48 protein-coding genes and 3 tRNA genes (1 of these 51 running past the window's edge) are annotated in these 56,693 nt (G+C 68.5%); 28 read left to right on the top strand and 23 right to left on the bottom strand.

The annotated features are described in order from the left end of the window. Positions 1-339: 339 nt before the first annotated feature. From BXA03_RS00005 to BXA03_RS00025, 5 genes are read right to left on the bottom strand one after another with little or no spacing between them, the layout of a single operon-like run. Positions 340-2,718 (bottom strand): GspE/PulE family protein, encoded by a 2,379-nt coding sequence (locus BXA03_RS00005; protein WP_234983547.1) that lies wholly within the window; start codon positions 2,716-2,718, stop codon positions 340-342. Between the two features lie 7 nt (positions 2,719-2,725). Further along, the gene (locus tag BXA03_RS00010; RefSeq protein WP_076503168.1) at positions 2,726-3,538 is read right to left on the bottom strand and encodes a PPK2 family polyphosphate kinase; all 813 of its coding nucleotides are present in this window, start codon (positions 3,536-3,538) and stop codon (positions 2,726-2,728) included. A gap of 24 nt (positions 3,539-3,562) precedes the next feature. After that, the gene (locus tag BXA03_RS00015; RefSeq protein WP_076503169.1) at positions 3,563-3,994 is read right to left on the bottom strand and encodes an RNA-binding S4 domain-containing protein; all 432 of its coding nucleotides are present in this window, start codon (positions 3,992-3,994) and stop codon (positions 3,563-3,565) included. Positions 3,995-4,046: 52 nt separating this feature from the next. Continuing rightward, the gene (locus BXA03_RS00020; protein ID WP_369822377.1) at positions 4,047-5,465 is read right to left on the bottom strand and encodes a sensor histidine kinase; all 1,419 of its coding nucleotides are present in this window, start codon (positions 5,463-5,465) and stop codon (positions 4,047-4,049) included. A 28-nt stretch (positions 5,466-5,493) separates the two neighbouring features. After that, positions 5,494-6,177, bottom strand: a complete 684-nt coding sequence (locus BXA03_RS00025; protein ID WP_076503170.1) for a response regulator transcription factor — start codon at positions 6,175-6,177, stop codon at positions 5,494-5,496. Between the two features lie 111 nt (positions 6,178-6,288). On the opposite strand from BXA03_RS00025, the gene BXA03_RS00030 reads away from it, so the two are divergent. The 3 genes from BXA03_RS00030 to BXA03_RS00040 all read left to right on the top strand — a co-directional run bounded on the left by BXA03_RS00030 (position 6,289) and on the right by BXA03_RS00040 (position 9,379). Continuing rightward, positions 6,289-7,248: a Bug family tripartite tricarboxylate transporter substrate binding protein gene (locus BXA03_RS00030; RefSeq protein WP_076503171.1), complete on the top strand. Its 960-nt coding sequence runs from the start codon at positions 6,289-6,291 to the stop codon at positions 7,246-7,248. Positions 7,249-7,319: 71 nt separating this feature from the next. Then, positions 7,320-7,862: a tripartite tricarboxylate transporter TctB family protein gene (locus tag BXA03_RS00035; protein ID WP_076503172.1), complete on the top strand. Its 543-nt coding sequence runs from the start codon at positions 7,320-7,322 to the stop codon at positions 7,860-7,862. A gap of 2 nt (positions 7,863-7,864) precedes the next feature. Beyond that, complete coding sequence (locus BXA03_RS00040) at positions 7,865-9,379, top strand: tripartite tricarboxylate transporter permease (protein WP_076503173.1); 1,515 nt, start codon at positions 7,865-7,867, stop codon at positions 9,377-9,379. 76 nt (positions 9,380-9,455) lie between these two features. Here BXA03_RS00040 and BXA03_RS00045 read toward each other — a convergent pair whose 3' ends face one another. Beyond that, positions 9,456-9,686, bottom strand: a complete 231-nt coding sequence (locus BXA03_RS00045) for a hypothetical protein (protein ID WP_076503174.1) — start codon at positions 9,684-9,686, stop codon at positions 9,456-9,458. A 278-nt stretch (positions 9,687-9,964) separates the two neighbouring features. Between BXA03_RS00045 and clpS the strand changes: the two genes are divergently transcribed. The 6 genes from clpS (at position 9,965) to BXA03_RS00075 (ending at position 18,126) form a co-directional block, all read left to right on the top strand. Beyond that, a complete protein-coding gene (clpS, locus tag BXA03_RS00050; protein ID WP_159444685.1) occupies positions 9,965-10,330 on the top strand; it encodes an ATP-dependent Clp protease adapter ClpS in 366 nt (121 codons plus the stop codon). A gap of 60 nt (positions 10,331-10,390) precedes the next feature. After that, complete coding sequence (gene clpA, locus BXA03_RS00055; protein ID WP_076503176.1) at positions 10,391-12,712, top strand: ATP-dependent Clp protease ATP-binding subunit ClpA; 2,322 nt, start codon at positions 10,391-10,393, stop codon at positions 12,710-12,712. A gap of 123 nt (positions 12,713-12,835) precedes the next feature. Continuing rightward, positions 12,836-14,287, top strand: coding sequence for a cardiolipin synthase (gene cls, locus BXA03_RS00060; RefSeq protein WP_076503177.1), 1,452 nt, complete (start codon positions 12,836-12,838; stop codon positions 14,285-14,287). Positions 14,288-14,330: 43 nt separating this feature from the next. Continuing rightward, on the top strand, positions 14,331-15,776 hold the full coding sequence (gene sbcB, locus BXA03_RS00065) for an exodeoxyribonuclease I (protein ID WP_076503178.1): 1,446 nt from the start codon (positions 14,331-14,333) through the stop codon (positions 15,774-15,776). A gap of 182 nt (positions 15,777-15,958) precedes the next feature. After that, complete coding sequence (locus BXA03_RS00070; RefSeq protein WP_076503179.1) at positions 15,959-16,963, top strand: GGDEF domain-containing protein; 1,005 nt, start codon at positions 15,959-15,961, stop codon at positions 16,961-16,963. Further along, a complete protein-coding gene (locus BXA03_RS00075; protein ID WP_076503180.1) occupies positions 16,963-18,126 on the top strand; it encodes a GGDEF domain-containing protein in 1,164 nt (387 codons plus the stop codon). The genes BXA03_RS00070 and BXA03_RS00075 overlap by 1 nt, the downstream gene beginning before the upstream one ends. Before the next feature lie 66 nt (positions 18,127-18,192). On the opposite strand, the gene BXA03_RS00080 is transcribed toward BXA03_RS00075, so the two are convergent. The 6 genes from BXA03_RS00080 to BXA03_RS00105 form a co-directional block, all read right to left on the bottom strand. Further along, the gene (locus BXA03_RS00080; RefSeq protein ID WP_076503181.1) at positions 18,193-19,026 is read right to left on the bottom strand and encodes an alpha/beta hydrolase; all 834 of its coding nucleotides are present in this window, start codon (positions 19,024-19,026) and stop codon (positions 18,193-18,195) included. Then, positions 19,023-21,245 (bottom strand): penicillin-binding protein 1C, encoded by a 2,223-nt coding sequence (gene pbpC, locus BXA03_RS00085; protein WP_076503182.1) that lies wholly within the window; start codon positions 21,243-21,245, stop codon positions 19,023-19,025. Before pbpC ends, BXA03_RS00080 begins: the two co-directional genes overlap by 4 nt. Positions 21,246-21,315: 70 nt before the next feature. Next, a complete protein-coding gene (locus tag BXA03_RS00090; RefSeq protein WP_200803312.1) occupies positions 21,316-22,770 on the bottom strand; it encodes an amidase in 1,455 nt (484 codons plus the stop codon). A 71-nt stretch (positions 22,771-22,841) separates the two neighbouring features. Further along, complete coding sequence (locus BXA03_RS00095; RefSeq protein WP_076503184.1) at positions 22,842-23,591, bottom strand: aspartate/glutamate racemase family protein; 750 nt, start codon at positions 23,589-23,591, stop codon at positions 22,842-22,844. Further along, positions 23,588-24,511, bottom strand: a complete 924-nt coding sequence (locus BXA03_RS00100; protein ID WP_076503185.1) for a polysaccharide deacetylase family protein — start codon at positions 24,509-24,511, stop codon at positions 23,588-23,590. The genes BXA03_RS00095 and BXA03_RS00100 overlap by 4 nt, the downstream gene beginning before the upstream one ends. Further along, entirely contained in the window at positions 24,508-26,016 is a 1,509-nt protein-coding gene (locus BXA03_RS00105; RefSeq protein WP_076503186.1) for an amidohydrolase family protein, read from the bottom strand. Before BXA03_RS00105 ends, BXA03_RS00100 begins: the two co-directional genes overlap by 4 nt. A gap of 38 nt (positions 26,017-26,054) precedes the next feature. Here BXA03_RS00105 and BXA03_RS00110 point away from each other — a divergent pair, with 38 nt between their 5' ends. Beyond that, positions 26,055-26,561: a nucleoside deaminase gene (locus tag BXA03_RS00110; protein WP_083715766.1), complete on the top strand. Its 507-nt coding sequence runs from the start codon at positions 26,055-26,057 to the stop codon at positions 26,559-26,561. A gap of 59 nt (positions 26,562-26,620) precedes the next feature. On the opposite strand, the gene BXA03_RS00115 is transcribed toward BXA03_RS00110, so the two are convergent. The 3 genes from BXA03_RS00115 to BXA03_RS00125 are packed head-to-tail and all read right to left on the bottom strand — an operon-like array spanning position 26,621 to position 29,443. After that, complete coding sequence (locus BXA03_RS00115; protein ID WP_083715767.1) at positions 26,621-27,496, bottom strand: ABC transporter permease; 876 nt, start codon at positions 27,494-27,496, stop codon at positions 26,621-26,623. Continuing rightward, positions 27,489-28,346 (bottom strand): ABC transporter permease, encoded by an 858-nt coding sequence (locus tag BXA03_RS00120; RefSeq protein WP_076503633.1) that lies wholly within the window; start codon positions 28,344-28,346, stop codon positions 27,489-27,491. Before BXA03_RS00120 ends, BXA03_RS00115 begins: the two co-directional genes overlap by 8 nt. A 5-nt stretch (positions 28,347-28,351) precedes the next feature. Further along, positions 28,352-29,443, bottom strand: a complete 1,092-nt coding sequence (locus tag BXA03_RS00125; protein WP_076503634.1) for an ABC transporter ATP-binding protein — start codon at positions 29,441-29,443, stop codon at positions 28,352-28,354. 279 nt (positions 29,444-29,722) lie between these two features. Between BXA03_RS00125 and BXA03_RS00130 the strand changes: the two genes are divergently transcribed. The 3 genes from BXA03_RS00130 (at position 29,723) to BXA03_RS00140 (ending at position 32,351) form a co-directional block, all read left to right on the top strand. Next, positions 29,723-30,778 carry an ABC transporter substrate-binding protein gene (locus BXA03_RS00130; RefSeq protein ID WP_083715768.1) on the top strand — a complete coding sequence of 352 codons (1,056 nt, stop codon included), beginning with the start codon at positions 29,723-29,725 and terminating at the stop codon, positions 30,776-30,778. Positions 30,779-30,852: 74 nt separating this feature from the next. After that, on the top strand, positions 30,853-31,554 hold the full coding sequence (locus tag BXA03_RS00135; RefSeq protein WP_076503636.1) for a maleate cis-trans isomerase family protein: 702 nt from the start codon (positions 30,853-30,855) through the stop codon (positions 31,552-31,554). Positions 31,555-31,628: 74 nt separating this feature from the next. Continuing rightward, complete coding sequence (locus BXA03_RS00140) at positions 31,629-32,351, top strand: GntR family transcriptional regulator (protein WP_076503188.1); 723 nt, start codon at positions 31,629-31,631, stop codon at positions 32,349-32,351. Positions 32,352-32,627: 276 nt separating this feature from the next. On the opposite strand, the gene BXA03_RS00145 is transcribed toward BXA03_RS00140, so the two are convergent. The 4 genes from BXA03_RS00145 to BXA03_RS00160 form a co-directional block, all read right to left on the bottom strand. Next, positions 32,628-33,500, bottom strand: coding sequence for an LOG family protein (locus tag BXA03_RS00145; protein ID WP_076503189.1), 873 nt, complete (start codon positions 33,498-33,500; stop codon positions 32,628-32,630). 135 nt (positions 33,501-33,635) lie between these two features. After that, positions 33,636-34,190: an elongation factor P gene (gene efp, locus BXA03_RS00150; RefSeq protein ID WP_076503190.1), complete on the bottom strand. Its 555-nt coding sequence runs from the start codon at positions 34,188-34,190 to the stop codon at positions 33,636-33,638. A 165-nt stretch (positions 34,191-34,355) separates the two neighbouring features. Further along, entirely contained in the window at positions 34,356-35,432 is a 1,077-nt protein-coding gene (earP, locus tag BXA03_RS00155; protein WP_076503191.1) for an elongation factor P maturation arginine rhamnosyltransferase EarP, read from the bottom strand. Continuing rightward, positions 35,429-36,322, bottom strand: a complete 894-nt coding sequence (locus tag BXA03_RS00160) for a LysR family transcriptional regulator (protein ID WP_076503192.1) — start codon at positions 36,320-36,322, stop codon at positions 35,429-35,431. Before BXA03_RS00160 ends, earP begins: the two co-directional genes overlap by 4 nt. A gap of 129 nt (positions 36,323-36,451) precedes the next feature. Between BXA03_RS00160 and BXA03_RS00165 the strand changes: the two genes are divergently transcribed. From BXA03_RS00165 to BXA03_RS00175, 3 genes are read left to right on the top strand one after another with little or no spacing between them, the layout of a single operon-like run. Then, positions 36,452-37,675: a CaiB/BaiF CoA transferase family protein gene (locus BXA03_RS00165; RefSeq protein WP_076503193.1), complete on the top strand. Its 1,224-nt coding sequence runs from the start codon at positions 36,452-36,454 to the stop codon at positions 37,673-37,675. Further along, positions 37,672-38,658, top strand: a complete 987-nt coding sequence (locus BXA03_RS00170) for a hydroxymethylglutaryl-CoA lyase (RefSeq protein ID WP_076503194.1) — start codon at positions 37,672-37,674, stop codon at positions 38,656-38,658. The genes BXA03_RS00165 and BXA03_RS00170 overlap by 4 nt, the downstream gene beginning before the upstream one ends. A 40-nt stretch (positions 38,659-38,698) precedes the next feature. Further along, complete coding sequence (locus BXA03_RS00175; RefSeq protein ID WP_076503195.1) at positions 38,699-39,697, top strand: tripartite tricarboxylate transporter substrate binding protein; 999 nt, start codon at positions 38,699-38,701, stop codon at positions 39,695-39,697. Between the two features lie 104 nt (positions 39,698-39,801). Here the strand turns inward: BXA03_RS00175 and BXA03_RS00180 are convergent, their stop codons facing one another. Continuing rightward, on the bottom strand, positions 39,802-41,790 hold the full coding sequence (locus BXA03_RS00180) for a gamma-glutamyltransferase family protein (RefSeq protein ID WP_076503637.1): 1,989 nt from the start codon (positions 41,788-41,790) through the stop codon (positions 39,802-39,804). A 158-nt stretch (positions 41,791-41,948) separates the two neighbouring features. On the opposite strand from BXA03_RS00180, the gene uvrC reads away from it, so the two are divergent. From uvrC to BXA03_RS00210, 6 genes are all read left to right on the top strand, one after another. Continuing rightward, on the top strand, positions 41,949-43,955 hold the full coding sequence (gene uvrC, locus BXA03_RS00185) for an excinuclease ABC subunit UvrC (protein ID WP_076503196.1): 2,007 nt from the start codon (positions 41,949-41,951) through the stop codon (positions 43,953-43,955). Positions 43,956-44,035: 80 nt separating this feature from the next. After that, positions 44,036-44,611, top strand: a complete 576-nt coding sequence (gene pgsA, locus BXA03_RS00190; RefSeq protein ID WP_076503197.1) for a CDP-diacylglycerol--glycerol-3-phosphate 3-phosphatidyltransferase — start codon at positions 44,036-44,038, stop codon at positions 44,609-44,611. Between the two features lie 222 nt (positions 44,612-44,833). Beyond that, entirely contained in the window at positions 44,834-45,106 is a 273-nt protein-coding gene (locus BXA03_RS00195; protein WP_017757574.1) for an HU family DNA-binding protein, read from the top strand. Positions 45,107-45,119: 13 nt separating this feature from the next. Further along, a tRNA-Val gene (locus BXA03_RS00200) sits at positions 45,120-45,195 on the top strand. A 347-nt stretch (positions 45,196-45,542) separates the two neighbouring features. Further along, positions 45,543-47,471 (top strand): SurA N-terminal domain-containing protein, encoded by a 1,929-nt coding sequence (locus BXA03_RS00205; protein WP_076503198.1) that lies wholly within the window; start codon positions 45,543-45,545, stop codon positions 47,469-47,471. A gap of 45 nt (positions 47,472-47,516) precedes the next feature. Next, positions 47,517-47,592, top strand: a tRNA-His gene (locus BXA03_RS00210). 192 nt (positions 47,593-47,784) lie between these two features. On the opposite strand, the gene BXA03_RS00215 is transcribed toward BXA03_RS00210, so the two are convergent. Together BXA03_RS00215 and BXA03_RS00220 are read right to left on the bottom strand one after the other, a co-directional pair. Next, positions 47,785-47,861 (bottom strand) — tRNA-Pro (locus tag BXA03_RS00215). A gap of 14 nt (positions 47,862-47,875) precedes the next feature. After that, on the bottom strand, positions 47,876-48,583 hold the full coding sequence (locus BXA03_RS00220) for a glutathione S-transferase N-terminal domain-containing protein (RefSeq protein ID WP_076503199.1): 708 nt from the start codon (positions 48,581-48,583) through the stop codon (positions 47,876-47,878). Between the two features lie 147 nt (positions 48,584-48,730). On the opposite strand from BXA03_RS00220, the gene BXA03_RS00225 reads away from it, so the two are divergent. The 3 genes from BXA03_RS00225 to BXA03_RS00235 all read left to right on the top strand — a co-directional run bounded on the left by BXA03_RS00225 (position 48,731) and on the right by BXA03_RS00235 (position 52,282). After that, complete coding sequence (locus BXA03_RS00225) at positions 48,731-49,555, top strand: GNAT family N-acetyltransferase (RefSeq protein ID WP_076503200.1); 825 nt, start codon at positions 48,731-48,733, stop codon at positions 49,553-49,555. Between the two features lie 94 nt (positions 49,556-49,649). Beyond that, complete coding sequence (gene ppk1 / locus BXA03_RS00230) at positions 49,650-51,788, top strand: polyphosphate kinase 1 (RefSeq protein ID WP_076503638.1); 2,139 nt, start codon at positions 49,650-49,652, stop codon at positions 51,786-51,788. A gap of 32 nt (positions 51,789-51,820) precedes the next feature. Then, positions 51,821-52,282 (top strand): SixA phosphatase family protein, encoded by a 462-nt coding sequence (locus tag BXA03_RS00235; RefSeq protein WP_017760638.1) that lies wholly within the window; start codon positions 51,821-51,823, stop codon positions 52,280-52,282. Between the two features lie 139 nt (positions 52,283-52,421). Here the strand turns inward: BXA03_RS00235 and BXA03_RS00240 are convergent, their stop codons facing one another. Next, positions 52,422-53,939 carry a Ppx/GppA phosphatase family protein gene (locus tag BXA03_RS00240; protein ID WP_076503201.1) on the bottom strand — a complete coding sequence of 506 codons (1,518 nt, stop codon included), beginning with the start codon at positions 53,937-53,939 and terminating at the stop codon, positions 52,422-52,424. A 218-nt stretch (positions 53,940-54,157) separates the two neighbouring features. Between BXA03_RS00240 and pstS the strand changes: the two genes are divergently transcribed. From pstS to pstA, 3 genes are all read left to right on the top strand, one after another. Continuing rightward, on the top strand, positions 54,158-55,195 hold the full coding sequence (gene pstS, locus BXA03_RS00245) for a phosphate ABC transporter substrate-binding protein PstS (RefSeq protein ID WP_076503202.1): 1,038 nt from the start codon (positions 54,158-54,160) through the stop codon (positions 55,193-55,195). A gap of 217 nt (positions 55,196-55,412) precedes the next feature. After that, on the top strand, positions 55,413-56,336 hold the full coding sequence (gene pstC / locus BXA03_RS00250) for a phosphate ABC transporter permease subunit PstC (RefSeq protein WP_143476198.1): 924 nt from the start codon (positions 55,413-55,415) through the stop codon (positions 56,334-56,336). Then, positions 56,333-56,693: the start of a phosphate ABC transporter permease PstA gene (gene pstA / locus BXA03_RS00255; protein WP_076503203.1), read on the top strand. Its footprint extends 533 nt past the window's final position; 361 of the gene's 894 nt are visible here — the first part of the coding sequence; its start codon is at positions 56,333-56,335; its stop codon lies off the right edge, out of view. The genes pstC and pstA overlap by 4 nt, the downstream gene beginning before the upstream one ends.

Below are 56,693 nucleotides of genomic sequence, written 5' to 3' on the forward strand. Positions count from 1 at the left end.
ATGATAGTGCGGACTCCCGTGTGAAAGTAGGTCATCGTCAGGCTCTTACAGCCCTCAAAAAGCCCCTCAGCCCTCGCTGCGGGGCTTTTTGTTTTGCACCGACGATGATGCAGTTCCACCCCCAGCTGGACCTCGTCTCTGGCAAATCTGCAGAGCCGAGCGGGCCACGCAATAGGCGGCGACTATTTACAGCTATGACCGGCGCAACAACACCGAAACGGGGAGTGCCGGACGCCCTCGGCTCGAGTGGGCACGATGACTGCTAATTCCGTGCAGCGGTAGCGCCGATCAGTGCCATCGCTCGACGCAGTTCCGTAACGTCGCCGCGTTACGGTCGACTCAACTGTTGCTAGTCGCCCGTACTTCTTCGATCGTGGTCTGACCGGAAAGCACTTTCTCAATGCCGTCCTGGCGAAGCGTGCGCATTTCCTGTTGGACGGCCGTCGCCAGAAGCGCCTCGACCCGTGCGCCGCCTTGGATCAACTCGCGCAGCTCGCGCGAGATCACCATCAGTTCATGCAACCCGACACGGCCCTTGAATCCCGTTTTTTCGCAGACCGGACAGCCTGGACTGTGGTGGAACTGAAGCTGACCCTCCACGCCGTAGCGTTCGGTCCACCGCTCCAGAAGGGTGTTCCGGTCCTCGACCCCATGAGCGTTGCCATAGGCATGCAGGTAATCATCGGCCAACTCATCCACTTCGGCTGAGGTCGCGGGACGGCTGGTCTTGCAGGCAGGACAAAGGCGGCGCACCAAGCGCTGGGCGAGCACCGCCAAAAGCGAATCGGCGAAGTTGAACGGGTCCATTCCCATGTCGAGCAGCCGCGTCACGGTCTCAGGCGCGCTGTTGGTGTGGAGCGTGGAAAGCACCAAGTGGCCGGTCAGAGAAGCCTCGATGGACACCCGGGCTGTTTCTTCGTCACGGATTTCGCCCACCATGATCACGTCGGGATCGGCGCGCAAGAAGGCGCGCAGTGCGCGGGCGAACGTCCAGTCGATGCGGGCGTTGACCTGCACTTGACGCAATCCTGTCTGGGTGATTTCGATCGGGTCCTCCGCCGTCCAAATCTTGCGTTCTGGTGTGTTGATGTGGCTCAGCGCAGAGTGCAGTGTCGTGGTCTTGCCCGAGCCCGTCGGGCCGACGCACAGGACCATGCCGTAGGGGCGTTCGATGGCGGAGCGCAGCCGCTGATAGTTGTTGTCCGTCAGCCCGAGCTTGTCCAGGGGCAGCGGCTTGGCCGAGGCCAGAATCCGCATGACGACGTCCTCAAGACCATTGTTGGTCGGGATCGTGGCAACGCGCAGTTCGAGGCGGTGCTTCGGCGAGAAGCGCGCGAAATTGATCTTGCCGTCCTGAGGCTTGCGGCGCTCGCTGATGTCCAAGTCGGCCATGATCTTGATGCGCGCGATCACGGCGTTGCGGTAGTTGTGGGGCAACTCCAGGTAGGTCCGCAGCAGGCCATCCTTGCGGAAGCGGATGCGGATCTTCTCCTTCCCAGGATAGCTTTCCACGTGGATGTCGGACACGCCGCCCGTGAAGGCTTCCAGGATCATGCGGTTGATCATCCGCACCAGCGAGTTGTCCGACTGTTCGATGGGCCGGTCATCGTCCGATTCGATGCCGCGCTGGTTTTCCTTCTCGAGCGATTCGAGCAGGCTGCTGGTATCTGCCGTCTCGAGTTCCAATGCCTGGTCCTGGGAAGGCGCAGGCTTGGCCTCCGACGCCGCGCCTATCTTGTCGTAGGCGGCGAACACGCAAGCTTCGAAGTCGTCGCACTGTCCGAGGACCGGTGCGATCTTCATCTGAGCGATGAATTCGGCCTCGTCCAACGCGCCGTGACGGTTGGCGGGATCGTCCATCGCCACCACCAGGCGACCGTCGGCAACGATGAGGGGAAGCAGCTGCAGCCGCCGAGCCACTGCATGGTTCAGCCGCGCCAGCGCATCCGGTTCTGCGACGAACGCCTGCAGATCCACCACCGGATAACCCATCTTGCGGGTGAGCGCCACTTTGAGATCGGAGGCGGACACGGCCCCCATGCGCACAAGCAGCTCGCCCAGGGGCAGACCGTTGTCCATCTGCTTCTGGGCGGCGAGGGCCTCGTTCAGCTGCTCGTCGTTGATCATGCCCAGGGACATCAGCGCTTCGCCGATGCGCACGATGGGCGCGCTGGCCTGCCGCTGAAGGGCCTGCAGCAGTTCGCTGCGGCGGGTCGCGACCTTGGACAGCGCGCCCCCACCCGCAGACGCATCGGTGTCGATGCGCTCGTAGGCCGAGTGGGGCACGAACAGGCGGCGCACATGGCCTTCTTCGTCCCCGGGAAACAGGAAGACGCCGAACGGCGTCTGGACATGGCCAGCACTTCTGCCGCTCAGTTCGCCAGTGTCCCCCTTCCAGACGATGCGGTAGTCGCTCCACTCCACGAGCGTGTCGTCCAAGGGCCGAAGCGGATCAAGCAGCAGCAGTGATCGGAACTGGTCAAAGCGCAATGGCACGGGGGCGCGTGTACGCAGCAGATGGATGTGGACCGACTGCGCCGACGGCGAGAACAGGTTCATCACCCCTTCGCCATGGCGGCCGGAAAGGTTGCTGATCTCGCAACGGATCGTGCTGGTATTGGGCGGCCGGAAATGCCCGATGGGCGGCAGTGGCCAGACGAAAGAGTCTGCGGCTTCGGTATCGGTTGCGGGGGAGGGAGGCAGGGTTGGATTCGACATGAACGAGTCACTCGACCTTCAGGCCGGAATAGGCCGGGTTGGCAGGAGCAAGGCTGATTTTCATGTCTCGCAGAACTTTGATGAGCAGACGGGCAATCATCAGATTGCGATGGTCCTTGTGGTTGGCGGGCACGATGTACCAGGGCGCATGCGCGGTGGAGGTGGCCGCGATGGCGGCTTCGTACGCTTGCTGGTAGGCGCCCCACTTCTGGCGCGTGGCAAGGTCGCCCATGCTGAACTTCCAGTGTTTGCCCGGATCGTCCAGACGCGCCTGCAGGCGTTTGCGTTGTTCGTCCTTGTCGATGTGCAGCATGCACTTGATCAGCACGGTGCCCGTCTCGGCCAGCAGGCGCTCGAAGTCGTTGATCTGCGCATAGCGGCGGCGCAGTTCGGCCTTGCCGATCCAGCCTTCGACCCATGGTACGAGCACGTCCTCATAGTGGCTGCGGTTCCACACGGCGATCTCGCCGGCGCGTGGCACGACCGCATGACAGCGCCACAGGAAATCGCGCGCCCGTTCCTCGTCGGTCGGAGCCTTGAAGGCAGCGACCCGGACCCCCAATGGCGACGTGCGCGAGAAGACCCAGCGAATGGTGCCGTCCTTGCCGCTGGTGTCGGTGCCTTGCAGCACCAGCAGCAGCTTGCGGCGGCCTTCCGCATGAAGCAGGTTCTGCCAATGGTCGAGTTCGTCGGCCAATGCCTCCAGGGACTCACGCTGGTGATGTTCCTGTGTGGGAAGAAAGGGCGTCTCTCCAGGATCGAAGTCGGCCAGACGAAAAGATGCGTCAGGCGTGATGCGATAGTGCTTGAGCCGGGTCATCCGCCGAGCCTAACGCATGGCCGGTCAGTGGCTAGCGACATCGTCATCCACCGACGCGCTCCATCGATCACCCCAGCCGTCGTGACGTGCAGTATCGAGATGCCGTCGATCCCGCTTGGTGGGGCGGCCCTGGACGATCGCATGTGCCGGTTCACGAGCCAGCCTGCGCTGTTCGCGCGCGGCTGCCTGGGAGGCGATGCTCTCCGGGGTTTCTTCGTACAGGAGCTGCGCCACAGGCGCGGGCCCGCGCTGCATCGACATGCCGCGCACGCGCACGGTGCGGCTGTCAGGGCCCAGGCGCAACTGGACAAGGTCGCCCACCTTGACCTCGCGCGCGGGCTTGACGACATCCCCGTTGACCTGGACACGGTGCCGGTCGATCTCGTCCGCGGCCAGGGAGCGGGTCTTGTAGAAGCGGGCGGCCCATAGCCACTTGTCGATGCGCATGCGCTCCATGGATGTCGCGGGAATGAAGGGGTTTCAAGCAAACAGCGGCGATCCGCTGCTGTCAATCGGACGCGGTCTGATTCGCGGCCTGCAAGCGGACGCGGGCATCGAGCCCTGTCACGCGGCCGTCGGCATCGGTCCGATTGTCCAGGTGGATGGTGCCGCCCAGGGTCTGCACGATCTCCCGGCAAATGGCCAGCCCAAGGCCGGAGCCGCGGGCCGTGTCGCCGGCCGCGAACGGGGCGAACAGCCGTTGCCGAAGCTCGGGGCCAATGCCGGGGCCCGCATCGCGCACGCGCAGGATCACGCCATCCGGCTCGTCAAACGTGACGTGGACCGACAACAGGCCTCCGCGCGGACTGTGGCGGATCGCGTTGTGCAACAGGTTGCGGCTGAGCTCGAGCAGCATCCAGGCGTGGGCCTCGACCTTCGCCGGGATGGCGTCCAGCTCGAAGTCCAGTGCTTTGTCGGCGATCAGCGGAGACACGTCCAGCGCGACCTGTCGCACCATTTCTGCCAGATCCAGCTGCTGCAACTCCGGCCGTTGCCTCAACTGCTCGATCTTGGCGAGGGCAAGCATCTGGTTGGCCAGTTGCGTGGCGCGGTCGACCGTGGCATCGATCTCCCGCAACGCCTGCGCTGCGGGCACGTCGCCGCGCTGCGCGGACTGCACCTGCGCCTTGAGTACCGCCAGCGGGGTGCGCAACTGATGTGCCGCATCTCGTACGAAGCGCTTCTGATGGTCGAGCAGGCCGCGCAGCCGAGCCATCACGGCCGTGGTGGCGTCCACCAACGGGCGCAGCTCGCGCGGCGCATCCGGCGCGTCGATGGGAGACAGGTCGTCCGGCGCCCGTTGCGCGATGGCCTCGCCCAGGCGGCGCACCGGCCGGGTCGCTTGCTGGACGACGAAGACGGTGACGCTGGCCACCACCGCCACCAGCAGCAGCTGCCGCCACAGCATGTCCACCAGCAGACGTCGTGCGAGCGCTTCGCGCAGTTCCAGCGTTTCCGCCACCTGGACGACGGCCATGCCCAGACCGCGCGCGCTGGCCACGGGCTGCAGCAGCACGGCCATGCGAACCGGCTGGCCGCGGAATTCGGCGTCGTAGAAGTCCACCAGGGCGGCGTAGGGCGGCTTGGCGGGCAGCCTGCCGTGCCACAGCGGCAGCTCCGCAAAGCCGGAGATCATCTCGCCCTGCGTCGTGGAGACACGGTAATACATGCGGCTCTGCGCATCCGCCTCGAATGCCTCCAGCGCCGAGTAGGGCACCGTGGAGCGCAGCGAGGCCAACTGGTCGTAACCGTCGACATCGAGCTGCTCGCCGATGGTCTTGGCCGATGCGAGCAGCGTCCGGTCGTAGGCGGTCGTCGCCGCCGCCAGCGCCTGGCGGTACACGCTCACGCTGTTGATCAGGATGAAGAGGACCACCGGCGCGAGCAGGCCGAGCAGCAGCCGAAAGCGCAGCGACCGCGACCTCATGCGGGCCATCATCGGCGGCGCGGCGGGATCAAGCCGCGGGCTCCTCGCGCAACAGATAGCCCAGTCCGCGCAGCGTCATGAGGGCGCACCCGGTGCCCGACAGCTTCTTGCGCAGGCGGTACGCCACGACTTCGATGGCTTCGTATTGCACCTGGGCCTCGCCAGGAAACACCAGCTCGAACAGCCGCTCCTTCGTGACGGCATGTCCGGGGCGCGCTGCCAAGGCGCGCAGCAGGGCGGCCTCGCGCGGCGTGAGCTCCAGCGCATCGCCGCGAAGGTAGAAGGCACCGCTGGCCGGCTCCAGGCGCAGGGCCCCGATCTCCACCGGCGCCACGACAGCGGCGCTGTCGGCCGGCGAGCGTCGGCGCAGCGCGCGCAGCCGCGCCTCCAGTTCGTCCAGGTCGAAGGGCTTGGGCAGGTAGTCGTCTGCGCCAGCATTGAGGCCCAGGATGCGGTCGCCCACGGTGCCGCGCGCGGTGAGTACCAGAACGGGCGTGCGCAGCCCGCTCGCCCGTGCGCGGGTGAGCACCTCGAGCCCATCCATGCCCGGCAGACTGAGGTCCAAAGCCACCACGTCAGGATCCAGCGCCTGCCACTGCGCCAGGGCCTGCGCGCCATCGCCGCAGATGCGCACATCGATCTGCCGGCGTCCCAGCGTGCGTTGCAGGGTGGACTGCATGGAGGGATCGTCTTCGACCAGCAGCAGCTTCATCGGAAGGGTGGGCTTGGTGTTTACCCCGAGTGGCGCGACAGCCAACTGACAGCGGGGCGGCGCATCATAAGCCGCACCAAAACACAGACCGGAAGCAAGAAGGAGACCCCCATGCGTAGAGACGAGTTCCTCAAATCCCTGGCCGCCCTGGCCGCCGTGGGCGCATTGCCGATGTCCGCCCACGCGGCGACCAACATCAAGATGATGATCCCGGCCAACCCGGGCGGTGGCTGGGACACCACCGGCCGCGCCTTGGGCAAGGCCATGATCGACGCCAAGGCGGCTGATACGGTCAGCTACGACAACAAGGGCGGTGCCGCCGGCGCGCTGGGCCTGGCCCAGTTCGTCAACGGCTCCAAGGGCGACGGCAATGCGCTGATGGTGATGGGCGCCGTGATGCTGGGCGGCATCATCACCGGCAAGCCGCCGGTCAACCTGTCGCAGGCAACGCCCATCGCCCGCATCACCAGCGAATACAACGTGTTCGTGCTGCCGGCCAATTCGCCCTTCAAGACCATGGCCGACGTGGTCGCCCAGCTCAAGAAAGACCCGGGCAGCGTCAAGTGGGGCGGCGGTTCGCGCGGCTCCACCGAGCACATCGCCGCCGCCATGATTGCCCAGAAGGTGGGCGTCGACCCGTCCAAGATCAACTACGTCGCCTTCCGCGGGGGCGGCGAGGCCACCGCGGCCATCCTCGGCGGCAACGTCACCATCGGCGGCAGCGGCTACAGCGAGTTCGCGCCCTATATCGCCGACGGCAAGATGAAGCCCGTGGCGGTCACGTCGGCGCAGCGCCTGCAGAGCGTCAACGTGCCGACGCTCAAGGAGCTGGGCATCGACGTCGAGATCGGCAATTGGCGCGGGGTGTATGGCGCGCCCGGCATCTCGGAAGAGCAGCGCAAGGCGCTGACCGAGCGCGTGCTGACGGCCGTCAAGAGCGCGTCCTGGGCCGAAGCCCTCAAGAAGAACGACTGGACGCCCGCCGTGCTCACCGGCCCGGCATATGACAAGTTCGTCGACGACGAATTCGCCAGCCTGCGCGCCATCATGACGCGCTCCGGCATGGTCTGAACGCACTTCCGGAGCGCCCCGCGCCGCCGCACCGCCCCTCGGTGCCGCGGCGCGGCCGCATGGAGACCCGCATGATCGCTTCTTCCCCTTCCTCGCCGGACGCGCCCGCGCGCGCCAACACGATGCAGACCCTGGTGGGCCTGGGTGTCGTGCTCGTCGGCCTGGCCATGGCCTTCGGTGCCATCGGCATTTCATCCGAGGCCGGCTACGGCGGCGTCGGCCCCAACTTCCTCCCCTGGCTGGTGGCCGTCGGCCTGACCGCCTGCGGCGTCTGGATCACCTGGGAAGCGCGCACCGGCGGCTTCCGGGCGATGGACGAGGGCGATGGTCCGGCCGAGCCGGCCAACTGGCCCGGCTTCGTCTGGCTGTCGGCCGGTCTGCTGCTCAACGCCGCGCTCATTGAGCACCTCGGCTTCATCCTCAGCTGCGGCCTGTGCTATCTGCTCGCGGTGCAGGGCCTGCGCCGCGCCAGCGGCCAGCCGGCGGCGGGCAAGGCGCGCACCTGGGCCATCGATCTGGCCACTGGGCTCGCCATCGCGGCGCCCGTGTACTGGATGTTCACGCAATTCCTGGCGATCAACCTGCCGGGCCTCACCACCACGGGCTGGATCTGACCATGGACATCTTTGGCGCCCTGTTGCAGGGCTTCGCGCAGGCCATCACGGTCAGCAATCTTCTGTGGTGCCTGGTGGGCTGCGCCCTGGGCACGGCCGTGGGCGTACTGCCCGGCATCGGCCCCGCGGTGGCGGTGGCGATGCTGCTGCCGATCACCGGCAAGGTCGACGTCACGGCCTCGATGATCTTCTTCGCCGGCATCTACTACGGCGCGATGTACGGCGGCTCGACCACCTCGATCCTGCTCAACACGCCGGGCGAGACGGCCAGCATGGTCACGGCCATGGAAGGCAACAAGATGGCCAAGAGCGGTCGCGCCGGCGCGGCGCTGGCCACCTCGGCCATCGGCTCCTTCGTGGCGGGCACCATCGCCACCATCGTGGTCACGCTGTTCGCGCCCTACGTGGCCGAGTTCGCGGTCAAGCTCGGTCCGCCCGAGTACTTCATGCTGATGCTGCTGGCCTTCACCACCGTCAGCGCGGTGCTGGGCAAGAGCACGCTGCGCGGCATGACGGCGCTGCTGATCGGCCTGGCCGTGGGCTGCATCGGCCTGGACCAGATCTCGGGCCAGGGCCGCTACACCGGCGGCATCCCGGAACTGCTGGACGGCATCGAGATCGTGCTGGTGGCGGTCGGCCTGTTCGCTGTTGCCGAGGTGATCTACGCCGTACTGTACGAAGGCCGCGTGGTCGAGACGCAGAACACCATGAGCCGGGTGCACATGAGCGCCCGCGATTGGAAGCGCTCGATCCCGGCCTGGCTGCGTGGCACCGCCATCGGCGCGCCCTTCGGCTGCATCCCGGCCGGCGGCACCGAGATCCCGACCTTCCTGAGCTATGCCGCCGAGAAGAAGCTGACCAAGAATCCCGAGGACAAGGCGGAGTTCGGCACCACCGGCGCCATCGAGGGTGTGGCCGGCCCGGAGGCCGCCAACAACGCCACGGTGACGGCGGCGCTGATCCCGCTGCTGACGCTGGGCATCCCCACGTCGAACACCACGGCCATCCTGCTGGGCGCCTTCCAGAACTACGGCATCCAGCCCGGTCCGCAGCTGTTCTCGACCTCAGCCGCGCTGGTGTGGGCGCTGATCGCTTCGCTCTACATCGGCAACATCATGTTGCTGGTGCTGAACCTGCCGATGGTGGGTCTGTGGGTCAAGCTGCTGAAGATCCCGAAGCCACAGCTCTATGCCGGCATCCTGATCTTTGCGACGGTGGGTGCGTACGGCATGCGCCAGAGCTCCTTCGACTTGGTCCTGCTCTACGCCATCGGCGTGATCGGCGTGCTGATGCGGCGCTTCGACTTCCCGACGGCGCCGGTGGTGGTCGGCATGATCCTGGGGCCTCTGGCCGAAGCGCAACTGCGCAACGCCATGTCCATCGGCGAGGGCAGCGCGGTGATTTTCCTGCAGCGGCCCATGTCCGTGGCGCTGATCGTGGTCGTCCTGGCCGTACTGGTGCTGCCGCGCGTGGCCAAGCGCCTCGCGGCCCGCAAGCTGCGCATGCAGGCGGTCTGACGCGCCGGCTTCGACAGCCTGGGCCCGCCACCGGCATCGGTAGCGGGCCTTTTTCCGGGTGCCCGGGCAAAGGCCGTCACGACAGCGGATCCACCTCCACCCACCCCTCGATGCCTTCCAGCGTGCACACCTTCTGCGCGTCCAGGCGCACCCCTTCGTAGCGGTGCCAGAACACCGGGCGGCCGTGGAGCGTGTGCGTGACGAGCAAGGCACCGTCCGACGAGTTCTCGATGCGAAAGCCGTCGAAAGGCAGGCGCTGATCGGTCACCAGCGCGTCGGCCCAGGGAAGGATGGCGTGTGAGGTCATGGCAGGCTCCAGTGGCGCGTCGCGAGGCTTCGGCTGTGGCGTGCGTCATACCGCGCGGTGCCTCCGCGGGTTGGGCGCCACCCCATTGTTGGGCGGCACGCGGTGGTCTTCCTGGGCAGCGCAGGGAAGCCGGGAGGCGCGCCCCGGCATCACGTTTTCTCCCGGATCACCTGCTTGGCGGCGCGGAAACCGGCCGCGGCGGCACCTTTTTTGCGATCAGGTCCACTGCGGCGAGCTTGAATTCCGCCCTCACGCCACGAGTTCCAGTGCTCTATAGAATGAATTTCATGGCCACGAAAAATCCCTCGGCACCGCCCACGGCGCCGGTTCGCCCCCAGAGGGACGACGGTGGCTCCGTGGTGGCAGAGCGCCGTCCGCAGCGGACGGCGCCCCCCCGGATGTACCAGGTCGTCATGCTCAACGACGACTACACCCCGATGGAATTCGTGGTGGTCGTCCTGCAGGAGTTCTTCAACAAGGACCGCGAGACGGCCACCCAGATCATGCTGAAGATTCATCTCGACGGTCGTGGCGTGTGCGGGGTCTACCCGCGCGATGTCGCAGCCACCAAGGTCAATCAAGTGATGGAAGCCGCCGTCCAGGCGGGCCACCCGCTCCAGTGTGTCAGTGAACCGGTTGAATAAACCGCGATCCGACCCATCTGCAGTCTTCAGAAGTATTCACAGCAAGGCAAAGGAAATCACATGATTGCCCAGGAACTGGAAGTCAGCCTGCACATGGCCTTCGTCGAGGCCAGGCAGCAACGCCATGAGTTCATCACCGTCGAGCACCTGCTGCTCGCCTTGCTGGACAACCCGAGCGCCGCCGAAGTGCTGCGTGCCTGCTCGGCCAACATCGACGACCTGCGTTCGTCGCTGACCAATTTCATCAAGGACAACACGCCCCAGGTCGCCGGTACCGACGACGTGGACACCCAGCCCACGCTGGGCTTCCAGCGTGTGATCCAGCGCGCCATCATGCACGTGCAATCCACGGGCAATGGCAAGAAGGAGGTGACCGGCGCCAATGTGCTGGTTGCCATCTTCGGCGAGAAGGATTCGCACGCCGTCTACTACCTGCACCAGCAGGGCGTGACGCGCCTGGACGTGGTCAACTTCATCGCCCACGGCATCAAGAAGAGCGACCCGCCCGAGCAGCCCAAGGGCAGCAGCGAAGCGCCATCCAGCGAAGGCGAAGAAGGCGGCGCCGAGAAGAACGAGAAGGCCTCGCCGCTGGAGCAGTTCACGGTCAACCTGAACGCCCAGGCCAAGGAAGGCAAGATCGACCCGCTGATCGGCCGCGAGTACGAGGTCGAGCGCGTGATCCAGATCCTGTGCCGCCGGCGCAAGAACAACCCGTTGCTCGTGGGTGAGGCCGGCGTGGGCAAGACGGCCATCGCCGAGGGGCTGGCCTGGCGCATCACGCAAGGCGATGTGCCCGAGATCCTGGCGGACTCCCAAGTCTATTCGCTCGACATGGGCGCGCTGCTGGCAGGCACCAAGTACCGCGGCGATTTCGAGCAGCGCCTCAAGGGCGTGCTCAAGTCGCTGAAGGAAAAGCCCAATGCGGTGCTGTTCATCGACGAGATCCACACGCTGATCGGCGCAGGCGCCGCATCGGGTGGCACGCTGGACGCGTCCAACCTGCTCAAGCCGGCGCTCTCCAGCGGCCAGCTCAAGTGCATCGGCGCGACCACCTTCACTGAATACCGCGGCATCTTCGAGAAGGACGCGGCCCTGTCGCGGCGCTTCCAGAAGGTCGATGTGGTCGAGCCCAGCGTGGCCGAGACGGTGGAGATCCTCAAGGGCCTCAAGAGCCGCTTCGAGGAGCACCACAGCGTCAAGTACGCCACCGCGGCACTGCAGGCGGCGGCTGAGCTGTCGGCCAAGTACATCAACGACCGTCACCTGCCAGACAAGGCCATCGACGTGATCGACGAGGCCGGCGCGGCCCAGCGCATCCTGTCGGCCAGCAAGCGCAAGAAGACCATCGGCAAGGCCGAGGTCGAGGAGATCGTGGCCAAGATCGCCCGGATTCCCCCGGCGAACGTCAGCAACGACGACCGCAGCAAGCTGCAGACCATCGAGCGCGACCTCAAGAGCGTGGTGTTTGGCCAGGACAAGGCGCTGGAAGTGCTCGCGTCCGCCGTCAAGATGTCCCGCTCGGGCCTGGGCAAGGGCGACAAGCCGATCGGCTCCTTCCTGTTCAGCGGCCCCACCGGCGTCGGCAAGACCGAGGCCGCCAAGCAGCTGGCCTACATCCTGGGCATCGAGCTGATCCGCTTCGACATGTCGGAGTACATGGAGCGCCATGCGGTGTCGCGTCTCATCGGTGCGCCTCCGGGCTACGTGGGCTTCGACCAGGGCGGCCTGCTGACCGAGGCCGTCACCAAGAAGCCGCATGCGGTGTTGCTGCTCGACGAGATCGAGAAGGCGCATCCGGACATCTTCAACGTGCTGCTGCAGGTGATGGACCATGGCACGCTGACGGACAACAACGGACGCAAGGCCGACTTCCGCAACATCATCATCATCATGACGACGAACGCGGGCGCCGAGACCATGAACAAGGCCACCATCGGGTTCACCAATCCGCGGCAGGCCGGCGACGAGATGGCCGACATCAAGCGCCTGTTCACGCCCGAGTTCCGCAACCGCCTGGACGCCATCGTCAACTTCAAGCCGCTGGACGAGCAGATCATCCTGCGCGTGGTGGACAAATTCCTGCTTCAGCTGGAGACGCAGTTGGCCGAGAAGAAGGTGGAAGTCTCCTTCAGCGACAAACTGCGCAAGCACCTGGCCAAGAAGGGCTTCGATCCGCTGATGGGCGCTCGGCCGATGCAGCGCCTGATCCAGGACACCATCCGCCGCGCGCTGGCCGACGAATTGCTGTTTGGCCGCCTGACCGACGGGGGCCGCCTGGAGGTCGACCTGGACGACAAGGACGAGGTGCAGCTGGACATCACGCCGCTGCCCAAGAAGGAAGGCAAGTCCAAGCCCGAGGCCGAGGAAGCCGCCGCCGGCTGATCGCCCCACGCCACCCCGGCGTCCGCCCTCACGGGCGGTGCCGCACAAGGCCGGTAGCATCGCGCTCCCGGCCTTTTTTCTTGGCCGCTGCCGGCCGCCGTCGGTGGCGCGCCAAGCCCCTGGATGACCCTGCCCGAGTTCCACCTCAGTCCTGCCTGGACCACCGGCCTGTCGCTCGCCTGGAGCGCCTACATCGCCGTGCTGTCGGTGTGGATCGTGATGCAGAAGCGCGCACCGGTCTCCACCATGAGCTGGATCCTGTCGCTGGCGCTACTGCCCTACCTGGGCTTCTTCGTCTATTACTTCCTGGGACCGCAGCGCCTGGCGAAGCAGCGCATCAAGCGGCTGCGCAGCCGGGTGATGACGCAGGCGCCGGCCGACATGGCGTTGCTGCGCGAGGCGGCCGAGGACGCGCCGCCCGCGCTGCACCAACTGGCCACATTGGGCCTGGCCGCCTGCGGCTTGCCGGTGTCCAGCGCCCGTTCGGTGCAGTTGCTCTCGGGCGGCGCGGCGACTTTCGACGCCATCTTCGAGACCATCCGCGGCGCGCAGGACCACGTCCACCTCGAGTACTACATCTTCGAGCCCGACCGCATCGGCACCGCGCTGCGCGACCTGTTGATCGAGCGGGCCCGCACCGGCGTGCAGGTGCGCCTGCTGATCGACGCGCTGGGCGCCAAGCGGGTGGGGCGGCGCTTTCTTGCGCCGCTGCGCGAGGCAGGTGGGCAGGTCGTGTTCTTTCACGACACGCGCATCGGCCGCCGGCTGCGGCCGGTGACCAACTACCGCACCCACCGCAAGATCGTGGTCTGCGATGGGGTCGTGGGCTTCACCGGCGGCGTCAACATCACGGACGAAGAAGACCGCCGCACCCGCCCCGACGCCTACCACGACGTCCACCTGCGCATCGAGGGCAGCGCCGTGCGCTGGCTGCAGACCACCTTCCTGGAGGACTGGGTCTATGCCACTGGCGAGCCCTTGCACGGCATCGGCAGCCTGATGGCGCGGTTGATGCCGCCCGTGGAGGCCGGCCCGGTGGCAGTACAGATCGTCACCAGCGGCCCCGACACCCCCTTGGAGGCCATCCACCGCATGCATGTGGAGGCCATCCATGCCGCCACCGAGCGGGCCTGGCTCACCACGCCGTACTTCGTGCCCAGCGAGCCCGCGCTGATGGCGCTGACCAACGCCGCCCTGCGCGGCGTGAACGTGCGGGTGCTGGTGCCACGGCGCAGCGATTCGCTGGTGGTGAGCGCCGCCGCCCGCTCTTACTACGACGAGCTGCTTGCCGCTGGCGTGAAGGTGTGGGAGTACAAGGCCCGCATGCTGCATTCCAAGACGCTGGTGGTCGATGACCACTGCGCCATGATCGGCACTGCCAACTTCGACAACCGCAGCTTCCTGCTCAACTTCGAGGTGATGGCGGTGGTCTATGGCCCGGCGCTCGCCGCGCCGCTGGTGGCGCAGTTCGAGACCGACCTGCAGAGCGCTTCGCCCGTACGCGCCCATCGCCACCGCAGCTTCTGGCTCCGGCTGGGAGAGTCGGTGGCACGGCTCTTCTCGCCGTTGCTGTGAACCCGCTGGCCGACAATGGCCGGCCGCTTTCCGACCCCGACCCATGGCCGACGCTTCCCATACCTTCCTCTGGCACGACTATGAAACCTTCGGCGCCAACCCGCGCCGCGACCGGCCCTCGCAATTCGCGGCCGTGCGCACCGATGCCGAGCTCAACGAGGTGGGCGAGCCGATCATGCTGTACTGCCAGCCGGCGCCGGACTTCCTGCCCAGCCCCACGGCCTGCCTGCTGACCGGCATCACGCCCCAGCACTGCCTGGCCGAAGGCGTGCCCGAGCATGAATTCGCCGCCCGCATCGAGGCGGCCTTCTCCCAGCCACGCACCATCGGCGTGGGCTACAACACCATCCGCTTCGACGACGAGGTCACGCGCTTCATGTTCTGGCGCAACCTGATCGACCCGTATGCCCGCGAATGGCAGAACGAATGCGGCCGCTGGGACCTGCTCGACGTGGTGCGCCTGACCTACGCCCTGCGTCCCGAGGGCATCGAGTGGCCCAAGCACCCCGACGGCAAGCCCAGCTTCAAGCTGGAGGACCTGACCCGCGCCAACGGCCTCGCGCATGAGTCGGCCCACGATGCGCTGTCGGACGTGCGCGCCACCATCGCCATGGCCCGGCTGATCCGCCAGAAGCAGCCGCGCCTCTTCGACTTCGCACTCGCGCTGCGTCGCAAGGAGCGCGTGGCGCAAGAGCTGGGCCTGCCCGCCTCGCCGCAGACGGCGCGCCCCTTCGTGCACGTGTCGGGCATGTTCGGCACCGAGCGCGGCTGCCTGGCGCTGATGTGGCCGCTGGCCAGCCACCCCACCAACCGCAACGAGCTGCTGGCGTGGGACCTGTCGCACGACCCGTCGGAGCTGGCCGACCTGGACCTGGAGACGATGCGGCTGCGCCTGTTCACCCGCAGCGCCGATCTGCCCGAGGGCGTGGCGCGGCTGCCCATCAAGTCGATCCACCTCAACAAGTCGCCGATGGTCGTGGGCAATCCCAAGATGGTGGAGATGGCCGCCGGCCGCTGGGGCATCGACCTGGCGCAGGCCGAGCGCCATGCCGTCACTGCCGCCGGCCTGCCCGACCTGAGCGAGCGCTGGCGCGAACTCTTCGACCGTCCCCGCGGCCCTGCGCTGGATGTGGACGAAGACCTCTATGGCGGCTTCGTCGGGCCGGCCGATCGTCGGCGGCTGAACCAGCTGCGCGCGCTGTCGCCGCAGGAGCTGGCGCTCGCGCGCTCGGGCTTCGACGATGCGCGCCTGGCCGAACTGGTGCTGCGCTACCGCGCGCGCAACTTTCCAGCCACGCTGAGCCTGGAGGAAGCCGCCCATTGGGAGGCGCTGCGCACCGCCCGACTGGTGGAAGGCGAGGACGGCTGGCTGAACGTGGACCACTACTTCGCGGAGATCGACACGCTGGCGGAAAACGCCGATGAACGTGTCGAGGCGTTGCTCGGCGCGCTGTACGACTACGCCGAGGCGGTAATACCGGCCGGATGAAACACCCTGGGGAAGCCGGCTGACACGGCGTGACGCGCTTCCTGTCTAACTTGCGGCCAGCCCAAGCTGGAAACAAAGTTTTGACAATCAATAGTTCGCCATTCGGTCTGGAATTCCCTGCCGCGGAGGCCGGCCAGGCGTCTTCCGGTGCGGCTGCGCCAGCCGCAGATCCGCCGCGGGCCGTGGACGATGCGGTGTTCCGCCAACTCAGTCGGCCCGCCCGCGCGCTGGGCGGCGTCGCCACGCTGTGCTGGCTGCTGTCGCTGTGGGCAGCGTGGCCCCACCTGGCGGGTCACGTGCATTCGGTCTGGTCCTGGAGCGTCGTGCAGGCCGCCGGCCTGGTCCTTTGCTTCATGGCCCGCGATGTGGGCAGCCATGATGGTGGCATGGGCCTGCTGACCGTCGCCATCGCGGCGGGCTGTGCATTCCAGCTCGATGTTCTGGGCGGCAGCGAACTCTGGGTGCTGCCGTTGTGCCTCATGCTGTCCCTGGTGCTCGGTCTCGTGCAGGTGCGGTTGCGCAGCTATCTCTTCTGTAGCTTTGCCGTGTGGTCGGTGCTGGTGCACGGGCTGTCTTTCGGGCTGGATCCGGTCGAGCGCGCGCTGCGGGTCGTCTTGCTGGTCGGCAGCTTCGTGCTGGCTTTGCTGCTGCACCGGGGCGTGGCGGTGGCGCGCCGGCGCCGGGTTGCCGCCGCCCTGTCGCTGACTGCCATGGCCTATCAGGACGCCCTGACCGGCGTGCCGAACCGGCGCGGCTTCGTACGTGCGGCGAGCGAGCGGCTCGGCGGCACCGAGGCGCAGGGCTTCATCGCGCTCGATGTCGACGACTTCAAGCGCGTCAACGACTGCCACGGCCACGAAGTGGGCGATCTGCTGCTGCAGGCCGTGGGCCGACTGCTGTCCCGGCTGCCTCCCGGCGTGGTGCCCGGGCGCACGGGCGGCGAGGAATTCTGTGTGCTGGTCCCGGCCCCGTCGCATGCCGGCCTGTTGACGTATGCCGGCGCCATTGTCGAAGCCGCCCGGCGCGTGTCGGTGCAGGGGGTGGGCCTCACGCTGAGCGCGGGTGCAGCACGGGTGATGCCCGGCGAGGCGCTGGAGCAGGCGTGGCGGCGTGCGGATGGCGCGTTGAACGAAGCCAAGCGCACGGGCAAGAACCGCGTGGTCATGGCGCCGGAGGGCGCAACCTGATGCGCGCCCAGTTGCAGGCCTACCGGGGCCTGCGCCGCGGCTGGCGATGGCTCGTGCCCTCGGCCCCCGCGGCGCAGGCGGCGCAACTGCGTGCGGCCGTCTGGCAGGAGGTTCGGCCACTCGCATTGGCCTGCGAGGGCGCGGGCGTGCTCATCTGGTTGATGACGCTGGGCGTCACGCTGTCGCGCGCGGGCGAGGACCTGATGATGGAGCTGTTGTGCACGGCACTCGCCGCGGCGGGAATGCTGCTGTCGCTGCAGCGGCGACCCGCCTGGGTGTTGAGCCTGGGCGGTCTGCTGGTCACTGTCTCGCTGGCCCTCTCCTTCCGGCTGATCCTGGACGGCAGCGCGGCCCAGGCCTTCTGGACGCCGCCCCTCATGATGCTCTTCGGCATGTGCCTGGCGCTGTGCCATGTGAGGCTGCGCGACTTCCTCGTCGCCATCGCTGCGGTGGGGGCGGTCTTTCTGGACTGGGGGCTGATGCGCAGCGTCCCCGCTGCGCAGCGGCCCGTGCTGACGCTGCTGGGCGGCTGCGCCCTGCTGATGTGCGTGGTGGCCCACCTGGCGCTGTCGCGCGAGCGGCGCGCTGGCCATCTGCTGCGGCTCCGGCTGGCGGCACTGGCCTACGAGGATCCGCTCACGGGCCTGCCCAACCGGCGTGCCTTCTTCGAGCGCGCGGCAGCGTCCATCGCCGCGGCGCCGGAGCGCGCATTCAACATCGTGCTGCTGGACGTGGACGACTTCAAACGCGTCAACGAGCGCCTGGGTCATGAAGGTGGCGACCGGGCGCTGGTGGCCGTCGCGCATACGCTGCAACGTGTCAGCGCGCCGCACCTGTGCGCTCGTCTGGGCGGTGAGGAGTTCTGCATCTGGGTCGAGGACCCGGCCGCGTCGCCTGCCGACGTGGCAGCAGCCTGTGTGTCGAGGACGCACCAGCTGCGGGTGGACGGCATGCGGCTGTCCGTGAGCGCAGGCGTGGCCACCGTCGAGCCGGATGTGCCATTGAACCGCGCGCTCGCGCTGGCGGACGAGGCGCTGTACCGCGCGAAGAACCAGGGCAAGGACACACACGCCGTGTCGCCGCCGTCGGGCCGGATGCCGCTGAGCACCTCGGTCAGCGAGCGGCGCACCTGGCGGCCCTGGCACGTGCTGCGGCGCTTCTGATCGGGGTGGTGGGCGGCGCCATCCTCGCGCCCTGATCTGCCCCGCTGCGCTGCCGTCGGTGCCTGCTCATCGGCCTGCCAGCCGTGCGTCGATGAATCGGTCCACAGCCGCCGTGTAGGCGCTGCCTTCGCCCAGCAGGGCATTGATCTGGCTGTGGGACAGTGGCTGGACCAGCACGTCGGCCTCGCCGCCCGCTGCCTTCACACGGTCCGCAAAGCGCGAACTCTGGGCGCAGGAATCGTCGCGCCGCTCGCTGGCGCAGACCAGCAGCATCGGCAGGCTGTCCGGCACCAGGCGCGCCGTGGGTGAGACGGCATGCCAGAGGGCAGGGTCGGCGCCGAAGGCCCGGTCATAGAAGCGCAGGTGCGGGCGCTGCATCAGGTCTTCGGTGTCCAGGGCAGCGCTGTCGAGCACCACCGTGGCCCGCCAGCGTCGGGCGCCCTCGGCCGTGGCCAGGGCCGGGTCGGCGCTCAGCAATGCCACCAGATGCGCCCCCGCCGAATGGCCCATCAGCACCAACCGTCCGGGATCGGCGCCCCAGGCCGGCGCCAGGCGCTGCACTTCGGCCAGGGCGCGGGCCACATCCCTTGCCTGGGTGCGCACGTCCACCGCCGGCACGAGGCGGTAGCCCACGGAGACGAAGACGAAGCCGCGCTCGCGCACCCAGTGCGCCACCTTGGCGTCCACCACATTGGCCGCATCGGGGCGGCCGAACATCCAGGCGCCGCCGTGGACCATCACCAGCACCGGCGCGCCCTGCGGCCGGGCGGGCAGATAGATGTCCAGTCGCTGCGCCGGGTCGGACCCGTAGACCGCCCGACGGTCGGGCCCCGCGTGGGCCAGGGCTGTACTGGCCAGGAGCAGCAACAGGGCCGCGAATCGCCCTCGCATCGGGGTCATGGATGGGCTCCGCGAGAGGGCGAGCGCTGCGGCGGCCCGCTCACCACGCCCGCGCCGCGCACCTCGATGCGGATGCTGTCCAGCACCTGCCCGCGCCCATCGGCCAGTTCCAGCCGATGGCGGCCTGGCCAGGGCAGCCAGTCGGCCGCGGTGCCGCGTGCCAGCGTGCGGCCATCCAGCCGCCACTGCACATCGCCGGGCGCGCCGTCGGCGGCCAGGCGCACGCGCTGGTGGCGTGGCGGGATGTCCGGGTCCAGCGCCAGGATGGTGCCGTCGGCCGGCGCCGTGATGCGCGCGGTCCGGCCGGCGGCTTCGTCGCTCGCCCCGGCCCGGATGGACGAGGGCGTGAACAGCGCCTGCTGCGTGCCGGCCAGGAACCATTCGCTGCGGGCGGCTTCCAGCGGCGTGCCGCGCTCGCCGCCGTCCGCCGCGGCATAGCGCACGGCCTGCTGCACCACGCCCGGCGGCGGCGCGGGCGCGCGGCTGGGCTCGCGCTGGTGCAGCTGGCGCATCAGTTCGGCCCACACGGGTGCCGCGCCGCTGGTGCCGCTCACGTCCCACATCGGTGAGCCGTCGGCATTGCCCACCCACACGCCCACGGTGTAGCGCTGCGACCAGCCGATGGCCCAGTTGTCGCGCATGTCCTTGCTGGTGCCGGTCTTCACCGCCGTCCAGAAGCGGGTGGCCAGCAGGCTGTCGGGCCCGAAGGTGCGCACGCGCGCGTTCGGGTCCGACAGGATGTCGCCCACGATGAAGGCCGCGCCGGCGTCGAGCACCGGCTTCGGCGGCTCTGCGGCGGCACCGGGCAGCAGGCGCGTGGGCGTGTAGCGCCCGCCGTTGGCCAGCATGCGGTAGGCATTGGTCAGGGCCAGCAGGTTGACCTCGGCGCTGCCCAGGGCGAGGCTGTAGCCGTAGTAGTCGCCGCTCTCGCGCAGGGCCAGGCCGGCGGCCTGCAGGCGGCGCGCGAAGGCGTCGGGCGAGACCATCACCAGCGTGCGCACCGCCGGCACGTTGAGCGAGGCGGCCAGCGCCGTGCGCGCGGAGACCAGGCCCTTGAAATGCCGGTCGTAGTTCTGCGGGATGTACAGGCCGCCGGGCGTAACGATCTGCGCGGGCGAATCCTCCAGCAGCGAGGCGGCCGTGAGGCGCCGCTCGGCGATGGCCTGCGCATAGAGCAGCGGCTTGAGCGTGGAGCCCGGCTGGCGCGGCGCCAGCACGGCATCGACCTCGGCCGCGCGGCTGTGCGCGCCAGAGGACCCGACCCAGGCGAGCACGGCGCCGCTGGCGTTGTCCAGCACCACGGCGGCGCCGTCCTGCACGTTGCGGCCGCGCAGTTCGCGCATCTGGCGGTCCAGCGCTTCGACGGCGGCGCGCTGCAGCGGCGCGCGCAGCGTGGTGCGCAGGGTCGGCGCATCGCCGCTGCGCTGGCGCAGCGCCTGGCGGGCGAAGTGCGGCGCGATGCCCTCGCTGGCGTCGAAGGCACGGCGCTGCAGCGCGGCCTGGGTGAAGAAGGCCAGGGATTCGCAGTCGGGCGCCGGCGTCGGCTGCATGGCGCGCAGCACCTCGCAGGCGCGGCGCGCCACCTGAGCGGCCGAGGCATTGGGCGCGCGCACCAGCGCCGCGGCGATGGCGCCTTCGCGCGCGTCCAGGCCATGCGGCGCCTTGGCGAAGAGTGTGCGCGAGAGGGCGTCGATGCCCACCAGCTCGCCGCGGAAGGGCACGAGGTTGAGGTAGGCCTCCAGGATCTGGTCCTTGCGCCAGTCGCGCTCCAGCTGGGCGGCGCCAAAGACCTGTTCCACCTTCTGGCCCAGGCTGCGCCCGCTGGCGCCGCGGCGCAGATCCTCGTCGAGCAGGCCGGCCAGCTGCATGGTCAGTGTGGAGGCGCCGCGGGTGCGCGTGTTCCAGAGGTTGCCCCAGGCGGCGGCCGAAACGGCGCGCCAGTCGACGCCGCTGTGTTCGTAGAAGCGCTGGTCCTCGCTGTAGACGAGCGCGTTGCGCAGTGCGGGCGACACGTCGGCCAGGCCGATCCACTGGCCGCGGCGGACCGTGGCGTCGGTGCGCACCCGCTGCACCAGCGCGCCGCCCTGGTCCAGCACCTGCACGTCGGAGGGCCGGAAGTCGCGGCGGACGTCGTCGAAGCGGGGCAGGGCGCGGGCGATGGCGGGCAGCATCACGAGCGCGGTGACCAGCAGCAGAGCAGAGGTGCCAAGACGCCTCATGCGTGTGGATCCAGCATGTCGTGCATGGACCCAGTATCTCAGCGCGGCGAGCTTCGAATCCCCGCCGCCGCTAGGCCGCGCAGCCTTCCACCACCGCCGCGAAGCCCAGCACCCGCGCATCCTCGTAGCGTGGCGCCACCACCTGCAAGCCCACCGGCAGGCCGCGGACGGTGCCGGCGGGCACGGCGCACGCCGGCACGCCGCAATAGTTGAAGAGCGGCGTGAAGGCCGCATGGCCGCGCGGCCCGGCGGGCTGGCCACCGATGACGGGCGGGCCCAACTGCTCCAGCAGCCAGGCGGTGACCGGGGCGGTGGGGCACAGCAGCAGGTCGTAGTGCTCGAAGAAGCCCGCGAGCGCGTGCGCGATGCGCTCTCGCAGGCGCAGGGCGCGCGCCACATCGGCGGGCGCGATGCGGGCGCCGGTCTCGATCTGCCCGCCCAGCACCGGATCGATGCGCGTCGGGTCGGCGGCCCACTGCTCGCCGTAGAGCGCATGCAGGCCGGCATGCTGCAGGGCGATCAGCGGGTACTCGCGCGCCTCGGGCGGCCAGGGCGGGTCGGCATCGGCGATCTGCCAGCCGGCGGCGCGCAGGGCATCGACGCGGGCCTGCAACTGGGCCAGCACGTCCTCGTCGATGGCGAAGTCGCAGCCCAGGCGCGGGCTCCAGGCGATGCGCAAGTCGCGCGGCGGCGTTTCTGGCACCGGCTGCGTGAGGCCGCTCGGGATCGGCACACCGGCCGGATCGCCAGCGTCGTAGGCCGCGAGCAGGTCGAAGGCCCAGGCGCAGTCGGCCACGCCACGCGCCAGCACGCCGATGACCGACAGGCCGTAGTTCGGCTCGGCAAAGCCCCACGGATGCGGGATGAGCCCGGCACTGGGCTTGAGCCCCACCAGCCCGCAGTGCGCGGCTGGCCTGCGCGTGGAGCCGCCGGCATCGGTGGCCAGCGCAAGCAGGCCCAGGCCGCTGGCCAGCGCCGACACGGCGCCGCCGGAGGAGCCGCCGGGCGTCAGCGATGGGTCGAGCGGATGGCGCGTCGCGCCGTAGACCAGATTGCTGGTCACGCCCTTGCAGGCGAATTCGGAACAGTTGGTGATGCCCAGCACCACGCCGCCCAGCGCGCGCAGGCGGGCCACGGCCCAGGCGTCGCGCGGGGCGACGAAGTCCTCGAAGAGCAGCGAGCCCTGGGCGATGCGGTAGCCCTCGACCCAGAGGTTGTCCTTGACGGTGAACGGCACGCCCGCGAGTGGCAGCGATTCGCCGGCGGCAAGTCGCCGGTCCACGGACTCGGCCTCGGCGAGCACGCGGGCGGGGTCGAACTGGACGATGGCGTTGAGGCCGGGGTTGAGCGCCTCGACACGGGCGACGAAGTGACGTGCGACGTCGGTGGCCGTCAGTTCGCGGCATGCGACGCGGGCAGCCAGTTCGCGGGCGTCCATGTCGTGCAGCGGCGGGATCGACGCAGGTGCGCCGTCCTGCCCTTCGACGGGCTCAGGGCGAACGGAGGCGGCGGCGAGGCGGTTCACGGCCGCTGGACGACCTTGTGCTTCGACGGAGCCTGAGGCAGGCGCGCCTTGCGGGGTGGCAGGGCCGGCGCTCATGCCGCTGCGCCCCGGAAGCGCGCAGCCAGCGCGGGCGTCACGCCGGTCACGTCCCGCCCGCGCAGCGGCGCGAGGCTGCCCGCACGCGCGGCGGGCAGGGCGAGGTCCACGCGGGCCTGGGCCAGCGCGACGGCGCAGGCCACGCCGTCGAGGAGCGGCACGCTGGCGCGCGGCTGCAGCACCGGCGCCATCGAGGCCATGGCCGCGCCGGCCAGCAGCACGGCCTCGGCGCCGTCGCGCTGCACCAGCCGTTCGATGCCGGCGAGCACGGCTTCCTGCACGCGCAGCGGGGTCTCGAAGGTCTGCTGCGGCGTCACCTCCAGCGTCTCGATGCCGGCCAGGCGCGCGGCCAGGCCGTGCTGTTCGACCAGTTCGCGGTAAAGCGGCGCCATGCGCGCGCCATAGGTCAGCACGCCGACGCGGCCGGCCAGCGTGGCGCCCATCAACAGGCCGGCTTCCGTCATGCCGACGACGGGCACATCGAAGAGCTCGCGGCAGGCCCACAGCGCGCTGTCGAGCGAGACGCCGAGCACGATGGCATCCACCTCGGCCGCATGCTGTGCAGCCAGCTCCAGCACCTCCTGCTGGGCCAGCGCGTTCTCGGCACGCGACGCAATGATGGCCGGGCCCTGCCGGCCGGTGACGGCCAGCAGTTCGGTGCCCGGCCGGGCGGCCGTGCGCGCGGCCGCCAGCACCGCGTCGGTCACGGCCTGGGTGCGGTTGGGGTTGATCAGCAGCAGCTTCATGCAGCTTCCTTTGCCGCGGGCGGCGGTACCTCGGCCAGCCAGTGACGGGCGATCTGCTCGCGCGTGGCCAGCCACACGCCGGACGCGCCACGGATGTGGTCGACGAGCGTCTTCAGGCCGCCGATGCGCCCGGGCCGGCCGATGATGCGGGTGTGCAGGCCGATGGACATCATGCGCGGCGCCTCCTGCGATTCGGCCCGCAGCCATTCGAAGGCATCGATGGCATAGCGCGCGAAGTCGTCGCCCGTCACGAAGGCATGGCTGTCGAAGAAGCGCATGTCGTTGGTGTCGAAGGCATAGGGCAGCACCAGGTGCGGCCGGCCCGCCACCTCGCGGTAGTAGGGCAGGTCGTCGTTGTAGGCATCGCTGTCGTAGAGAAAGCCGCCGTGCTCGACCAGCAGCCGGCGCGTGTTCACCGAGGGCGAGGACTTGGTGTGCCAGCCCACCGGCGGCCGACCCGTCAACTGCGTGACGGTGGCCACCGTGCGCGCGATGCGCTCGCGCTCCTCGGTCTCGGCCAGGTGGGCATGCGATTCCCAGCGCCAGCCGTGACAGCACAGCTCGAAGCCGCGGCGCATGGCGTCCTCGGCGATCCAGGGCGTGGCCTCCAGCGCGCGGCCGCAGCAGTTGAGCGTGAGCGGAACACCCACCTCGGCCAGCAGCCGCACGATGCGCCGGTAGCCCACGCGGCTGCCGTACTCGAAGTGGCTTTCCATGCACAGGTCGGGCACGCCGCGGATCTCGTTCGTGACCTCGTGGCAGCCCTCGTTGCGCTCGTCTCCGGCGGAGAGGGCGAACTCCGCGCCTTCCTCGATGTTGAGCACGAAGGAGACCGCGAGGCCAGCGCCGCCGGCCCAGCGGAGGGTGGGGACGTCGTCGCCGTAGCCGCAGAAGTCACGCGGGGGCAGAGCAGGGGTCATGGCAAGCGTGCGACAAAGGTATCGGGCGCGACGGGCGTAGCCAGCCCCTCGCGATGGATGCGCTCCATGGCAGCCAGCACTGGCGCCATATCGGCCTCGGCGCGGGCGTACTGCGGCATCAGCTCGGCGAACTCATGCTGGATCTCGGCCAGCAGCGCGGCTTCGTCCACACGCACCAGCCGGCCGTCCTGGATCGCCACCTCGCCATCGACCATCGAGAAGTCCAGCCCCGCGCCGCGCTCCGCATAGACGAGCTGGCGCACCGGATCGCTCATCGGCGTGAAGGTGACGGTGTCGGTGCGGTAGGCGACCAGGTCGGCCATGGCGCCGACGCGCAGGCTGCCCAGACGGTCGCCGAAGCCCAGTGCGCGCGCGCCGGCCACGGTGCCGGCATGCAGCGCCTCCCGTGCGCTGAGCCAGCGGGCGTGGTCGTCGCCGCGGATCTTGGAGAGCGCCGCCGCGCTGCCCAGCACGTTGAGCATGTTCACCGTGACCGTGGAGCAGGAGCCGTCCGAGCCCAGGCTCACGTTCACGCCCGCGTCCAGCAGCTCGCGCACCGGCTGGATGCCCGAGCCCAGCAGCAGGTTGCTCCATGGGTTGTGCTGCGCGGTGGCGCCGGTGCGGGCCAGGGCCTCGATCTCGCGCGGGTTCAGCCACACGGCATGGATCAGGCTGGTGGCCGGCTTGAGGAAGCCGATGCGGTCCAGGTACTCGACCATCGGGCAGCCGTAGAACAGCTGGCCGGTGACCACCTGCAGCCGCGTCTCCTGCACATGCGTGATGACCGGCAGCGCCAGTTCGTCGGCCAGCGCGCGCACCTGCATCAGGAAGGGTTCGGTGCAGCGCTGCGGGGCCGAGGCCGACACCAGCACGCCCACGCGCCGGCTGTGCGGATGGCGCTGCGCGGCCAGCTCGCGCACCAGGGCCAGGCAGTCCTGCGGGTCGGGCCGGCGGCCGGCGCGCATCTCCTCGGCCATCGCGGGCGGCATGTGCTGTGCCAGGAAGGGAAAGTTGTCGACGATGGGCTTGTCCATCATCGCGAAGCCCACCAGCGCGCGGATGCCGGCATCGTCGTAGGCCTGCAGGCAGGCCTCGATGCGCGGGCGGTCGATGGCCGCGCCCAGGGCCATGTCGTCCACCAGCGTGGTGCAGCCGGTGCGCAGCGACTCGATGGCGCCGATCATGGTGCGCAGGTAGGCCTGGCGCGGCGTCAGCGGCACCGGCATACGGGTGCGCACCAGGTGCATCCAGAGTTCGAGCGGCAGGTTCTCGGTGCGGCCGCGCTGGAAGTGCTCATGCGAATGCTGGTGGCCGTTGACGAGGCCTGGCACCAGCAGGTGCCGCGACAGGTCGACCACGCGGTCGGCGCCGCCCAGCGTGCCGGCCGGCTCGATGGCGGCGATGCGGCCGTCTTCGACCAGCACGTCCAGCGGGCGCGGTTCATGCTCGTGCCGGTCGCCCAGCAAGGCCTGGGCGCCGCGCAGCAGGGTTCGCTTCTTGCTCATGCGTGCTGTCTCCATCAATAGGAAAGGGAGTAATCAAAATGACTGCCGTGACCATGCCCGCATCGCCGATGACCCAGGATGCAGCCGACATCCACTGGATGCGCGCTGCACTGGCCGAGGCACTGGACGCCCATGCCCGTGGCGACTGGCCCACGGGGGCCGTGCTGATCAAGCAGGGCCGCGTGCTGGCCTATGGACAGAACCGGCAGAACACGCGCGCCGATCCGATGGCGCATGCCGAAACCGACGCGCTGCAGTCGGCCTTCCGCGCGCATGGCCCGCAGGCCGCGCAGGGCGCCACGCTCTACTGCACGATGGAGCCGTGCCCCATGTGCGCAGGCGCGCTGCGCATCGCCGGCGTGCAGACGCTGGTGCTGGCGCTGCGCCATGCGCGCCTGCGGCGCGTGGACCTGGGCGACTACAGCATCGAGCGCTTCTGCCATCTCACCGACTACCCGCTGGAACTGCGCGACGGCGTGCTGGAAGAGGACTACCTCGCGCTGCGCCTGCGCTGGGGTGGCGATCGGGTGGCGCCCGCGCCCTGATCCGCGCCGCGCTCCACGCCTGGGCAGGAGCGCGCGCGTGAATGGCGCGTGCGCACCGCTCATCGCATGTGCCGCGAGATGCCGGCCACCCGCTCCATCACCACCATCAGCACGATGGTCGCGGCGATCAGCACGCCCGAGACCGCCGCGGCTCGCACGTCCAGGCTCGACTCGATGATGTGCCACATGCGGATCGGCAGCACCTCGCTGCGCGCGTCCGACAGGAAGAGCGACACCGCCACGTTGTCGAAGGAATACATGAAGCCGATGAACGCGCCCGCCGCCACGCCCGGCGCAATGAGCGGCAGCGTCACCGTGCGGAAGGCGAACACGCCCGAGGCGCCGAGCGAATGGGCGCTCTCCAGCAGCGCGCCGTCCAGCTGGGCCAGGCTGGCCGTGGTGGTGCGCAGGATGTAGGGCGCCGTGATGGCCACATGGCCCAGTACCAGCGTCGTGAACGACAGGCCCGTGCCCGCCAGGTTGAACAGCATCAGCAGCGACAGACCGATGGCCAGCGCAGGCAGCATTAGCGGCGACAGGAACAGCGCCTCGGCCGCCCGGGCCCAGGTCTCTCGCCGACGGGCCAGGGCCAGCGACGCGGCCACCGCCAGCACGATGGAGATGGCCGTGGCCGTGGCGGCCAGCTCCAGCGACAGCACGAAGGCCTCGATCAGCTCGGGCGACTGGTCCCACAGCGCCTCGTACCAGCGCGTCGAATAGCCCGGTGGCGGGAACTTGAGCGAATAGCCGCTGGTGAAGGAGGTGATGACCACGATCACCGTCGGCGCCAGCAGCAGCACCGCCGCCATCAGGCCCAGCAGCCCGAACACCAGCTTGAAGGACAGGCGCTCGGCACGCCCGCGCAGGTTGGCGCGGGCCGTGGGCGCCGATGCGGTGGCAGGCACCGGCGTGCCCGAAACGAAGGCCTCAGCCATGGACGAACCCCTTGCTGCGCCGGCCCAGCGCGTTGATGGCGGCCACCACCCCCAGCACGCACACCAGCAGCAGCATGGCGACGGCGGCGGCAAAGGGGTAGTTGTTGGCCTGGATGGCCTGCTGATACATGTAGAAGGGCATGAACATCTGCTGCCCGCCGCCCACCAGCGTCTGCGTGACGAAGGCGCTCACGCTGCTCGCAAAGACCAACAGGCTGCCGGCCAGCAGGCCCGGCATCGCCAGCGGCAGCGTCACCTGCCAGAAGGTGCGCCAGTGGCCCGCGCCCAGCGCCAGCGAGGCCTGGCGCAGGTTGCCGTCGATGTTGGCCAGCGCGGTGATCAGCGGCAGCACCATCAGCGGCAGCTCGATCTGCGCCAGCGCCACGGTGACGGCGCCGGGCGTGTAGAGCAGCTTGAGCGGATCGGCGATCAGCCCCAGGTCCAGCAGCACCGTGTTGACGATGCCCTGGCGCCCGAGGATCACCACCCACGCGAAGGTGCGCACCACCGAGCTGGTGAGCAGCGGCAGCAGCACCAGCAGCAGAAGCACGCCCTGCCAGCGCGGCGGTGCCTGCGTGTAGAGGTAGGCCAGCGGAAAGCCCACCACCAGCGCCAGCAGCGTGACCTTGAGGCCCAGCCACAGCGTGCTGCCCAGGATGCCCAGGTTGAAGCCGTCGCCCAGGAACTTGAGGTACTGGCCGACGCCGAACTGCGTCATGGCCGTGTCGTCGTGCAGGCTCACCCAGGCCAGCAGCAGCATGGGCGCCAGCACGAAGACGGCGAAGAACAGGCCCAGCGGCAGGGCCAGGGCCAGCGGCGGCGTGAGGCGGGGATTGGCAGCGGCAGCCATGGTGTTCACCCCGCGAAAACGCTGGCGGGCGAGCCCTGGCGCAGCCGCAGGCCCACCGTCTGGCCGGCCTCGAAGCGCGGCTGCTCGGCCGTGCGAGGCTGCGTCACCTTGGCGGTCGCGCCGCCGGGCAGCCGCAGCTCGTAGACGAGCGACGGGCCGAGCGGCAGCACCATCTCGACCGTGGCCGGCAGAGCGTCTGCGGCCGGTGCGCCCAGGGCCAAGTGCTCGGGCCGCGCGGCCAGCACCACGGCGCCGACGCGCGAGCAGGGCTGCGCCTCGGCCAGCGGCAGGCGGCCGCCGCCCTCGCAATCGACCGCGAAGCCGGCCTCACCCTCGCGGGCCAGCCGGCCGGGCAGCAGGTTGGCGGTGCCGATGAAGGTGGCGACGAAGAGCGAGGCGGGCCGGTCGTAGATGGCCTCGGGCGTATCGAACTGCTCGACGCGGCCGGCGTGCATGACGGCGATGCGGTCGGCCATGGACATGGCTTCTTCCTGGTCGTGCGTCACGAGGATGGTGGTGATGCCCAGCTCGCGCTGGATGCGGCGGATCTCGATCTGCATGTCCAGCCGCAAGTTCTTGTCCAGCGCGGCGAAGGGCTCGTCCAGCAGCAGCACGCGCGGCTGCACGGCCAGCGTGCGGGCCAGGGCCACGCGTTGCTGCTGGCCGCCCGAAAGCTCGCGCGGATGGCGCTGCGCAAAGCGCGACATCTGCACCATCTCCAGCATGCGTTCGGCGGTGGCGCGGGCCTCGGCCGCCGCCACGCCGCGCGCCCGCAGGCCGTAGGCCACGTTGGCCAGCACCGTCATGTGCGGAAAGAGCGCGTAGTTCTGGAACACGATGCCGGCGCCGCGCTCGTTGGTGGGCAGGGCATCGACCACCTCGCCGCCGATGCGCACCTGGCCGCCGCTCTGGCGCATCAGGCCGGCCACGATGCGCAGCAGCGTGGTCTTGCCGCAGCCACTGGGGCCCAGCAGCGCCACCAGCTCGCCGGGACGGATCTGCAGCGAGACCGATTCGACCGCCACCGAGCCCGCATAGCGGTGATGGATCTGGTCCAGCTCGACGGCGGTGGCTGCGGCGGCGGGAGAAGAAGGCATGCGCATGGGTCCTGGTTTCGCGGGAACGGCCGCGGATGTCTTTTTCAAGATCCATGCCAATGACCGAGGCACAAAAAACCGATGAATTGGATACAAAACCAAGATCGACTGTGCACGAAATGGTGCGTGCCTGACCAAGTTGGCGCAGGCTGCCCCCCGAAATGGGGAGGCTGGCATTGGATACGACGGCTTTCGGTAGTGGGCGTCCGTGGCACGGAGCTTGCGCAGGCCAGCCGCATCCGGCCGAGGTGGCCGGCTCCGACTGAAAGGAAAAGATCCATGAGCCTGCTTCTGTCCCGCCGCCGTCTTCTGCAGGGTGCCGCCGGCGCCGGCGCCGTCCAACTCGCCGGCCATGCCGGCTTGGCCCTGGCGCAGGGCAAGTCGATCTCGGCCACCACTTACCCGGGCGCCTGGGAGTCGGCGCATCGCGGCATCCTGCTGCCGGCCTTCACCAAGGCCACCGGCGCCTCGGTGAGCCTGGTGCCCTCGCTGGCGGTGGACACGGTGTCGAAGGTCGCCGCCTCCAAGGCCAACCCGCCCTACGACGTCATCATCCTGGACGAGGGCCCCTACCTCGCGGCCCTGTCGCAGGACATCTTCGAGAAGATTCCTGCCGACAAGATGCCCTACCTCAAGGACGTGCCGGCCAAGCTGGTCGACCCGCGCGGCCTGGGCGTGTTCGTGTCGGGCCAGATCATCGGCATCGCCTACAACACCGAGAAGATCAAGACGCCCCCGAAGTCCTGGAACGACCTGCTCAAGCCCGAGTTCAAGGGCCGCGTCGGCCTGGCCGGCATGGGCTCCACGCTGATGTCGGCATGGATGGTCGAGATGGCGCGGCTGAACGGCGGTAGCGAGGAGAACATGGAGCCCGCCTTCCAGTTCGTGAAGAAGCTGCTGCCCAACGTGAGCGCGGTGGCCAGCAACCCGGGCTCGCTCGCCACGCTGTTCCAGCAAGGCCAGATCGACATCTCGGTGCACTACAACAACAACGTGGGCGACCTGCAGGCCAAGGGCGTGCCGGTGGCGCTGGCCAAGCCGGACACGGGCTGGATCCACATCAAGAGCGTGATGCACATCGTCAAGAACACCAAGAACCCCGACCTGGCCGCCGCCTACATCAATGCCGCGCTCAGCCCCGAGGTGCAGACGAAGATGGCGGCCGAGCCCTACTTCGTGGCGCCCGTGAGCACCAAGGCCCAGTTCAGCCCCGGCCTGCAGGCCTACGCCAAGAACATGGCGGAGATCGAGCAGATGAACGGCGTCGACTGGGCCAAGCTCAACCCGCGCCGCGGCGAGTACATCGACCGCTTCAACCGCGAAATCAAGGTCTGAGCACGGTGAGCGACATCGCTTCGTCCACGGTGCCCGCGGCGCCCGGGGCCGCGCCCCGGCGCGTGCTGCTGGGCATGCTCACGCCCTCGTCCAACACCGCGCTGGAGCCCATCACCTCGGCCATGGTGGCCGGCCTGCCCGAGGTGTCGGCGCATTTCGCGCGCTTCCGCGTCACCGAGATTTCGCTCTCCGACCAGGCCCTGGGCCAGTTCGACGAAACGCCGATCCTGGAGGCGGCGCGCCTGCTCGCCGACGCGCGGGTGGACGTGATCGCCTGGAACGGCACCTCCTCCGGCTGGCTGGGCTTCGAGCGCGACGAGGCGCTGTGCGCGCGCATCACGGCCGAGACCGGCATTCCCGCCTGCACCTCGGTGCTGGCGTTGAACGAGGCCATGCGCCTGGCCGGTCGCACACGCTTCGGCCTGCTCTCGCCCTACCTGGCCGAGGTGCAGCAGCGCATCGTGGCCAACTACGGCGTGAGCGGCTTCGACTGCGTGTCCGAGCAGCACCTGGGGCTGTCGGTCAACTTTGCCTTCTCCGAGGTCACACCGGCCCAGATCGAGGCCATGGCCCGCGCGGCCCTCGCCAGCGGCGATCCGCAATGCCTGACCACCTTCTGCACCAACCTGCGCGCCGCGCACTTGGTGCCGCAGCTGGAGGCGGCGCTGGGCGTGCCGGTGTATGACTCGGTGGCGACGGCGGTGTGGAAATCGCTGCGCATCGCCGGCGTGGACACACGTCGTGTGACGGGCTGGGGCAGCCTGTTCACGCTGTGAAGTGCGCCTGTGCCGGTGTGCGCCTGGGTGCGCGCACTGCCTGCATACTCTCGCCGAACGCCCGCTCCGACGACATGCCCATTCCCACCCCCCGCCAGGCCCTGAAGGCCACCGGCAAGTCGGCCTCCAAGGCCGACATCTACCAGCGCATCTACGACGCCATCGTCGAGCACCGGCTCATGCCGGGCACCAAGCTGTCGGAGGAGCGGGTGGCCGAGCTGTTCTCGGTCAGCCGCACGCAGGTGCGCGGCGTGCTGCAGCGCCTGGCGGTGGAGCAGCTGGTGACGCTGATCCCCAATCGCGGCGCCTTCGTCACCACGCCCAGCGTGGACGAGGCGCACGACGTGCTGGAGGTGCGCCGCACGCTGGAGCCGGCCATCGTGCGCCGCCTGATGGACCGCATCGCCGCCGGCAAAGCGCCGCAGGCGGTCAAGCAGCTGCGGGGGCTGGTCAAGCGCGAACAGCAGGCCCATGCCAATGGCGACCGGCGCTCGGCGGTGCGGCTGTCGGGCGAGTTCCACGTCGTGCTGGCCGAGCTGTCGGGCAGCAGCTTGCTCACGCGCATGATGCGCGAGCTGACGCCGCTGACCTGCCTGGCCATCCTGACCTTCGAGGCGCCCACCGGCGCCGCCTGCCCCAACGACGAGCACACACTGCTGATCGACGCCATCGAGGCCGGCCGCGGCGACGAGGCCGTCACGCTGATGGCCGAGCACCTGCACCACATCGAGAAGTCGCTCAACCTCCACCAGGAGGAGGAGCCGGACATCGATCTGGCGGAGGCGCTGCTGGGGTGAGTTCGCTCGGCCGGCTTGCCTGTGTCGGCCGGTGCAAGGGGCTGGGGCGCTAACCCGGCAGAGGACGCCGGCATGCGTGCTCCCGGTGCACGCTCGCGCCGACCGACTTGCTGCACAAGACGGGTGCTCACCTTCCACCGATGTGCCTGGGGCACTGCACGGCGCCGCGAATGGCACCTCCGCACGCATACCGGCATCCTCTGCCTCGACGTTGCGTCCGAGCGCCCCGCCTTTGCGCAGGTGGGTGAGCGGCGGGCGGCGGGCGGCGCTTTTATTTCACAGCTCGTAGAAGCGCTTGATCTCGGTCCAGGCGTCCTCCGGCGTGTCGACGTACCGGAACAGGTCGATGTCCTCCGGCGAGATCACGCCTTCGTCCACCAGGAATTCGAAGTCGATCAGCCGCTTCCAGTATTCCGAGCCGAACAGCACGATCGGCACCGGCTTGGCCTTGCGGGTCTGCACCAGCGTGACGACCTCGAAGAGCTCGTCCAGCGTGCCGAAGCCGCCCGGAAAGGCCACCAACGCCTTCGCCCGCATCATGAAGTGCATCTTGCGGATGGCGAAGTAGTGAAACTTGAAGCTCAGCGCGGGCGTGACGTAGACGTTGGCGGCTTCTTCCATCGGCAGGGCGATGGCCAGGCCGACCGACAGGCCGCCGCCCTCGTAGGCGCCGCGGTTGGCGGCCTGCATGATGCCGGGGCCGCCACCGGTGCAGACGAAGAGCTTGTCCTCGGGCTCCTTGTCGTTGCTGTAGTGCGCGACCAGCTTGCCGAAGGCGCGTGCCTGCTCGTAGTAGTGGCTGCCGCGGGCCAGGCGTTTCCAGCGCGCGGCGGCCTTCTGGTCGCCGGCGGCTTCGGCCTGGGCGATGAGGGCCGTCATCTCCTCTTCGCTGCGGAAGCGCGCGCTGCCGAAGACGACCACCGTGTTCTCGATGCCGTGGGCACGCATCTCGATGTCGGGCTTCATCAGCTCGAGCTGCATGCGCAGGCCGCGGGTTTCGCGGCGCAGCAGGAATTCGGGATCGGCGAAGGCCAGGCGCGAAGGATCGGGGTTGAGGGGCAGCCCGCGGTCGGAATGGGCCTGGAGCGTGGCCCAGGCATCGGCCAGGCGTTTTTCTTGAAGGTCGTGCGTGCTGTCTTTGGGGCTCATGCGGCGCGGGGGTAAAAAGAAAAGTGGCCGGGGGATTCTGCGCGTTGCAAAGGCCGGGCCAGGGCGGCCAAAGAAAAAGGCCCCGGGTGGGGCCTTGTTCTGGAGCGCAGCGAGGGCCGTGGCCCGCCCGCAGGCTCAGACGCGCTTGCGGTATTCGCCCGTGCGGGTGTCGACTTCGATCTTGTCGCCCTGGTTCACGAACAGGGGCACGGCCACTTCGAAGCCGGTCGCCAGCTTGGCGGGCTTGAGCACCTTGCCGGAGGTGTCGCCCTTGACGGCGGGCTCGGTCCAGGTGATCTCGCGCTCGACGCTGGTGGGCAGTTCGACCGAGATGGCCTTGCCTTCGTAGAACACGACTTCGACCGGCATGCCGTCTTCGAGGTAGTTCAGGGCGTCGCCCATGTTCTCGGCTTCGACTTCGTACTGGTTGTATTCGCTGTCCATGCAGACGTACATGGGGTCGGCGAAGTAGGAGTAGGTGCACTCCTTCTTGTCCAGGACGATCTGGTCGATCTTGTCGTCGGCCTTGAAGACCACTTCGGTGTTGAAGTTGGCGATCAGGCTCTTCATCTTCATGCGCACGGTGGCGCTGTTGCGGCCGCCGCGGCTGTATTCGGTCTTGAGGACGACCATCGGGTCCTTGCCGTGCATGATGACGTTGCCGGCGCGGATTTCTTGAGCGATTTTCATAGGTGCTGGAGTTGAGGCCGCTCGGCGTGCCCCGGACCGTCACTCCCGCCCGGAAGGACGTCGGTGGCGGCGGCAAAAGCAGGTTCCCGCGGCGGGTTGGCGGCTCCGTGGGGGCGCACCGGCTGGTGCACGCGCCGCGGCGGAGATTCCGCAAAGCCCGCGATTTTAGCTTTTTTGCGCAATGAAACGGACGAGCCGGGTCAGCAGATCGTCCTGAGCGAGCAGCCGTGCCCGTGCCGCCTGCACCATGCGGGAGCCGTCGGCCAGCAGCGCTTCGTCCAGGGCCTGCAAAGCCGGCGCGCCCGGTCGGCCGTTCCAGGCGGCGTGGAAAGCACGGACCGATGCGGGTGCGTCCAGCGCATCGAGCCATGCGCCCAGCTTCTCGTGGTGCACGCCATCCTCCTGCGGATAGATGTGCCACACCATCGGCTTGCCGGCCCACAGGGCGCGCACCAGCGAATCCTCGCCGCGCACGGCGTTGAAGTCGCCGGCCCACAGCAGGTGGTCGAAGTCGGGCTGGGGCAGGTGCGGCAGCCAGTCGATGTGCAGGGCGCCCCGGTCGGCGGGCAACTGCGGCAGTACCGCGCGCACGGCTTCCGCCGTTCGGCCGGCCGCCACCAGCACGCGCGTCGGCCGTGGGCCTTGGCACAGGCCCGCCAGCCAGTCGGCCAGTGCCGGCGGCTCGTAGCAGAACAGGGTCGCGATGCGCTCGCCCTGCCAGCCGATGCCTTGCGCCGCCAGCCAGGCGGCACGGTCGAAGGCGGCCTGGCGCTGCGCCAGATCGGCTTCGCGCAGCAGCCCGCCTGTGCGTTCCGTGAAGCCGGGATAGAAGAAATGCTTGGTGCAGCCGCGGCCCGGGCCGCTCATCACGGGCGAGGGCAGGCCGTGCAGGCCTTCCACGAAGTCCTCGGCCGACAGGTATTCGAGGTTGAGCCAGATGCCGCCGGGCCGCACGGCGAAGCGCGCCACCAGTTCGGGCGCCGGGTCGCAGCCGAAGGCCTCGATCAGCACGTCCGGCACGGGGATGGCGGCGGCGGCCTCGCGAACGGCGGCGGGATCGGACCAGTCGATCACCTGCACGCCTGCCTGGCCCCGCGGCGCCATCCAGGCCAGCGCGCGGGCGTCGTCCACCCACAGGCGCACCGGCTCCCCGCGCTCGACGGCGATCTGCCGGGCGAGGCGCCAGGTCACGCCCAGGTCGCCATGGTTGTCGATCACGCGGCAGAAGATGTCCCACTTCATGCCCGGGCCTCCGTGCGCAGATGGTCGACCAGCAGTTGCGCCACGCTCGACAGCCCCTCATCCGCCCGCACGCACAGCGCCAGCCGGCGGCGCGCCCAGGGCTCGGTGAGGCTGACGATGCGCAGGGGCAGCGCGCCGCGGAACAGCGCCGCGCTGCCGCGCGGCAGCACGCCCACGCCAAGGCCGGCGGCCACCATCTGGCACAGGGCGTCGTAGCTGCTGACCTGCATGCGCAGCCGCAGTGCCCGGCCCCGTTCGGCGGCAGCGCGTGTGAGCTGCTGGTTGATCGCGCTGCCGGGATGCATTCCCACCACGTCGTGCGCGAGCACGGCGTCGATGTCCGCCTGCCGACGCCGCGCCAGCGCGTGACCCTGCGGCACGGCCAGCACCAGCTCGTCCTCGCGGTAGGGCAGCAGACGCACGGCATCGCCATAGTCGCCTTCGTTCAGGATGCCCAGGTCGGCTGCGTTCTCCGCCACGCTGCGCGCCACCGCGCTGCTCACCTGCTCCTGCAGACGGACATCCACCTGGGGATGCCGCGCCAGGAAGGCCTGCAGCTCCCGCGGCAGGAACTGTGTGATGGCCGAGATGTTGGCCACCACCCGCACCTGTCCGCGGGTGCCGCGACCGTAGTCGCGCATCTGCTGGGCGATGCCTTCCATCTCGTTGATCAGGCCGCGGGCCAGGTCGCGCAGCGCGAAGGCGGCGGGCGTGGGCGCCATGCCCTTGTTGCTGCGGGCGAACAGGGGCACGCGCAGCACGCCCTCCAGCTCGGCCAGGCGCCGGCTCACCGCCGACGGCGCGATGTGGTGCTGCGCGCCGGCGGCAGCGATGGTGCCGTGTTCCATCACGGCCACGAACACGCGTAGGGAGATGGGGTCGAGGTTCATGGATGGGTCGATGCTACCTGCCATGCCGGATTGCGATGGTGGCCTCGCACACCAGCGCTTTGCGGGTTGACGGGCCGCCGCCATGATCCGCACCCAGGCGGCCTGCCGGGCCGTGCCAGGAGACATCACGTGCACAGCGGGCACCCATCCTCAACTCCCATCGGCCGCGATGCGCTGCATGGCGTGCGCATCGTCGAGATGGGCCAGCTCATCGCCGGCCCTTTCTGCGGCAAGACGCTGGGCGAGTTCGGCGCCGACGTCATCAAGATCGAGCCGCCAGTCACCGGCGACCCGCTGCGCAACTGGCGGCTGTTGCAGAAGGGCACCTCGGTCTGGTGGCAGGTGCAGTCGCGCAACAAGCGCTCGGTGGCGCTGGACCTGCGGGCCATCGAGGGGCAGGACGTGGCCCGTCGGCTGATCGCCGAGGCCGATGTGCTGATCGAGAACTTCCGTCCCGGCACGCTGGAGGAGTGGGGGCTGGGCCCCGAGGCGCTGCAAGCCGCCAACCCCGGCCTGATCGTGCTGCGCATCTCCGGCTTCGGCCAGACCGGGCCCTACCGCGACCAGCCGGGCTTCGGCGTCATCGGAGAAGCCATGGGCGGGCTGCGGCACCTGACGGGCGAGCCCGGGCGCGTGCCGGTGCGCGTCGGCGTGTCGCTGGGCGACACCCTGGCCGCACTGCATGGCGCCATCGGCGTGCTGGCGGCGCTCTACCACCGGCAAGCCCACGGCGGGCGCGGGCAGGTGATCGATGTGGCCCTGCACGAGGCGGTCTACAACGTGATGGAGAGCCTGATTCCTGAATACAGCGCCTTCGGCGTGGTGCGCGAGGCCGCGGGCAGCGCGCTGCCGGGCATCGCACCCAGCAATGCCTACCCCTGCACCGATGGCTGGGTGCTGGTGGCCGGCAATGGCGACAGCATCTTCAAGCGACTGATGCTGGCCATCGGCCGGCCCGGCCTCGCCGCCGCGCCCGATCTCGCCAACAACGCCGGCCGCGTTGCCCGTGTGCAGGAGATCGACGCCGCCATTGCCCAATGGACCGCCAACCGTACCGTGCACGAGGTGCAGGAATGCCTGGCCGCCGCCCGCGTGCCGGTGGGCAAGGTCTACACCGCCCGCGACATCGCCGAAGACCCGCACTACCACGCCCGCGACATGCTGCTGACCCAGCAGACGCGCGACGGCGACACCATCACGGTGCCGGGCATCGTGCCCAAGCTCTCCGCGACACCGGGCCGCGTGCGCAGCAGCGCGCCGCGCCTGGGCGACGACACCGACGCCGTGCTGGCCGAGGTGGGCCTGAGCGCCGAGCAGATCGCGCAGCTTCGCGAGAAGGGCATCATCCAATGACGACAGGTCCGCACAACGCCTGGCAGGGTGCAGGCCGTCGCATCCACATGCAGGAGGTGGGCACCCGCGACGGCCTGCAGATGGAGGCTGCGTTCGTGTCCACCGGGGACAAGATCGCGCTGGTGAACCAGCTGTCGGCGGCGGGCCTGGACAAGATCGAGGTCAGCGCCTTCGTCTCGCCCACAGCCGTGCCCGCCCTGCGCGATGCCGAGATCGTGCTGCGCGAGATCGAACGCCATCCGGGCGTGGTCTATGCCGCGTTGGTGCCCAACGTGCGTGGTGCCGAGCGCGCCATCGAATCGCGGGTGGACGAGCTCAACCTGGTGATGTCCGTCAGCGAGACGCACAACCTGGCCAATCTGCGCATGACGCGGGCGCAGTCCTTTCGCACGCTCGCCGAGGTGGTGGCGCTGGGACGTTCGGCAGGCGTGGCGGTGAACGTCTCGCTGTCCTGCGCCTTCGGCTGCCCGATGGAAGGCGAAGTGGCGGTGGACGACGTGTTCGATCTGATCGGGCGCTTCGACGCCCTCGGCGTGCTTGGCCTGACGCTCTGCGACACCACGGGCATGGCGCATCCGGCGCAGGTGGCGCGGCTCGTGGCGGCAGCGCGTATGCGCTGGCCGCGGCAGACCTTCACTTTGCACTTCCACAACACACGCGGCATGGGGCTGTCCAATGTTCTGGCAGCCATCGACGCGGGGGCGGACCGCTTCGATGCCTCGGTCGGCGGATTGGGCGGCTGTCCGTATGCGCCCGGCGCCAGCGGCAATGTCTGCACCGAGGAGATCGTGCATGCGCTGCAGTGCATGGAATTCGACGTGCCCGTCGACTTGGCGTTGGTCATGGATGCCGCTGCGCGTCTGCCCGCCCTGATCGGCCACGAGGTGCCCAGCCAGCTGCTCAAGGCCGGTCCCCGGCTTCAACTTCATCCGCCGCCCGCCGGCTTTGCGGCCATGCGCGATCGCGCATTGGCGCGCGCCTGACCGATCCAACCACCTTCACCACGACAACGGAGACAACGCCATGAACTGCCATCTTGCCCGGATCCCGCGCCGTCGCTTCGCCGCAGGTGCCGCCGCCCTGGCGCTTTGCGCCGCCGCAGCCGTCCCCGCCTGGGCCGACGACGGCTATCCCGGCAAACCGATCACCGTCGTGGTGCCTCAGGCTGCCGGTGGTGCCAACGATGTGATCGCACGCGTGGTGGCGCAGCGGCTGTCGCAGCAGCTGGGCCAGACCGTGCTGGTGGACAACAAGCCCGGCGCCGGCGGCACCGTGGCCACAGCCGCCACGGCGCGCGCCAAGCGTGATGGTTACACGCTGCTGCTCACGGCCGACAGTGCCCAGGTGACGAGCCCCGCGCTGTATCGCAATCCGGGCTTCGATCCGGTGAAGGACTTCGAGCCCATCGCGCCGATCGCCACGGCCGGCTATGTGCTGGTCGCCAATCCGTCCTTCCCGGGCCAGAACATGGCCGACCTGATCCGTCTGGCCAAGGCGCAGCCGGGCGCCTATTCCTATGCGTCGGCCGGCAATGGAACCCTGAACCATCTGATTGGCGAGATGGTGCAGAAGGCCGCGGGCATCAAGCTGCAGCACGTGCCCTACAAGGGCTCGGCCGCGGCCGCGACCGACGTGGTGGGCGGGCAGGTGCCCCTGTCGGTGCAGAGCCTGCCCTCGGTCATCGCTTTCATCAAGGCGGGCAAGCTCAAGGTGCTGGGCGTGGTCAACCCGCAGCGCATCAAGGCGCTGCCGGATTCACCCACCATCGGCGAGACGCTGCCGGGCTTCGGCCAGGCGCCGTGGTACGCGCTCTTCGCACCGGCCGGCACGCCGGCGCCCATCGTCATCCGACTCCAGGCCGAGGTGAACAAGGCACTGGAGAGCCCCGACGTACTGGAGAAGCTGGCCAGCGTCGGCTGCGAGCCCTTCAAGGGCAGCTCCGCCCAGCTGGCGGCGCTGGTGCAGTCGGACCTGCGCAAGTGGGCGCAGATCGTCAAGGACACGGGCGCGACGGTGGACTGACGCGCCGGTCTGCACAGCGCGCAAAAGCAAAGGGCGGTGCCATCGGCACCGCCCTTGTCGCTTGCGGGCCCGTCGCGTCGGCGCGGGCCCTCAGTGAAGACCCATCAAGGCGTGAACGTGTCACCCAGCACGATGCCTTCACGGCGGGGGTCGGAGCCGCCGCTCAGCACCGTCTTGCCATTCACCTGGGTGCGCACGACGGTGCTGATGCCACTGGACTGCGCGCCGACGGACACCGTGTGGCCCAGGGCACGCAGGCCCGTGACCAGCGGGTCGTTGTTGCCGTTGTTGGTGGCGTCGATGTTGGGGTGCTCGCCGCCCACATTGGTGGTGGGCGAGTTGGAGGCGCCGAAGTCCACCATCGACGTGGCCTGTTGTGCGTCCAGCTTCCAGTCCAGCGCCCCCACGATGGTCTTGGCCACGTACTGGATGATCGTGCCGCCGCCCGGCGAACCGGTGGCCATCACGAAGTCGCCGGGGGCGTTGCCGTTGAACACCATGGTCGGCGCCATCGTGCTGCGCGGGCGCTTGCCCGGGGCCACGCGATTGGCGACGGGCAGGCCACCGCTGTCGGTGGGCGAGGCCGAGAAGTCCGTCAGCTGGTTGTTCAGCAGGATGCCGCGGGCCATGTGGTAGGAGCCCATGGAAGACTCTACCGTGGTGGTCATGGTGACCACGTTGCCGTCCTTGTCGACGATGGTGAGGTGCGTGGTGCCGTTCTCGGGCGTCTTGTCGATGCCCAGCGGCACGGGACCCAGGTCACCCGCCAGCGCCGTGCCCATGCTCTTGCTGAAGTCGATCAGATTGGCGCGGCTGCGCATGTAGGTCTTGTTGAGCAGCGTGTCCGGGCTGTTGCCGGGCAGGGGCACGAAGTCGGTGTCGGCCACGTACTTGTCGCGGTCGGCATAGGCCAGGCGCTCGGCTTCGGAAACCAGGTGCACGCCCATCACCGTAGGCTTGCCGCCTTCCAGGTCCACGGCGGTGGGGGCGTGCAGCGCCATGTTGAAGTTCTCCAGGATGCCCAGCGTGGAGAGCACGCCGATGCCGCCGGAGGAGGGCGGCGACATGCTGCACACGTAGTAGGTGCGGTAGGTCGTGCACACCGGGTCACGGCGCTTGGCGCGGTAGTTCTTCAGGTCGTCCAGGGTGGTCACGCCGGGCGTGATGTCCGAGCCGTCGGTGCCCTTCGTGATGCGGATCTTGGCCACGATGTCCTGGGCGATGGGGCCGGTGTACATCGCGTCGGCCCCCTGCGCGGCCAGGGCCTTGAGCACGCCGGCGTAGGCCGGGTTGGTCAGCGTCGTGCCCAGCGGCTTGGGGTTGCCCGAGGTGTCGAGGAAGTAGGCGGCGGCTTCGTCGTCGCGCTTGAGGTTCGTCGCCGAGCCCGAGATGGCGGCGGCCATGCGTCCGCCGATCTTGAAGCCGTTGGTCGCGAGGTTGGTGCCTTCGTCGAACAGGTTCTTCCAGGCCAGCTTGCCATGGTCGGCCTGCGCCATTTCGAGCATGCGCATCACGCCCGGTGTGCCGATCGAGCGGCCGCTGGCGCGCGCGCTGGGCTTGGGCGTGGTCTTGTCGGCGTCGCTGATGTAGCGCAGGTAATCGGCTGTGGCTGCGGCGGGAGCCGTCTCACGGCCGTCATAGGCCTCGACCTTCTTGGTCTTGGCGTCGAAGTGCAGCAGGAACGCACCGCCGGCCAGGCTGCTCGACTGAGGCTCCACCAGGCCCAGCACGGCCTGCACGGCCACCGCTGCATCGACTGCGCTGCCGCCGGCCTTGAGGATGTCGCAGCCCGCCTTGGTGGCGAGGGGATGGTTGGCGACCACCATGTAGGTCTTCGAGTAGATGACCTTCTTGCCGGGCACGTAGCCGGAGGCGGGCTCCGGTGCGGCCGGGTCGCCCTGCAGGCCGGAACCCACGACCACCGGCGATCCGGTGCTGGTGGTCTGGCAGCTGTAATCGGGCGCCGCGGGCGCCGGCGCAGGCGCAGGGCTCGGTGCGGGGGCGGGCTTGTTCAGGTTGGCGGCAATGAGCGCCGCCGCCACGGCCTGCTGGTTGCCGTTGTCCGAGCTGCCGCCACAGGCGGCGACCGACATGGCCAGCGCCAGCGGTGCCAGGGCCAGAAGCCCTCGCTTGTCTTCGATGTGTTTCACGGGGTTCCGACTCTTGTAGTTAAAGGAGGCGCAAATCATCCTTGAATTTGCAATTTTGTGTAGCAGGAATCGTTCCGGGGTCGCGCGCCACAATCGGGCCGATGTCCGAAGTGCATTCCGAACAACTGCTGGCCGAAGTGGCCGCGCTTCCTTCTTTGCCGGGGGTCTATCGCTATTTCGACGCTGCCGGCGGGGTGCTCTACGTGGGCAAGGCGCGCAACCTCAAGCGCCGCGTGGCGAGCTACTTCCAGAAGAACCACGGCGGCACGCGCATTGGCCACATGATCGGCAAGATCGCTCGCATGGAGACCACGGTGGTGCGCTCCGAGGCCGAGGCGCTGCTGCTCGAAAACAACCTGATCAAGACGCTCAAGCCGCGCTACAACATCCTGTTCCGCGACGACAAGAGCTATCCCTACCTCAAGATCACCGGCGTGCGCGACCGCGACGGCAGCGACGGCCTCACGCCAGCGAGCATTCCGCGGCTGGCCTACTACCGCGGCGCCACCGACCGGCGCCACCGCTACTACGGACCCTATCCGAGCGCCTGGGCGGTGAAGGAGTCGATCCAACTGCTGCAGAAGGTGTTCAAGCTGCGCACCTGCGAGGACACGGTCTACGGCAATCGCACCCGGCCCTGCCTGCTCTACCAGATCAAGCGTTGCAGCGGCCCCTGCGTGGGCCATGTGGCGCCGGCCGACTATGCGCACGACGTGGCCAATGCGGAGGCCTTCCTGCGTGGCGAGACGCAGCAGGTGCTGGCTGAACTGGAAGCCCGCATGATGCAGCACGCCGAGCGGCTGGAGTTCGAGCAGGCGGCCGAACTGCGCAACCGGATGTCGGCACTGTCGCGGGTGCTGCATCAGCAGTCCGTGGAGATCGTCGACGACAAGGACGTGGACATCCTGGCCGTGAAGGTGCAGGGCGGCAAGGCCTGCGTCAATCTGGCCATGGTGCGCGGCGGGCGACACCTGGGCGACCGCGCGTACTTCCCTGCGCACGTGGAGGACGCGTCGCTGCTGCAGCAGGATGCCGCCGACGACGACGCCCAGGCTGGCGACGCTGCGCAGGAGGGTGCGCTTGTGCCGTCGGTGGAGCGTCAGGTGCTCGAAGCCTTCATCGCCCAGCATTACATCGAGGCGCCGGCGCCGGCCACGCTCGTACTTGGCGAAGTCGTCGCCCGCGAACTGATCGAGGCCATCGCCCAACAGTCGGCCCAGCGCGTCACGGCCGTCTTCCAGCCGCGCTCGCAGCGGCGCCTGTGGCTGGAGATGGCGCAGAAGAACGCCGATATCCAGATGGCACGGCTGCTTGCCGAAGAGGGCTCGCAGCAGGCGCGCACCCGGGCCCTCGTCGATGCGCTCGAACTCGCGCCCGACGACCTGGCGCAGTTCCGCATCGAATGTTTCGATATCTCCCACACGGCGGGGGAGGCGACGCAGGCCTCGTGCGTGGTCTTCGAGGACCATGCCATGCAGAACCGCGAATACCGCCGCTACAACATCGAAGGCATCACGCCCGGCGACGACTACGCGGCCATGCGCCAGGTGCTCATGCGCCGCTACGGCAAGATCGCCGAGGCCATGGCGGCCGAAGCCCAGGCGCCTGCGCCCGGCGACGGGGGTGGTGCCGATGCGCCGGCGGGCACCGTCGGCGCGCGCATGCCCGACCTCGTGCTGGTGGATGGCGGCAAGGGCCAGGTCTCGATGGCGCGTGAAGTCTTCGTCCAGCTCGGCCTGCCGCTGTCATTGATCGTCGGCGTGGAGAAGGGCGAAGGCCGCAAGGTGGGGCTCGAAGAGCTCGTCTTTGCGGACGGCCGCGAGAAGGTATATCTGGGACGGGATTCCGCGGCGCTCATGCTCGTCGCGCAGATCCGCGACGAGGCCCACCGCTTCGCCATCACCGGCATGCGGGCCAAGCGGGCCAAGGTGCGCGTTGGGGGGAGCCAGTTGGAGGACATCCCGGGCGTGGGGCCGAAGCGGCGTGCGCGGCTGCTTCAGCGCTTCGGCGGCATCCGAGGCGTGGCGGCCGCAAGCATCGAAGACCTCGCGTCCGTCGACGGCATCGCCCGCGATCTGGCGGAAGAGATCTACCGCGCTTTGCACTGAGGATGCGACGCCCAGTCGCGCACCGCGCAGCGACCGTCGCACTGGCGAGTGGCGCCATGGCCTCATGCCACAATCCGCCGATGTTCTGGACCCTGCCCACCATCATGACCTGGACGCGCATCGTCGCGATTCCCCTGATCGTGGGTGTGTTCTACCTGCCGTTGCCCGAGGGCATGAGGAACCTCATCGCCACGGTGATGTTCATCGTGTTTGCAGCGACCGACTGGCTCGATGGCTATCTCGCGAGGCGTCTCAACCAGACCTCGGCCTTTGGAGCCTTCCTCGATCCCGTGGCCGACAAATTCCTCGTGTGTGCCTCGCTGTTGGTGCTGGTGCATCTCAATCGGGCCGATGTGTTCGTGGCCCTGATCATCATCGGCCGCGAGATCGCCATCTCGGCCCTGCGCGAGTGGATGGCGCAGCTCGGTGCCGGCAAGAGCGTGGCCGTGCACATGCTCGGCAAGGTCAAGACCACCGTGCAGATGGTGGCCATCCCCTTCCTGCTCTACCAGGGCGTGCTGTTCGGCGCCATCGACACGCTGCTGTGGGGTCGTTGGCTCATCTGGGTGGCCGCGGTGCTCACGGTGTGGTCGATGGTGTACTACCTGCGCAAAGCAATTCCTGAGATCCGCGCACGCACCGAAGCTCGGGGTTAACAAATTTTTGTGAACTTATTGCGCAATGTGTTTGCAGATGCTGGCCCGTTGGCCGCACCTTATTGACACTCCTTGACCTCGTGGTTGTAATCTGCCGCTCGGTCGCCAAGGCCGACGTCCTCGGAACCGCCCCCTCCCCCTGACATCACGACCTTGCCGCGTGGCCCTTGAGGGTCAGTTCGCGCTTCCGATTGCTGATCAACCTTCTGCCAAGAGGCACTTGTGAACAAGACCGAACTGATCGAACACATCGCCAAGAACGCCGACATCTCCAAGGCCGCCGCCACGCGCGCACTGGAGTCCACGCTGGGTGCGATCCGCACCACGCTGAAGAAGGGCGGCTCGGTGTCGCTGGTCGGCTTCGGCACCTTCGCGGTCGGCAAACGGGCCGCCCGCACCGGCCGCAATCCGCGGACCGGAACTGCGATTAAGATCAAGGCCGCGAAGGTTCCCAAGTTCCGTCCCGGCAAGGCGCTCAAGGACGCACTGAACTGAAGCGAACCATCGGGGGTGCTTAGCTCAGTTGGTAGAGCGGCGCCCTTACAAGGCGTAGGTCGGCGGTTCGAGCCCGTCAGCACCCACCACCCGATATGTGTGAAGGCCCGGTTTACCGGGCCTTCCTGTTTCTGCCCTGGCATTGTGTTGCTCGTCCGCAGACGACCCACCAAAACGGCGCGCCCGCAGGTGCCCGTCAGGTCCGAAGCCGGGCCATGTGAGAACCCGCCCGGCTAGAATCCGCGCGCCGGTTGGACCAGCCGGCGTCAGGGCAGGTGCTGCAAGAAGCCGTACAACAACATCTCTTGCCAGCCAAGGTCAGGGATCTTCCCGAGCATTCATTACCTCCATGACCTGTGGCGGACGCCGCGTCCGCCCTTTCGTTTCTCGTCGTCTCCGTGGGCGCAGTGGCGTCCGATCCTAGAGGTGTGCAGGCATGTTTGATTTCTTCCGCAAGTACAACAAGATCGTGATGATCTTTCTGTTCTTGCTGATCATTCCTTCGTTCGTGTTGTTCGGCGTCGAGCGCTATACCAACAACGGTGATCGCGGCGACGTTGTGGCCACCGTCGATGGGCAGTCGATCACCCGCACCGAATGGGATCAGCAGCATCGCAACGAAACCGACCGGCTGCGCCAGCAAATGCCCAGCCTGGACGCTTCAGTCTTCGACTCCGACGCCGCACGTTACGCGACGCTGGAACGCATGGTCCGCAACCGCGTTCTCAGCACGGCGGCGCTCAAGACGAACATGACGGTCTCCGATGGCCGCCTGACCCGCGTCTTCTCGGAGGATCCGGGTCTCGCCAGCTTCCGCGACGACAAGGGCAACTTCGATCGCCAGCGCTTCATCCTTGCCACGGGCCGCACGCCCGAGCAGTTCGAGGCGGCCGTGCGGGCCGATCTGTCCACGCAGCAACTGCTCAGCGGCGTGACGGCCTCCGCCGCACCGAATCCCGCGCTGCTGGACGTTCTGAGCAACGCACTGCGCGAGCGCCGCGAGGTGCAGGTCGCGCGGTTCATGCCGGCGGACTTCTCTGCCAAGGTTTCCGTGTCCGACGCTGACCTCGAGGCCTTCTACACGAGCCACACCAGCCGTTATCAGTTGCCTGAACAGGCGGATGTCGAGTACATCGTGCTCAACACGGATGCGGTCAAGAAGACCCTGGCTGTACCAGAGGCCGAACTCAAGGCCTACTACGAACAGAACAAGGACCGCTTCGGGACGAAGGAGGAGCGCAAGGCCGCGCACATCCTGATCGCCGCCGGCAAGGATGCACCGGCCGCCGATCGCGCGAAGGCGAAGGCCCGGGCGGAGGAATTACTGGCCGAGATCCGCAAGACGCCGACGAGCTTTGCCGAGTTGGCGAAGAAGAATTCTCAGGATCCGGTCTCGGCCGCGCAGGGCGGCGCCCTGGATTTCGTCAGCCGTGGTGCCATGGTCAAGCCGTTCGAGGACGCGATGTTCGCGCTCAAGAAGGGTGAGATCAGCAACGTGGTCGAAACCGAGTACGGCTATCACATCATCCGGTTGGACGAAGTCAAGCCGGGTACGGTGCCGCCGTTCGAACAGGTGCGCGCCCGGATCGAGGACGAGATCCGTGGACAGCAGGCGTCGCAGGCCTTCGCCAAGCAGGCCGAAACGTTGTCCGACCTGGTCTATCAGCAGGCCGATAGCCTCCAGCCTGCTGCCGACGCGCTCAAGCTGCAGATTCAGAAGGCGCAAGGCGTAGGCCGGACGCCGGTCGTCGGTGCCCAGGGTCCGTTGGGCAACCGGAATTTCATCAACGCACTGTTCTCGGCGGAAACGCTGGACCGCAAGCACAACACCGAGGCCATCGATCTGGGTGGCAATCAACTGGCCGTCGGACGTGTGACGCGCCACGTGCCGGCGCGCACGCAGAGCTTCGATGAAGTGAAGCCCCGTGTGCGCCAGGAACTGGTGGCGGAGCGGGCGGCCGCAGCGGCCAAGACCGAAGGGGAAGCCAAGCTCAAGGCCTGGGAGGCCGCATCCGGCACCGCGCTGCCTGCGGGCGTGGGCCAGCCCGTCGTGGTGTCCCGCACCGACAACGCCAGTTCGCAGCCGGCGCCTTTGGTGGAAGCAGCGCTGCGGGTCGACCCCGCCAAACTGCCCGCCTGGGTGGGCGTCAATCTCGGCGCTGAGGGGTACGCCGTGGTACGCGTCAACAAGACGCTTCCCGCGGCCGACGTCGCGGCGGATCAGCGTCAGCAGGAGCGCGCCCAACTGTCCCAGGCGATGGCAGCTGCCGAAGCCGAGGCCTACTACACCATGCTCAAGGATCGATTCAAGGCCAGCATCAAGGTGCCGCGTCCGTCCGACTCTGCTGGCGTTGTCGTCAACTGACTTGAGAGACGGCGGATTTTTCCGCTATACTCCGAAGTTCTCTCGGTGGCTGTAGCTCAGTTGGTAGAGTCCAGGATTGTGATTCCTGTCGTCGTGGGTTCGAGTCCCATCAGCCACCCCAGTTTCTAAAAAGCGGTCACCCTCGGTGACCGTTTTTTTTTCGCCCTGCGGATGACGCTTCGCGGGGACTTGGTGATGCCGCTGCCCGCGGATGCCTGGCGAGAACAGGCACGCTGACGCAACTCAGCGAGCGAAAACGGCGGCCAAAAAAATAGCGCCACTCGCTTTCGTGAGTGGCGCTATCGATCAAAAATGGTCGGAACGGCGGGATTCGAACTCGCGACCCTCTGCTCCCAAAGCAGATGCGCTACCAGGCTGCGCTACGTTCCGACAAGCCTGGCATTCTAGCGCTTCTGATACTGGGTCTGGCCGAACAGGATCTCGCGCGACTTGTCATCCGTGATCGGCTTGCGGCGATCCGCCAGGACCTGCACGCCCCGTTGCACCGCAGGACGCGCTGCGATGCCGTCGAACCAGGCCTTCAGCGCGGGATAGTCGTCCATCACCACGCCCTGGTTCTGCCAGCTGCGCAGCCACGGGAAGATTGCGATGTCGGCAATCGAATAGTCGGCGCCCCCCACGAATGCGCTCTTTTCCAGGCGCCGGTCGATGACGCCGTACAGCCGCTTCGCCTCGTTGGTGTAGCGCTCGATGGCGTAGGGCAGCTTGTCAGGCGCGTACATGCGGAAGTGATGCGCCTGGCCCAGCATGGGGCCGACGCCGCCCATCTGGAACATCAGCCATTGCAGCACCTCGAAGCGTTCCCGGTCGCCCTGGGGCAGCAGCTGGCCGGTCTTGGCCGCCAGGTAGACGAGGATGGCTCCCGACTCGAAGAGCGAGAGGGGTTGGCCGTCCGGCCCGACAGGGTCGGTGATGGCCGGGATCTTGTTGTTGGGGCTGATGGCCAGGAACTCGGGCGCGAACTGGTCGCCCTGGCCGATGTCGACCGCATGCGCCCGGTAGGGCAGGCCGGTCTCCTCCAACATGATGTGGACCTTGTGGCCGTTGGGCGTGGGCCAGGAATAGACGTCGATGACAGCTTGATCGGACATGGGTAGATGGCTCCTAGACAGGCGGGCCGCAGGATAGCGCCGCTTGGCGGGCGGTGCAGCGTCGTCATGCAATTGCCACCGCTTCGACACGCACGCTTCATGAGCGCGGCACAGACTGCACGGCAACCGAAAAGACAACCGTTGCTCATGAAAGACCTGCCCACGCCCACCCTCGCCCTGTCACGCCTTGGCCTGCGCGAAACGCTGTGGCCGCAATCGCCCCGGATGTCCCCATCGACCGGGCCTGGCGGCGTGACCGTGGCATGGGCCCGTCATCAGGACGAGGTGCGCGAAGCCCAGCGCCTTCGGTGGCGCGTGTTCGTCGATGAGATGGGTGCGCGCCTGCCCACCACGCTGCCGGGCCACGACGTGGACCTCTTCGACGACTTCTGCGAGCACCTGCTGGTGCGCGCCGAACCGGGCGGCGAAGTGGTAGGCACCTACCGCGTGCTCACGCCCGCCCAGGCCCGCCGCGTGGGCGGCACCTACAGTGATACCGAGTTCGACCTGACCCGCCTGCGCGGCATGCGCGAGCGCATGGTGGAGCTGGGCCGCAGCTGCGTGCACCCGGACCATCGGCAGGGCGGCGTGATCCTCGCCCTGTGGGGCGCACTGGCGGCCTTCATGCATCGCAACCGGCTCGACACCATGATCGGGTGCGCGAGCATTCCCATGCGGCAGAACGGCGTGAACGGCGGCGATGCCGCGGCCAGCATCTGGCAACAGCTCTCGACCACGCACATGGCGGCCATCCAGTACCACGTGCAGCCCCGCCTGCCGCTGCCCGTCGATCGGCTCGACGGCTCGCTCGCCGTGGAGCCGCCCGCGCTCATCAAGGGCTATCTGCGCCTGGGCGCAAAGGTGCTGGGTGCACCGGCCTGGGATCCGGACTTCAACACCGCCGACCTGCCGATGATGATGCGTCTGGCCGACCTGCCGCCTCGCTATCGCCGGCATTTCCTGGGCGCCTGAGAAGACCGGCGCACCATGACGGTGTCATGACGGCGTCACATTCCAACATGACAATCGGATGACAGTGTTGCCTCTGTCCCTCGCCTCCGACGTCATGCCCTTTTCCGATGCGTCCCTGCCGGTGCCCACGGTGCCGGCAGCCACCCGCCTGCTGGATCGCGACCACAGCATCCTGGCCTTTAACCGTCGGGTGCTGAACTGGGCCGAGCGGCCTGAAGTGCCGCTGGTGGAGCGGCTGCGCTACCTCTGCATCGTCTCGTCCAACCTGGACGAGTTCTTCGAGGTACGGGCCGAGCCGCATGTGCGGGCCTGCCTGGAAGGGCAGGGCACCGGTCCCTACACGGCCGAATCCTTCGATGCCCTGTCACGCGCCGCGCATGCGCTGGTGGCGCGGCAGTACCAGCTCTACAACGATGAGCTGCTGCCGGCCTTCGCCGAGCACGGCATCCACGTCATCTCCCACGGCAAGCGCAATGCCGCACAGCGCAAGTGGGTGCACGAGTATTTCGAACGCGAGGTGCGGCCGCTGCTGATCCCGGTGGCGCTGGACCCGGCCCACCCGTTTCCGCAGGTGGCCAACAAGTCGCTCAACTTCATCGTCAAGCTCTCGGGCAAGGACGCCTTCGGCCGCGAGAACCCCATCGCCATCCTGAAGGTGCCGCGCGTGCTGCCGCGGCTGATCCGCATGCCGGCCAAGGTGTCCGAGGGCAAGACGCTGGTGGTGGCGCTGTCGAGCATCGTGCGGGCGCACCTGCATGCGATGTTCCCGGGCCGCGAGGTGGGGCAGTTCTCGCAGTTCCGCGTCACGCGCCATTCCGACCTCGCCGTGGACGAGGAGGATGTGAAGAACCTGCGCACCGCCTTGCGCCAGGGCCTGCAGCACCGCAACTTCGGCCAGGCCGTGCGGCTGGAAGTGTCGGCCGACTGCGACGAGTCGCTGTGGAGCTTCCTTCTCGCGCAGTTCAACCTGCCGCAGGGTGCGCTCTACCGCGTGCCGGGTCCGGTGAACCTCGCGCGCTTCTCTCAGATGGTCGACCTGATCGACGAGCCGCGCTTCAAGGACCTGCGCTTCACGCCCTACCAGGCCTCCTACCCGATCAACCTGTCGACGGGGCAGTCCTTCTTCGACCGGCTGCAGCGCAGCGATGTGCTGATCCACCAGCCCTTCGAGAGCTTCGACGGCGTCATCGAATTCCTGCGCGAGGCCGTAGCCGATCCCCAGGTGCTGGCCATCAAGCAGACCATCTACCGCACCGGCTCCGACTCGGTGCTGATGGACCTGCTGCGCGAGGCCGTGCGTCGCGGCAAGGAGGTGATGGCCGTGGTCGAACTCAAGGCCCGCTTCGACGAAGAGGCCAACATCAACTGGGCCGAGGTGCTCGAGTCCATCGGCGCGCAGGTGGTGTATGGCGTGGTAGGTCTCAAGACGCATGCCAAGATGCTGCTGGTCACCCGCCGCGAAGGCCGCCACATCCGCCGCTACGGCCATCTTTCGACGGGCAACTACAACTCGCGCACCGCGCGGCTGTACACCGATATCAGCCACCTGACGGCCGATCCGCAGCTCACGGCCGACATGGATGCGCTGTTCGTGCACCTGGCCGGACAGAGTCGCCTGCCCAAGCTGCAGCGGCTGTGGGTGGCGCCCTTCGACCTGCACAAGAACCTGGTCGCCCGCATCGACGAACTGGCGCAGGCCGCGGGCGAGGGCAAGACCACGCGCATCGTCGCCAAGATGAATGCGCTCACCGACGAGGCGCTGATCGCCGCGCTGCTGCGCGCCGGCAGCAGCGGCGTGAAGATCGACCTCATCGTGCGCGGCGCCTGCATGCTGCCGGCGCAGGTGCCGGGCGTGAGCGAGAACATCCGCGTGCGCTCGATCATCGGCCGCTTCCTGGAGCATTCGCGCGTCTTCTACTTCCGCGTGGACGAGGATGAGAGCCTGTACCTTTCCAGCGCCGACTGGATGAACCGCAACATGATGCGGCGCGTCGAGGTGGCCTGGCCGGTCACGCATCCGGTGCTGCGCCAGCGGCTGATCGACGAATGCCTGGTGGCGTACCTGCATGATGGCCGCGACGCCTGGGAGCTGGAGGCCGATGGCCGCTATGAGCGGGTGGGCCGCAATCTGCACCCCGGTGAGCCTGGGGCGTCGCGCGCCATCGAGGCGCACGGCGCGCAGGCGGCCCTGATGGGGCGCTATGCCTTCCGGGGCCGCAGCCCAGGCGTCTGAGCGGCGTACTGTCCTCTAGGAAAGACAAATCCATGGACCTCATCCTCTGGCGCCACGCCGAAGCCGAAGACTGGCACGAGGGCTGCGACGACCTGGCGCGCTCGCTCACGCCGCGGGGCGAGAAGCAGGCCAAGCGCATGGCCGCTTGGCTGGATCGGCAACTGCCCGAGGGCACGCGCATCCTGTGCAGCCCGGCGCGCCGCTGCGAGCAGACCGTGCTGGCGCTGGGCCGCAAGTACAAGCTGCGCGAGGAAATCGCCCCGCACGCGACGGGCGATGAACTGCTGGCGGCCGCTGGCTGGCCGCATGGCAAGTCGGTGATCGTGCTGGTGGGCCACCAGCCGGCCCTGGGTCAGGCCGTGGCACGCCTGCTGGGCCTTCAGCAGGACAGTTGCGCCGTGCGCAAGGGCTCGGTGTGGTGGTTGCGCACGCGCGAGCGCGATGGCGAGGAGCAGACGGTGATGGTCACGGTGCAGGCGCCCGAGCTGCTCTGAACGTCATCCTGCGCCCTGGCTTCGCAGGCTCAGCCCGAACGGTTGCCGGTGAGCCGAGCGGCGCCCGAGGCGCAGCAGCGCGGCTTCGGTCCAGCTGCATTCCTCCGTCCAGGTGCAGCCGTCAGTTCGGGGACCGCCTTCAGTCCAGGTGCAGCCCGAGCATCCAGCTCGTCTTCTGCCAGGCCAGCACCTCTTCGCGCAGCAGATGCGCCGACTGGGGATAGCGCTCCGCCCAGTCCTTGCGCGCGCGCACCGCAAAGCCGCGCGCACCCGACAGTTCCACGGCCAGCGCATCTGGCTCCGGGTCGCGCCGCGCGTGGCACAGGATGACCGCCAGCCGCAGGGCCAGCAGCTGCGCGGCGAAGGTCTCGTCGGCCATCGCAGCCTCGACCTTGCGCAGCTTGCCCCGATGTCCAAGTACCAGCTGGCTCAGCGCATGGGTCTCGTTGACCGCGAAGCCGGGCACGTCCACGTTGTCGAGGATGTAGGCGCCGTGCTTGTGGTAGTCGCTGTGCGAGATGTGCATGCCGATCTCGTGCAGCTGCGCCGCCCAGCGCAGCTTGCGCAGGGCGCGGCCCGGCCGGTTGTTGCTGGCGCCGCCGCGGGCCTCGGGCACCAGTTGCACGAACAGCGCCGCGGCCACGTCGCCCACGCGTCGCGCCTGGGCCTCGTCGGCGTCGAATCGGTGCGCCAGCCGCGCCACCGTGCTGTCGCGCAGGTCGGCCACGCTGTCGTCGCGCTCCAGCAGCTCGTACAGCACGCCGTGGCGCAGGGCGCCCTGGGCCACGCGCATCTCGTCGATGGAGAGCAGGTCGAACAGCGCCCGCAGCACGGCCAGGCCGCCGCCGATGACGGGCTTGCGGTCTTCGCGCAGGCCGTCCAGGCGCAGGCGGTCGGCGCTGCCGGCCTTGAGCAGGCGGTCCAGCAGCCAGTCCAGGTCGGCGCGCGTGACCACGCCGGCGCGTCCGCCGGCCGCGGCCACCAGGTCGCCCACCGCGCCGATGGTGCCCGAGGCGCCATATGCGGTGTCCCACTGGTCGCGCGTGTAGTTGTTGAGGGCGTCGTCCATGACGGCCTTGGCCGCGATCTCGGCGACGCGAAAGGCACTGGCCGAGAACTGCCCGTCCGGAAAGTGTTTCATCGACCAGGCGACACTGCCCACGCGGTACGACTCGGTGGTCTGCGCCTGCAGGCCCGAGCCGATGATCATCTCGGTGGAGCGCCCACCGATGTCGACCACCAGCCGGCGCTCGCTGTCGGCCAGCTCGCTGCGCGGCAGCAGGTGGGCCACGCCCTGATAGATCAGGCGGGCTTCCTCGCGCCCGGGGATGACGTCGATGCCGAAGCCGAGCACGGTGCGGGCCCGCAGCAGGAATTCCTCGCGGTTGCGCGCCTCGCGCAGCGTCTGCGTCGCCACCGCGCGGACCTGGGCGCGTTCGAAGCCGGCCAGCCGCTCGCCGAAGCGGGCCAGGGCCTCCCAGCCGCGCTGCATGGCCTCGTAGGTCAGGTTGCGTGCGCTGTCCAGGCCGTTGCCCAGGCGCACCGTCTCCTTGAAGTATTCGGCGCGCTGGATCTGCCCGTGGTCCACGCGGCCGATCTCCAGGCGAAAACTATTGGAGCCGAGATCAATGGCGGCCAGGCGCGTTCCGTTCTGCATACATCAAGGAGGGAAAAGTCGGCCCCGATGGTAGCGGCGGCAGGCTGGCGATCCTCCGCCAGGTGCATGACGAATTGATGACAGTGTCATGGTGGGCGGGGGCGCCCCGGGGCGGTTTTCCCTCGGAGATGAGGTGTCACATGGCTGTCACATGGCCTTTCTACAGTCCGCCGCAGACCCCCGGACCCGGGGGTGGTGACCCTTCGGAAAGGAAGACCATGAAGTCCGTGTTTCAAATCGCCGCCGCCGGCCTGACCCTTGCCGCTTTCGCGCATGTGCCCGCCTTCGCCCAGGAAGCCACCGGCGCCGGCGCCAGCTTCCCCGCCCCGCTGTATGCCAAGTGGGCCTCCGATTTCAACAAGGCCACCGGCGTCAAGATCAACTACCAGTCGGTCGGTTCCGGCGCCGGCATCAAGCAGATCGAAGCCAAGACCGTCGACTTCGGCGCGTCCGATGCCCCGCTGAAGGACGCCGAACTGGAGTCCAAGGGCCTGCTGCAGTTCCCCACCGTCATCGGCGGCGTGATCCCTGTCGTGAACATCCAGGGCATCAAGGCCGGCGAGCTCAAGCTGAGCGGCCAGGTGCTGGGCGACATCTACCTGGGCAAGATCGCCAAGTGGAACGACGCCGCCATCAAGGCCCTGAACCCCTCGTTGAACCTGCCCGACGCCGCCATCGCCCCGGTGCGCCGCGCCGATGGTTCCGGCACCAGTTTCCTGTTCACCAACTACCTGTCGAAGGTGAACACCGAGTGGAAGGACAAGGTCGGTGAAGGCACCGCCGTGAACTGGCCCACCGGTGCCGGCGGCAAGGGCAACGAAGGCGTCGCCGCCTTCGTCAGCCGCCTGCCCAACTCGATCGGCTATGTCGAGTATGCCTACGTCAAGCAGAACAAGATGACCTACGCCCTGCTGCAGAACGCCGCCGGCAAGTTCGTCTCGCCCGAGGACACCGCCTTCAAGGCGGCTGCCGCCGGCGCCGACTGGAGCAAGAGCTTCTACCAGATCCTCACCAACCAGGCGGGCGACGGCGCGTGGCCCATCACGGGCGCGACCTTCATCCTGATGCACAAGCAGCAGGACAAGCCCGCCCAGGCCACCACCGTCCTCAAGTTCTTCGACTGGGCCTACAAGAACGGCGACAAGACCGCCGACGACCTGGACTACGTGCCCATGCCCGACGCCGTGAAGGCCACGATCCGCAAGTCGTGGGACGGCATCAAGGACGGCTCGGGCAAGGTCGTCGCCTCGCACTGATTCCCGCCCCCTCGGGATTCCATAACCAAGACAACCAGGAACAGGGAGCCGCATGACCCGCATCGCTGCAGAGTCGACGGCGCGGGTCGATGCGCGCCCGCAGGAGGTTCACACCGTGTCATCCACACTCACTGCCGACGGCCAGGGCCTCGGGCGGCCCGCCGAGCGGGCCCGCCCCGCGGTGCCGCCGCCGGTCAAGCGGCCCCGCTCCGGCCCCATGGCCGACCTGCTGTTCGGCTGGGCCGCCAAGGGCGCCGCGCTGCTGACGCTGGCCCTGCTGATCGGCATCCTCGTCTCGCTGGTCATCGGCGCTTGGCCTGCCATCGCCAAGTACGGCCTGGGCTTCCTGACGAGCAGCGTCTGGGATCCGGTGCAGGAGGAGTTCGGCGGCCTGGTGATGATCTATGGCACGCTGGCGACCTCCTTCATCGCCCTGCTGATCGCGGTGCCGGTGAGCTTCGGCATCGCGCTCTTCTTGACCGAACTCTCGCCCAGCTGGCTCAAGCGCCCGCTGGGCACGGCCATCGAGCTGCTGGCGGCCGTGCCGTCCATCGTGTACGGCATGTGGGGCCTGCTGGTCTTCGGCCCGATCCTGTCCACCTACGTGCAGCAGCCGCTGCAGAAGCTGCTGGCGGGCGTGCCCTTCCTGGGTGCGCTGGTGTCGGGCCCACCGGTGGGCATCGGCATCCTGTCGGCCGGCATCATCCTGGCGATCATGATCATTCCCTTCATCGCCTCGGTGATGCGCGACGTGTTCGAGGTCACGCCTCCGTTGCTGAAGGAGTCGGCCTACGGTCTGGGCGCCACCACCTGGGAAGTGGTGAGCAAGGTCGTGCTGCCCTATACCAAGGCGGGCGTGGTCGGCGGCATCATGCTGGGCCTGGGCCGCGCCCTGGGCGAGACCATGGCCGTGACCTTCGTCATCGGCAACATGAACCAGCTCGATTCGCTGTCGCTGTTCCAGGCGGCCAACAGCATCACCTCGGCCCTGGCCAACGAATTCGCCGAAGCCGGCGCCGGTCTGCACCAGGCCGCGCTGATGTACCTCGGCCTGGTCCTGTTCTTCATCACCTTCGTCGTGCTGGCGTTGTCCAAGCTGCTGCTGGCCCGTATGAAGAAAAGCGAAGGAACGCGCTCGTGAGCCCCACCAGCACTTCCCAGCAACTGCTGGCCGCCCAGGCCCTGGCCCGCACCCGCGAGGCCAAGTACGCCCGCCGCGCACGCGTCAACCAGATGGCCCTGGCCCTGTCGCTGGCCGCCATGGCCTTCGGTGTGTTCTGGCTGATCTGGATCCTGTGGCAGACGCTCTATCTCGGCATCGGTGGCCTGTCGGTGGCCACCTTCACCGAGATGACGCCGCCGCCCAACGAGGCCGGCGGCATCCTGAACGCCATCTTCGGCTCGCTGGTGATGGTGGGTGTCGCCACCTTCGTCGGCACGCCCATCGGCATCATGGCCGGCATCTACCTGGCCGAGTACAACCCGCATGGCTGGCTGT

Source organism: Pseudacidovorax sp. RU35E (genome assembly GCF_900156165.1).
Lineage (GTDB): Bacteria > Pseudomonadota > Gammaproteobacteria > Burkholderiales > Burkholderiaceae_C > Xenophilus.

Coding starts and splice junctions, on each gene's coding strand:
- BXA03_RS00225 (WP_076503200.1), top strand. CDS start 48,731: ATGAAAGACCTGCCCACGCCCACCCTCGCCCTGTCACGCCTTGGCCTG.
- BXA03_RS00020 (WP_369822377.1), bottom strand. CDS start 5,465: ATGAGGTCGCGGTCGCTGCGCTTTCGGCTGCTGCTCGGCCTGCTCGCG.
- BXA03_RS00075 (WP_076503180.1), top strand. CDS start 16,963: ATGCGCGCCCAGTTGCAGGCCTACCGGGGCCTGCGCCGCGGCTGGCGA.
- BXA03_RS00240 (WP_076503201.1), bottom strand. CDS start 53,939: ATGCAGAACGGAACGCGCCTGGCCGCCATTGATCTCGGCTCCAATAGT.
- BXA03_RS00175 (WP_076503195.1), top strand. CDS start 38,699: ATGAACTGCCATCTTGCCCGGATCCCGCGCCGTCGCTTCGCCGCAGGT.
- BXA03_RS00125 (WP_076503634.1), bottom strand. CDS start 29,443: ATGCCTTCTTCTCCCGCCGCCGCAGCCACCGCCGTCGAGCTGGACCAG.
- BXA03_RS00235 (WP_017760638.1), top strand. CDS start 51,821: ATGGACCTCATCCTCTGGCGCCACGCCGAAGCCGAAGACTGGCACGAG.
- BXA03_RS00120 (WP_076503633.1), bottom strand. CDS start 28,346: ATGGCTGCCGCTGCCAATCCCCGCCTCACGCCGCCGCTGGCCCTGGCC.
- efp (WP_076503190.1), bottom strand. CDS start 34,190: ATGAAAATCGCTCAAGAAATCCGCGCCGGCAACGTCATCATGCACGGC.
- BXA03_RS00010 (WP_076503168.1), bottom strand. CDS start 3,538: ATGACCCGGCTCAAGCACTATCGCATCACGCCTGACGCATCTTTTCGT.
- BXA03_RS00110 (WP_083715766.1), top strand. CDS start 26,055: ATGACTGCCGTGACCATGCCCGCATCGCCGATGACCCAGGATGCAGCC.
- uvrC (WP_076503196.1), top strand. CDS start 41,949: ATGTCCGAAGTGCATTCCGAACAACTGCTGGCCGAAGTGGCCGCGCTT.
- ppk1 (WP_076503638.1), top strand. CDS start 49,650: ATGCCCTTTTCCGATGCGTCCCTGCCGGTGCCCACGGTGCCGGCAGCC.
- BXA03_RS00100 (WP_076503185.1), bottom strand. CDS start 24,511: ATGACCCCTGCTCTGCCCCCGCGTGACTTCTGCGGCTACGGCGACGAC.
- BXA03_RS00025 (WP_076503170.1), bottom strand. CDS start 6,177: ATGAAGCTGCTGCTGGTCGAAGACGATCCCTCCATGCAGTCCACCCTG.
- BXA03_RS00135 (WP_076503636.1), top strand. CDS start 30,853: ATGCTCACGCCCTCGTCCAACACCGCGCTGGAGCCCATCACCTCGGCC.
- sbcB (WP_076503178.1), top strand. CDS start 14,331: ATGGCCGACGCTTCCCATACCTTCCTCTGGCACGACTATGAAACCTTC.
- BXA03_RS00160 (WP_076503192.1), bottom strand. CDS start 36,322: ATGAACCTCGACCCCATCTCCCTACGCGTGTTCGTGGCCGTGATGGAA.
- BXA03_RS00145 (WP_076503189.1), bottom strand. CDS start 33,500: ATGAGCCCCAAAGACAGCACGCACGACCTTCAAGAAAAACGCCTGGCC.
- cls (WP_076503177.1), top strand. CDS start 12,836: ATGACCCTGCCCGAGTTCCACCTCAGTCCTGCCTGGACCACCGGCCTG.
- pstS (WP_076503202.1), top strand. CDS start 54,158: ATGAAGTCCGTGTTTCAAATCGCCGCCGCCGGCCTGACCCTTGCCGCT.
- BXA03_RS00040 (WP_076503173.1), top strand. CDS start 7,865: ATGGACATCTTTGGCGCCCTGTTGCAGGGCTTCGCGCAGGCCATCACG.
- BXA03_RS00080 (WP_076503181.1), bottom strand. CDS start 19,026: ATGACCCCGATGCGAGGGCGATTCGCGGCCCTGTTGCTGCTCCTGGCC.
- BXA03_RS00180 (WP_076503637.1), bottom strand. CDS start 41,790: ATGTCGGTCGCCGCCTGTGGCGGCAGCTCGGACAACGGCAACCAGCAG.
- pstC (WP_143476198.1), top strand. CDS start 55,413: ATGGCCGACCTGCTGTTCGGCTGGGCCGCCAAGGGCGCCGCGCTGCTG.
- pbpC (WP_076503182.1), bottom strand. CDS start 21,245: ATGAGGCGTCTTGGCACCTCTGCTCTGCTGCTGGTCACCGCGCTCGTG.
- BXA03_RS00095 (WP_076503184.1), bottom strand. CDS start 23,591: ATGAAGCTGCTGCTGATCAACCCCAACCGCACCCAGGCCGTGACCGAC.
- clpA (WP_076503176.1), top strand. CDS start 10,391: ATGATTGCCCAGGAACTGGAAGTCAGCCTGCACATGGCCTTCGTCGAG.
- BXA03_RS00205 (WP_076503198.1), top strand. CDS start 45,543: ATGTTTGATTTCTTCCGCAAGTACAACAAGATCGTGATGATCTTTCTG.
- clpS (WP_159444685.1), top strand. CDS start 9,965: ATGAATTTCATGGCCACGAAAAATCCCTCGGCACCGCCCACGGCGCCG.
- pgsA (WP_076503197.1), top strand. CDS start 44,036: ATGTTCTGGACCCTGCCCACCATCATGACCTGGACGCGCATCGTCGCG.
- BXA03_RS00105 (WP_076503186.1), bottom strand. CDS start 26,016: ATGAGCAAGAAGCGAACCCTGCTGCGCGGCGCCCAGGCCTTGCTGGGC.
- BXA03_RS00005 (WP_234983547.1), bottom strand. CDS start 2,718: ATGTCGAATCCAACCCTGCCTCCCTCCCCCGCAACCGATACCGAAGCC.
- BXA03_RS00030 (WP_076503171.1), top strand. CDS start 6,289: ATGCGTAGAGACGAGTTCCTCAAATCCCTGGCCGCCCTGGCCGCCGTG.
- earP (WP_076503191.1), bottom strand. CDS start 35,432: ATGAAGTGGGACATCTTCTGCCGCGTGATCGACAACCATGGCGACCTG.
- BXA03_RS00130 (WP_083715768.1), top strand. CDS start 29,723: ATGAGCCTGCTTCTGTCCCGCCGCCGTCTTCTGCAGGGTGCCGCCGGC.
- BXA03_RS00220 (WP_076503199.1), bottom strand. CDS start 48,583: ATGTCCGATCAAGCTGTCATCGACGTCTATTCCTGGCCCACGCCCAAC.
- BXA03_RS00045 (WP_076503174.1), bottom strand. CDS start 9,686: ATGACCTCACACGCCATCCTTCCCTGGGCCGACGCGCTGGTGACCGAT.
- BXA03_RS00015 (WP_076503169.1), bottom strand. CDS start 3,994: ATGGAGCGCATGCGCATCGACAAGTGGCTATGGGCCGCCCGCTTCTAC.
- BXA03_RS00170 (WP_076503194.1), top strand. CDS start 37,672: ATGACGACAGGTCCGCACAACGCCTGGCAGGGTGCAGGCCGTCGCATC.
- BXA03_RS00140 (WP_076503188.1), top strand. CDS start 31,629: ATGCCCATTCCCACCCCCCGCCAGGCCCTGAAGGCCACCGGCAAGTCG.
- BXA03_RS00035 (WP_076503172.1), top strand. CDS start 7,320: ATGATCGCTTCTTCCCCTTCCTCGCCGGACGCGCCCGCGCGCGCCAAC.
- BXA03_RS00115 (WP_083715767.1), bottom strand. CDS start 27,496: ATGGCTGAGGCCTTCGTTTCGGGCACGCCGGTGCCTGCCACCGCATCG.